Source organism: Enterococcus mundtii (assembly GCF_003957375.1).
Lineage (GTDB): Bacteria > Bacillota > Bacilli > Lactobacillales > Enterococcaceae > Enterococcus_B > Enterococcus_B spodopteracolus.
In genome coordinates this window covers 1,572,571-1,630,241 of sequence record NZ_CP025473.1, presented here as the reverse complement: position 1 = coordinate 1,630,241, position 57,671 = coordinate 1,572,571, and the positions used below count along the sequence as shown (strand labels likewise).

Genomic DNA, 57,671 nt, shown 5'->3' with positions numbered 1-57,671 from the left:
ACCGGGCGAAATTTTATGACTATATCGAAGTCATGCCTAAAGCTGTCTATGCACCACTCTTGGAGCAAGAGCTTGTCAAAAATGAACATGACTTAGAAGAAATCATTCGTAACTTAGTAGAAATCGGCAAATCATTAGATAAAATCGTTGTAGCGACAGGAAATGTCCACTACCTGAATGAAGAAGATGCAATCTATCGTAAAATCTTGGTCAATTCGATGGGGGGAGCCAATCCATTGAATCGTCACAGTCTGCCCGAAGTGCATTTCAGAACAACAGATGAGATGCTGACTGCATTCTCCTTCTTAGGTACGGATTTAGCAAAAGAAATCGTAGTTGAAAATACCAATAAGATTGCAGATATCTGTGAAGAAGTCGTGCCAGTGAAAGATGAATTATATACCCCTAAAATTCCTGGTTCGGAAGATGAAATCACGGATCTAAGTTATTCGAAGGCAAAACAAATGTATGGTGATCCATTACCGGATATCGTAGAAAAGCGTCTGAAAAAAGAGCTGGATTCGATCAATGGTAATGGCTTCTCTGTGATTTATTTGATTTCACAAAAGTTAGTGCATAAAAGTAATGAAGATGGCTATTTAGTAGGTTCTCGTGGCTCGGTTGGTTCTAGTTTCGTAGCAACCATGACAGGGATCACAGAGGTCAATCCATTGGCACCCCATTACTATTGCCCAGATTGTCAGTATTCGGAATTTTATGAAGATGGAACTTACGGTTCAGGATTTGATATGCCTGAGAAAAAATGTCCAAAATGTGGCGCTCGTTTAAATAAAGATGGGCATGATATTCCGTTTGAAACATTCTTAGGTTTCCATGGCGATAAAGTACCCGATATCGATTTGAACTTCTCAGGGGATTACCAAGCAGAAGCCCATCATTATACGAAAGTATTATTTGGCGAAGAGTATGTCTATCGTGCGGGAACGATCGGTACTGTTGCAGATAAAACGGCGTATGGATTTGTAAAAGGGTTTGAACGTGATCACAACTTGCATTACCGCAGCGCCGAAGTGGATCGCTTAGCCAAAGGTGCTACTGGGGTCAAACGAACGACCGGACAGCATCCAGGAGGGATTATTGTTATCCCCGATTATATGGATGTATATGATTTCACGCCGATCCAATATCCGGCAGACGATCAGAATTCAGAATGGAAAACGACCCACTTTGATTTCCACTCGATCCATGACAATGTCTTGAAACTTGATATCCTGGGACACGATGATCCAACGGTGATCCGGATGTTGCAAGATTTATCTGGGATTGATCCACAAACGATCCCAACCGATGATCCGGAAGTGATGCGGATCTTTTCTGGACCCGAAGTCTTGGGAGTCACACAAGAACAGATTTATTCTAAAACAGGTACACTAGGGATACCGGAATTTGGGACACGTTTCGTTCGTGGGATGTTAGAGGAAACACATCCAACGACCTTTGCGGAATTATTGCAGATCTCTGGTCTTTCTCATGGTACGGATGTTTGGTTAGGAAACGCAGAGGAATTGATCAAACGTGGGGATGCGACGCTGGCTGAAGTAATCGGCTGTCGTGACGATATCATGGTTTATTTGATCCATGCTGGCTTAGATAGTGGCATGGCGTTCAAAATCATGGAGACGGTGCGTAAAGGATTATGGAATAAGATCCCTGACGAATTACGTGAAACGTATTTGACCGCAATGAAAGAAAATAACGTACCTGACTGGTACATCGATTCTTGTTCGAAAATCAAATACATGTTCCCGAAAGCCCATGCCGCCGCCTATGTTTTGATGGCGCTACGGGTTGCTTATTTCAAAGTTTATTTTCCGATATTGTATTACTGTGCCTATTTTTCCGTTCGTGCAGATGACTTTAATCTTGTCGCTATGTGCAAAGGAAAAGAAGCAGTGAAAGAGGCGATGAAGGAAATCACGGATAAAGGGTTAGATGCTTCTGTAAAAGAAAAGAATCAGTTGACAGTTTTAGAGTTAGCCAATGAAATGCTAGAACGTGATTTGAAATTCGGAATGATCGATTTATACAAATCCGATGCAGTAAACTTTGTGATCGAAGGAGATACGCTGATTGCGCCATTCCGTGCGGTACCAAGTTTAGGGGCCAACGTAGCGAAACAAATCGTCGAAGCTAGAAAAGATGGTCCTTTCTTATCCAAAGAAGACTTGGCAACTCGTGGGAAAGTCTCGAAGACGTTGATCGAGTATATGACAGAAAATGGTGTCTTGAAAGATTTACCTGATGAAAATCAATTATCGTTATTTGATATGTTATAAAAGTCAACGTCAGAAATGAAAATGAATCAAAATGAAAGCAAAGATTAGTAAAGCTGGTTGCCAGTTGGTTCTAATGATATGGCTTGTCATTTAGAGTGGTTTATGTTATAGTTATTTAAGGTAATGATACTAACTGTGAGTGAGCGGAATTTTCGCTCACTCTTTTTAATGGAATTACGGATCTAATTTTAAGGAGGCGAAATCTTTGAGTAGCGTCGTTGAAACAGTCACAGAAATGGTGACACCGATCTTAGATGAACAAAAGTTTGAGCTAGTAGAAGTAGAATTTGTCAAAGAAGGAAAAAGCTGGTTTTTACGGGTGTTTATAGACAAAGAAGGCGGAATCGACATTGAAGAATGCGCATTTGTCAGTGAAAAATTAAGTGAGAAACTTGATACGACAGAGCCAGACCCGATACCACAAGCATATTTTCTAGAGGTATCATCTCCAGGCGCAGAACGCCCTTTGAAAAAAGAGGCAGATTATGAAAAAGCACGAGGAGAGTATATCCATGTGTCTTTATATCAACCAGTTGACGGAGAAAAACAATACGAAGGTTTTCTCCAATCATTTGATGCTGAACAGCTTACATTGAAGATACGCATAAAGACACGGGAAAAAGAAATTGTTTTTGACCGTAAGAATATTGCCAAAGCTCGCTTAGCAATCCAATTTTAATCACGGAGAGGAAACAGAAGAATGAGTAAAGAAATGTTGAACGCGTTAGATGCTTTAGAGGCTGAAAAAGGAATCTCAAAAGAAATCGTGATCGACGCTTTAGAAGCTGCGTTAGTTTCTGCATACAAACGCCATTATGGGCAAGCACAAAACGTAGAAGTAGAATTTGAACAAAAAAAAGGCAAGATCCATGTCTATGCAGTGAAAGAAGTCACCGAAGAAGTGATGGACTCACAATTAGAAGTATCTTTGAAAGACGCCTTGTTGATCAATCCTGCTTACGAGATCGGTGACAAGATCCGTTTTGAAGTCACACCAAAAGATTTCGGTCGTATCGCTGCCCAAACAGCTAAGCAAGTCATCTTGCAACGTGTACGTGAAGCAGAACGCACGATCATCTATAACGAATTCAGTGCTTATGAAAAAGACATTATGCAAGGTATCGTTGAACGTCAAGACAAACGTTATATCTATGTCAATTTAGGTAAAATCGAAGCGGTACTATCAAAACAAGACCAAATGCCAAATGAATTTTATCAACCACATGATCGTATCAAAGTATATGTATCACGTGTTGAGAATACATCAAAAGGCCCTCAAGTCTTTGTTAGCCGTAGTCATCCTGATCTTTTGCGTCGCTTATTCGAACAAGAAGTACCAGAAGTTTATGATGGACTTGTTGAAATCGTCAGCGTTGCTAGAGAAGCAGGCGATCGTTCAAAAGTGGCTGTTCGCTCAACTGATCCGAATATCGATGCTGTCGGCACTTGTGTCGGTCCTAAAGGCCAACGTGTCCAAGCAATCGTGAATGAATTGAAGGGCGAAAACATGGATATCGTTGAGTGGGATGAAGATCCTGCGGTGTTCATTGCGAACGCATTGAATCCTTCACAAGTCGTGGATGTCATTTTTGACGAACAAAATCCAAAAGCTTGTACGGTCGTTGTGCCGGATTATCAATTGTCATTGGCAATCGGTAAACGCGGACAAAATGCGCGACTAGCAGCCAAATTGACGAACCACAAAATCGACATCAAATCAGAGTCAGACATGACTGAATTCTATGAGAAAAAAGCTCAGGCAGAAGCAGCAATCTCTGAAGAATTACACGATGAAGCAATCATCCAATCAGATTTGACAGATGATGAATATCAAACAATCGCATTTGAAGACGAAACAGCTGAAGTAACTGAACAAGAAGAAATTTAACTGCTAGTGAAGGAGGCAAAGAGATGAAACAAAGGAAGATCCCTTTACGCAAATCTGTGGTTTCAGGTGAAATGAAACCAAAAAAAGAGATGATTCGTGTCACACGTTCAAAAGAAGGCGTGGTATCGATCGATCCTACTGGAAAAATGCCTGGACGAGGAGCGTATGTCTCACTTGAGCCGGAGGAAGTACAACAAGCTTGGGATAAACATCTCTTGGATCGTGTACTTGAAGCTAAGCTAACAGATGAATTTTATCAAGAACTATTAGATTACGTCACTCACCAAAAAGCCCGAAAAGAGCTATTTGGCGAATGAATGGAATGAATCGGCAAAAAGCCATGAATCTTATTGGTCTAGCGATGCGTGCCGGAAAAATGATCACAGGTGAAGAATTGACGATCGGAGACATCCGTCGCCAAAAAGCCAAGATCGTTTTCGTCGCAAGTAATGCCAGTGAGAATACCAGAAAAAAAATCAAAGATAAGAGTTCGTACTACAAAGTTCCTTGCTTTGAGCTGTTTTCTGAGGAAGAAATCACGCAGATGATCGGTAAACCTCGGAAAGTGATAGGAATCACGGACACCGGCTTTGCAAAAAAGGTCAAGGAGCTAATTGAAGGTTAGGAAGGTGATTGCATGGGCAATAAACGAATTTATGAACTAGCGAAAGAATGGAACAAGTCTAGTAAAGAGGTCGTTGATAAAGCGCAGAAACTTGGAATCGATGTGAAAAATCACATGGGTGCGGTCAGCACACAAGATGAAAAGAAACTGCAACAAGCGTTCAACCAACCACAGCAGAAAAAGCAACCAGTACAAAAAGCAAACCAAAAACCAGCCGGACAACAGCCAAGTAACCAAAAGAAAACAAACGAACTATCGAACCAACAAAAAAATAAAAGTAACCGCAACTATCAAGATCGCGGTCAAGGGAGCGGTCAAGTGAATCAAGGAAAAAACCAATCAACAAATCAGAATAAGAGTAGCCAGACAGGCGGAAACAATCAAAACCGTCAAGGAACTACTCAAAACAATAATCAAAATCGCCAAGGTAACAACCAAGGCAGTAACCAAAACCGTCAGGGAACTACTCAAGGTAGCAACCAAAATCGCCAAGCTAACAACCAAGGCAGCAACCAAAACCGTCAAGGAGCAAACCAAGGCGGCAGCCAAAATAGAAACAATAATAACAATCGCGGCAAATTCAACAATAACAACCGCAATCGTTTCAACAAAAAAGGGAAAAAAGGCAAACAACAAACTTCAAACAAGCCAGCAGTTCCACCACGTAAATTCCGTGAGTTACCTGAAGTATTAGAGTATACAGAAGGTATGAATGTTGCAGATATCGCGAAGAAAATTCACCGCGAACCAGCAGAGATCATTAAAAAATTATTTATGCTAGGCGTGATGGTCAATCAAAACCAAGCATTAGATAAAGATACGATCGAATTGTTAGCAACAGACTACGGTATGGAACCACAAGAAAAAATCCAAGTAGATATTGCGGATATTGATAAATTCTTTGAAGCGGATGAAGTGAATCCAGAAAAATTAGTCTCACGTCCACCAGTTGTTACGATCATGGGACACGTTGACCATGGTAAAACAACTTTACTCGATACTTTACGTCATTCTCGCGTAACAAGCGGAGAAGCCGGTGGTATCACACAACATATCGGTGCGTATCAAATCGATATCGATGGCAAACCAATCACATTCTTGGATACACCAGGACATGCGGCCTTTACAAGTATGCGTGCTCGTGGTGCAAGTATCACTGATATCACGATTTTAGTTGTTGCCGCTGATGATGGTGTAATGCCACAGACTGTAGAAGCGATCAACCATGCGAAAGCAGCTGGTGTTCCAATCATCGTTGCAGTCAACAAAATCGATAAACCAGGTGCAAATCCACAACATGTGATGCAAGAATTAAGTGAATATGAATTGATTCCTGAAGCATGGGGCGGCGAAACGATTTTTGTAGAAATCTCAGCGAAATTCGGCCAAAATATCGAAGAACTATTAGAAATGATTCTTTTAGTCGCAGAAGTGGAAGACTTGAAAGCTGATCCAACACAACGTGCGATCGGTACAGTGATCGAAGCACGATTAGACAAAGGAAAAGGTCCTGTGACAACATTACTTGTTCAACAAGGTTCATTGAATGTTGGAGACCCAATCGTTGTTGGAAACACATACGGTCGTGTACGTGTAATGGTCAACGACTTAGGACGCCGTGAAAAAACAGCTGGACCAGCAACACCAGTTGAAATCACAGGATTGAATGATGTACCCCAAGCAGGCGATCGTTTTGTTGTCTTTGAAGACGAGAAAACAGCTCGTGCGGCGGGTGAAGAACGTGGCAAACGTGCGATGTTAGAACAACGTGCAGCAACTAGTCGTGTGACATTAGACAACTTGTTTGAAAGCTTAAAAGAAGGCGAATTAAAAGAAGTCAATGTTATCATCAAGGCTGATGTACAAGGTTCAGCCGAAGCATTAGCTGCTTCATTGAAGAAGATCGACGTTGAAGGTGTACGTGTCAAGATCGTCCATTCAGCTGTTGGAGCAATCAATGAAAGTGATGTGACGCTTGCTGCGGCAAGTAATGCGATCATCATTGGTTTCAATGTTCGTCCGACACCACAAGCGAAAATCCAAGCAGATACAGAAGAAGTGGATATCCGTCTTCACCGTATCATCTACAAAGCCATCGAAGAAATCGAAACAGCGATGAAAGGGATGTTGGATCCTGAATTTGAAGAGAAAATCACTGGTCAAATGACTGTCCGTGAAACCTTCAAAGTATCAAAAGTCGGAACGATCGCTGGTGCCTTTGTCACTGATGGTTACATTCGTCGTGATAGCGGCGTGCGTGTCATTCGTGATGGTATCGTCATTTTCGAAGGACAATTAGCAAGCTTGAAACGCTTCAAAGACGATGTTAAAGAAGTGAAAATGGGCTTTGAATGTGGAGCAATGGTTGAGAAATTCAATGATCTAAAAGTAGACGATGTTATCGAAGGCTTTATTATGGAAGAAATCAAAGTCGACTAATTTAAAAAAAGGAGGCCGCTCATTATGGCTAACTATCGTGACCGCAGAGTCGGTCAAGAAATTTTAAAAGAAGTGAATGATATCTTACGCAAAAAAGTACGTGATCCACGTGTGGAAAACGTAACAATCACAGATGTGCATGTCACGGGTGACCTGCAACAAGCAACGATTTATTATAGCCTTTTATCTGACTTAGCTTCAGATAAGAAAAAAGCGCAAGAAGGGTTGAATAAAGCAAGTGGACTGATTCGTCGTGAATTAGGGCATAACATGAGCATTTATAAAACACCTGAATTGACGTTTGAGCTAGACGAATCAGTTGTATATGGTAATCATATCGATGAATTATTGCGTAATTTAAACAAAGACTAATGTTCTAACGGGTTGACTCGTTCGTATCAATGGTCGAACAGTGAGGATACAATAACTGTATCCTCACTGTTTTTTTGTATATTTTCATTCGACACTAGAGAGCCAAACGAAATACAACGAAAAAATCCAAAAATAGCAGGAGCCATTTTCGAATTTTTTCGTTGTATTCGTAGCAGATGATCATCGCTGAATTGTCCGCTTTTTGGGGAAAACATGTTTCATCATAAAAGCAAATTATGAGAATTGACTGATCAAAGAATCATCCGATCATCTACCAGATAACCATCCGTATAACCAATCAAAAGGTGCAAAGAAAAGATTTTCCATAGGTGCTCCCTCCTTTACAAAAAGAATACCACCTTTCTATTTACAACAGTGTGAACTTTTGTTACGTTTATGTTTCTAAAACAAAATAATCGTACATTTAAGGATCAATCCCGTCAGTTTTTGATCCGATGTGTTATAATAATTCAGTTAATACTTAAAAGAATGGAGAACAGAAAATGGAAGGCTTATTACCTTTATGGAAAGAACGCGGCATGACTAGCCACGATTGTGTATTCAAATTACGAAAAATTTTACATACAAAGAAAATCGGACATGGGGGGACATTAGATCCTGATGTAGATGGTGTTCTTCCAATTTGTATTGGTAAAGCCACTAAAGTCATTGAATATCTGGCCGATTCGGGGAAGACCTACAAAGGAGAAATCACACTTGGCTACAGTACAACGACTGAAGACAAGTCAGGAGAAATCGTTGAACAACGAGCTGTCACCGAAGTGTTGACAGAAGACCAAGTAGATGAAGCAATGGCTGCTTTGGTCGGTGAGATCACACAGATTCCTCCAATGTACTCGGCTGTGAAAATCAATGGTCGACGTTTATATGAATATGCTCGAAATAATGAAACAGTGGAACGACCTGTACGCAAGGCACAGATCTATCGTTTTGAACGAACGAGTGAAATCCTCTGGTCAAAAGAAGCAGGTACCGTTTCGTGGCGGTTTGAAGTCGAATGTGGCAAAGGTACCTATGTCCGAACATTGGCTGTAGATACGGGGAGTAAGCTGGGCTATCCTGCGCATATGTCAGATTTGACGAGAACAGTGAGTGCCGGCATGGATGAATCCCAAGCTATTACTTTAGCTGAAGTAGCATCATATATGGAGAATGGTACGATCGAAGAGTATTTATTACCCATTGAAACGGGTGTAGCAAAGTTCAAACAGGTCGATATCGACGAAACAGTGTGGCAGAAAGTCAAGAATGGTATGCGCTTAGATTACCAAGTATTCGGTCTATCAGAGATGCCCTCAGAAGAAATTGCCCTTTTTTATCAAGGAAAAGTAGTGAGTATCTACCAACCAAATCCAAAAGAAAAAAATAAGTTAAAACCAAGTAAAGTTTTAAGAAATGAGGTTTAATGTAAAAATGGAAATCATCAAAATCAGACACCCTTATCAAGTTTCACAAATTCCGAAAGAAGACGTCGTACTGATCTTAGGTTTCTTTGACGGAGTTCATTTAGGACATCAGAAAGTGATTGAAACGGGGCGAGAAATTGCTCAAAGAGAGGGTCTGAAATTGGCATTGATGACATTTAATCAACATCCGTCAATCGTCTTTAAAAAAATCAACCCAAGTAACGTCAAATACTTGACTACGTTAGAACAAAAAGAAGAAAAAATGGCAGAACTTGGTATCGATTATCTTTACGAAATTGAATTTACTTCTGCATTTGCCCACTTAGCCCCTCAAGATTTCGTTGATCAGTATATTGTAGGACTAAATGCTAAGTATGCCGTTTCTGGCTTTGACTATACGTATGGTCCAAAAGAAATTGCGGATGTCCCTCATCTCCCTGGTTATGCAAAAAGTCGTTTTGAAGTAGTCACTGTACCAAAAGAGCAACAAGAAGGGGAAAAAATCAGTTCTTCACGGATTCGTCAAGACTTGGATGCTGGGGATGTCACGAGTGTGGCCCATTTGTTAGGCTATATTTATGAAATCGACGGTGTGGTCATCCACGGGGACGCACGTGGTCGCTTATTAGGATTCCCGACAGCCAATGTCAAAGTTAAAAGCACCGTTCATTTACCAAAAGTGGGTGTCTATGTTTGTGAAATCAAAATCGGTGAGACGTGGTACCCAGCAATGGGATCAATCGGGCATAATGATACATTTGGCGATGGACGTGAATTGACAGTCGAACTATATATTCTAGATTTTGATCAAGATATCTATGGTGAACATGTCTACGTTCGTTGGCACGAGTTTATCCGAGATCAAGTGAAGTTTGATGGAGCAGAAGCTCTAATCGAGCAATTAAAAGCAGACGAACAAGTAACTGCTGATTTTTTTGAACATGTTGAGTAAGCAAATGTAGTATTCAAGAATAAGGAAGAAGCCCAATCAGGATAACTGAAGGGCTTTCTTTTTTTGGAAAGTTTTTTTTAGTGCGTATGATTTGCTTTCACCTACACTTCGTAGTGTACACTGTCTTTATAGCTAATAACGAATGTTTTAAAATATCTGTTATTAATGTGATAAAAGAAAGGGTGTCTTCTATGTATAAAGAATTAGAGCAGAAAGTAGCTGTAGTGACTGGTGGGTCCAAAGGGATCGGTACAGCCATTTCTCAGCGTTTTGGAGAAGAGAAGATGAAAGTAGTTGTAAATTACCATTCGGATGCTGATGGAGCAGAAGAAGCAGTTAAAGCGATTGAAGAAGCTGGGGGCAAGCATTAGCTGTCAAAGCGGATGTAGGAACAGAAGAAGGCGTGCAGACTTTAATTGATCAAGCGATAGAAGCCTATGGTCAGTTGGATGTTTGGGTCAACAATGCTGGCACTGAAAACCAAAAACCTACGCACGAATTAAGCTTGGAAGAATGGGAAACTGTGATGCAAGTCAACCTTACTGGCGTGTTTTTAGGAACAAAAGCCGCGATCAATTATTTCAAAAAACACCAAGTAAAAGGAAGTATTATCAATCTTTCCTCTGTCCATGAACAAATCCCATGGCCGACCTTCTCACATTATGCCGCTTCAAAAGGTGGGGTAAAACTATTCACTCAAAGTGTTGCGATGGAGTATGCGCCTGAAGGAATACGTATCAATAGTATCGGACCAGGAGCAATCAAAACACCGATTAATGCCGAAAAGTTTGATGACCCAGAGCAAAAAGCGACAACAGAAAGCATGATCCCGATGGAACGAATCGGAAAACCAAGTGAAGTTGCCGCTGCGGCTGCTTGGTTAGCTTCAGATGAATCAAGCTACGTTACAGGTATCACGTTGTTTGTAGACGGTGGTATGACGCTTTATCCTTCATTTCAAGGTGGGAAAGGGTAGGGATTGATTGATGGGAATCTTAATTGCATTAATACCAGCGATTGGCTGGGGAATCCAACCACTGGTTTTGAAAAAAATCGGTGGACGTCCCACCAATGAAATATTAGGTACAGGTATTGGGGCATTACTCGTTGGTCTAGTTGTTCAATTGTTCATGGCACCCGCTGGTATTTCGATTACTACATTTTTGATCAGTCTTTTATCAGGGGCGTTTTGGGTCATTGGCCAAATCGGACAATACACCACGTTCAATTTGATCGGCGTATCCAAAACAATGCCTATTTCCACTGCGATGCAGCTTGTTGGAACGTCACTGATTGGTGTTTTTGCTTTTGGCGAATGGGCAGGAACAACAGGGAAAGTGATTGGTGGAGTAGCGATCGTCTTGCTAGTGATTGGTTCTGCACTAACAGCAGTAACTGATGGGGGAAGTAAACAAGGTGGGATAACTAAAGGAATTTCGATTCTTGCTTCTACGAGTATTGGTTATTGGGTGTACAGTGCATTACCTAAATTAGTCAATGCAGACGGAGTAGCTATCTTCTTTCCACAAATGTTAGGTGTTTTCTTAGCAGCGGCTATTTATGTCGTCTTGAAGCAACCAAAAGCGTACGGAGATGGAAAAAGTTGGAAAGCTACGATCGTTGGTGTCATTTTTAGTTTAGCAGCATTTGCTTATATATTTTCAGCTAATGCCAATGGCGTAGCTACTGCCTATATCATCACGCAACTGAACGTAGTGATCTCAACATTAGGTGGTATGGTTATTTTGCACGAAAAGAAGAGCAAAAAAGAATTAAGCTACACTTTGATCGGGTTAGCCTTGATTGTCGGGGGTAGTATGATCACTGTGCTGATTTAAAAAAATAAAGCAATGTAAGACATCAACTAACAAAAATGTCTTATATTGCTTTATTTTGGTGCGGTCAATGAGATATCCGTTCGTTTTAAAACAGCTTCATTGAACCAAGTACCAAAACTTTGAACATAGTTAAAATTCCCGCTAATAATAAATTCCGCGTAGGTATCATCTAAGACATTATAAAAAAAGTAACGATCTTCTTTATTTGAATAAACATCTTGATGATAGCTGATCATACAATCTCTAAATTGGTGTAATGACTCCAACGTTTCGTACTGAAGGTAGAATTTTAGGACTACTGCACTATTTATTGGTTGGTCAGTTCCTACGAAACTTGGTTTATTTTTAAGGGAGAACTGAAGAAACTCTAACAGATTTTCTTCGGAGAATTTCCATTTTCCTCCAACCTTTATCCCCTGTAGTTTTCCCTCGCGTAGATAATTTCGTATAGAACGAGTGGTTACTCCTAGAATCTCTGCAAGTTCATTGACTGAATAATAATTTTTCATCAGTTCTCCTTCCTCCGTTTTCTTGAATGATAGAAACAAATAACTAGTACCATTTACGAGTTAGGTAAATGATTCTTGCTATTATGATTTGCCTATCAAGTATATAAATATAGCGTAAAATAATATATAGAGTAAAAAATAAGGATATCTTTCAAATTATTATACTCAATATAAAGCATTAAAACCATGAATTTTTGAAGATTATTGTTTTGTTTTTAAACTTTTGTAAAAATATCGATAAGGTAAATATCAAGTCTGTAAACAATCCGCCTAAACTTTTCTAAAACATTCTCTAAAATTTGTGAGTGTTTCAATAATAGCATAGTTAGTTACTTCTTAATTCAGTGTCCAAAATTCTATAATCAATGAAAATAGTATGAATCAGCTGTTTAATGAAAATAAACTTATTCCCAACTTTCCTAAATACGAGAGAGGAGGACGGTGATAGTTAGCTCAAAGGATCTGAGAAGAGTCTCTAAGCACATTAGATGACCGTATCCAAAGTGAAGTCATGTAGTTGTTCTAAATGCTTAACAAATGAACCAAAGCTTACACCGTTTTTTTTATGGTTGAAACGAAGTTCGTACACTAAAAAACTCCCCTTATTGTGAGGTAAATGATTTCGTCCATGATTTGCCTCACAATAGTCAATTGTAAGTTAACGATGACCAAGATCAGATAAGAAGGATAAATCTAATCTATATAGGGAATCTTATGTGTATACATAACATTTTGAGATGAAAACTACTACTTATTCGCATTTGATTATTTTACGATGTAAAGTAAATGCAAGAATCAATCACCCGTCAAGAATAAAGGGACTCTTATATTTGGTGTAAGAAATAAGAACAAGTAATACGGTTAATGCTTTTGAAAAAAATTCCAAGTGAAGTAATATTCAGAACACCATCAATTTCGAAGAATTACTGTGAAAAGAAGACAATCAATCGTAGAACTATTGGTTATGGAGTTATAGGAAGGGAATAAAAGAAATGAAGTGAAACAAAGCGATCGCTTATGAAAAATTAGGAAATAAAATCTACTTGTCATCAGATGTGGGAATCTTTCTATTGGAGAATGAAGGAGCGACATATATCTTCGATCTTATGACAAAGGAACAGACCCTCAAAGAAAACAAAATAAAAGTAAAAGAAAAGTTTAGTCACGCGAATGAATTGACAAAAGAAGGAACAGATTTATTTATTGAAAATTTTTTAATAGATTTGTCGAAGCGAGCAATTGTTTGTTAAACGAAAAGCAAATTATTTAGCTCTATGTTGGATCATTCAACATCAAACAGCTCTAATTGTTGCTACCAAAAAAATATAGCTGTTACAGCTGAAGGTGTGATCAGTTTAAAGCTGTTTTATTTTGAGTTATCGAACGTTACAAATAGACTGCAAGTCAAACTTACGGTTTATTTTTTTGGTTGAAGATAGATCCAAAGCCAGATTCGATGATCACCAATAGAAGAGATGTCTTTGTCTTCCTGGCTTTCTAGCTGTTGCTATGAGACAAAAATATCAGAATTTGTTCTGTCGCAATTGATACTATTTTAGTATTCCTATACTTTTTTCTACCAATAAAAAATCCTTTATGCTATATTGGAATAAATATGGTATATTTTACTTAAATAGAAAAAAGCGGAAAGATGATATGTCTGTCCAATGGAAATCGCAAAATTAAGGGACTTTTCAAAAAAATTTTACGATTAAATGATACCGATTACATCTGACTGCTATTTATTTGATCGGCATGAGAAATTACTACTGACTGAGGAAGATAGCTATTGGAACTGACTAAGTATGGAAATTCAATGAAAGAATACAGTGAGGGGAAAACGAATATGGCGAAAAAAGTTGGCATTTTATCCATAGAAGGTTATGTAAAAGGGGGAGAGCGTTTAGTGGAACAGCTTGTGCTTTCCATACCTGAACAAGAAATCGAATTATTCGCAATCAATTTTTCTGAAGAACAATATATCCAAACAAAGCTGGGTCAAAATGTAAATAATTGGCATTTATTTGATTGCTCCTATTTATGTTCAGAAACTAACCATGTTAACTATCAATTTATTCAATTGATAAAAGAGGAAAATTACGACTCCTTCGTATTGTTAGGTGGGACTTCAAGTGTTGTTTTTGCAAATGAGCTACGTAGCCATGGACTTTCAGTAATCACTGTACCAGTATCTAACTATCTTGATTACCCAAGTGGTGACTATACAGTAGGTTCAGATACATTTATCAACGGCGTAACAAAAGTGATTGATCGGATCGTCGATACTGGACATTCTCATCAAAAAGTAACGTTTATCCAAATTGACGATACCATCACAGGTAAAGTCACAAGAGAACTATCTTTGACAAATGAAATCGATGTTTGTATTGCTAATCAACTGGATTTAACGAATAATAAAAAATATCTTTTGAAACATATGAATAGCCATCCTATGCATTTTTTATTGAACCGTTCAGTTAGTTCAATCGAATCTTTTGTGGAAACGTTTTGTCCGATATTATCCGACTATAGAAGTATTGTTTTAGATAATTTAGCAATTGGACAGTCGATGATCACCGCATTTGATCGAATTGCGGTAATTAAATTAGCAAATGTCATAACTGATTTACTTAACGACAGGCAATGTTTAGACGCTGAATTGTATTTTTCACATGGGAAGGTGCTGTTTGAACAAAGTCCTTATCATCAAAATGTGAAAAAACAAGCGGTGGAGTAACTATTAGTAAGCATATTGTTACAGGATAGATTGTAACGTTCCACGAAATAATTTTCGGCAATCAGGACTTGGTAATAGGTAGCTCTTCAAATTATTTCTCGCAAGCAAATCGATAAAAAAATTCTAACTCAAAGCAACACATGAGTTAGAATTTTTTTATTGTTGTCATTTAGTAAAAAGATAAGATAAAAATTTTTTATAAATTATTTTTTATATAATGTTATTATATTTGCTATAAATTATTATTTTATTTACTTTGATATAAACTGAAATAGTTAAAGATTTCACTGTAAAATCATTTTCTCTAATAGGGCATGTGTGAATATATACTATTAAGGTAAAACTGTTACTGAACCATTTTTTTGCCAAAGCACTCAATATTTTCACCTGTGAATGAAATTATTGAGTGCTAAACTATTTATTTATCTGCTAATCTACAAATGGATATCGTTCGTTATTTTAAAGTATGTTAAAACAAGAGGCACCTAACACCAAAAATAAAAGAATACTTCCTGTTTAGAATGATAGCCAATCACAGCTAAAAAGAATGGAGAGACAAATGAACAAACGACAACTAAAAATGATGTTCTGTTTTCTGGTTCTGTTTTTAATAAGCATACCAGCAAATATAAACGCAGAAGCAATGAATGAGTTAGAGAGCCAAAAAACTTTTTCGGCTCAGCACACCGAATGGTTAGATGCAACAGATACGACGATTTTTGGGGAGCACGCGTTGCGACGTGAGGGTTTAGAAGATCAGTCAGATCAATTACAAGCGATTATTGATCACACCGATTCTTTAACAAAGCAGTTATATATTCCAGCTGGTACGTATATCATCAATAAAAATGTAGTGTTAAGAAGCGGTCTCAAGATCAAAGGAGAAGAAGAGAAACCAACGATATTGAAAAATGAAACAGGCCAAAACGTTTATTTGTCAGATGAAAATTACCAGACAAGCCATAATATTGAGATTCATTCATTGTTTTTTGATGGAGTAGGAATTTTTACGCGTTTAGCAAATAACATTACCATCAATGATAATGTGTTTTACCATCCTGTGTCTTTATATCCGATCAACCTGCAAACATCCAATGGGGCGACCATGCAAAATAATATATTTATGAGAGATCATGAACATGCCACGCCAGATACAGAAAATCGGGCAATCTATATTGGTGGTTTTTCAACGGTTGGAAGATATGAATATATGGAAAACGTACAGATTACAGATAATCTATTTGGATTACGGATCAATGAGTTAGAAGCAATTAAGAGCTTTAGCAATCCTGAGATTATCAAAACCATCAATCGTCTACAATCTGCGTTGGAGTCTAAACAAATGTCTCTTGAACATAACGAACAAAACTATCTTTCTTGTGGTGTCAATTCATATAGTAATTCGAAGAATGTTTTGATAAAAGATAATTTCTTCCAGCAGATGTACGAGAACGAGGATCGGTATGGTGTGGTAGGTGATCATGCCATTTATCTAAGAGGATCACAGAATGTACAGGTTGTAGGCAATCACGTTCGCGGATTGCACAATGGACCTTATGGTGGATTTAAATTCAAATCAGGACGTAACATCACGATCATGAATAATTATCTACGTAATACCGGTATTATTATGTATGAAACACCAGAATTTGGATTAGGAGATAGTTTTGCTCAAGGTCAAGTAGCAGAGTTATCGAATTGGCTAGTAGCAAATAACGTGTTTGATTTTAAAGAGTGGCAGGATAAATACGCGATTGGGATAGAGTATAATCGACATACAGGAAAGGACAATGTATTTAATGGAGTATTTATTGATAATAAATTTATCAATTACCACAATATTCCAGCCAATCGCCGAAGAGAGCTACTGATCATGAATCAAGCTTCTGAAGGTTTTAAAGGAGAAACGACGTATGTTTCTGGCAATACACGTGATGACACATCTGATCGTCAATTAAATGTTGAGTATTGGACCTCTGCAGAGTATGACAAAATGCCAAAGGATTGGAGAAGTTTGATCGATTCTACGTGGTATGATCAATATAAAGAAACGCATATACCAATACAAGATGCATTTCCTGTTGGCCGATCAGTTCAAATTATTTTAGGAGAACCTTATGATCCATTTGATTTTGTTGAGCAAACCCATATAGAAGAAAACGATCGTCCTGCAATCACTATTTTGAATCCTGAAGTTCTATCAAAAGTTGGTCAACATAAGCTAGAGCTAATGCTTTCATATCCAAATGGACGTATAGTTCGTGTGGTTGCAAATGTGACAGTCCTGTTTCAATAATATAAAAAGGTCAAGCGATCCAAAAACCAGTTGAAACTTCTTGGCATATCATTTTCTAGCCAAAGTTGAAAGAGTTAGAAATATTTCCGCCCGATAAAGATTTACAAGTAGTCATTTTATCAGAAACATCAAGTTTTACCGCTTAATTTTCGATTGAAAAGGCGGTGTTAATGAGCTTTTGTAAATAGGTGATTTCGAAAAAAGAACAGATGCATGAAATTATTTATATCTCTTATATTTTTTCGCACCAAAAAACAAGGTTGGTTGAACATCCCCTCTTTTTATAGACATAGTATAAAGACGGAGGATGTTCAACTGATTTTTATTTTGTCTAAGTAGTTTATCAATCAGTTAAATAAAAATACACTTATGAAGTGAAAAAGAAAAGGTAAATAAATGTAAAATAAAAGTATTGTTGATTTAGTAGAGATTGTCATAGCAAAAGAATTTTATACTGGGATGAAATATGTAGCAGATGAAGCGAATAAAAGACAGAAAGGATTAGTTGGTTAGGGTAAAATGGATTGGATACTGAAGTCATTCAAGAAATATGTGTATGGCTTTTTTTGTTTTGCTGATTTTATCATACTTGATTGAGATAAATTTAACGTTTATGCGTTCAAAATAAGTTTTTATGATTAGTTTGAATAATAACGATGTTATTAGGTTATATTAAACGTGTGGTTTAAAGGTTTATGATTTTTTGTATATTATGAAAAAAAGTTCTAAAGATTAATATTTTTTTTGTAATTAAAATTTTCTTGGTACTACTATGAACTATGGTAAAGAGAATTATTGCAGAAGGTATAGTTAGAATGGTCAGAAAAATAATAGTTATCTTTTGGAATAAGCCTTTAACAGTACATATTGAAAAGGATGTAGGTAGGTTAAATTGATATATTTCGCGATCCGATTAGGCTTATGTTTCTTAAGTCTGTTGTGTTTTAGTATAGGCATTAGCTTTTTATGGAGAATAAAAAAATTAGTACGACAAAACCTTGGGAAAAGTTTGTCAAGATCAGATTATATGAAAACACAAGATTATTTAACAAAATATAGGTTTTATGTTTATATAGTTTTTTTACATTAGCATTTATCTTAATACTAATACGTTTTAATTAGTATTTAATTGATATTATTTCTCTCTGATTACAATTTATATTCAGCATAAACGTGATTATGTAAATCGTTTAGACGAGAGCAGACTATATTGGTACGCTAAAAGAAACACAACAATTAATTCTCTAACAACACAAAAGTTGATTAGCGAAAAATTTCCGGTTCATATCTTCATTAAAGAAGATAGTCATAGTCCTAAATTTAAATATAAAGGATTAGGAGTTATGATGGATTACGAAGATAGTACACTTACTGCAAGAACATGGAAAATAATAGCATCAAGCGATTTGTCTGCTGTTGAAAATCAAACAATAGAAAAATTAAATTTTTAGAAGGCAAAAAGATTAGTAAGAAAGTCAAAGTTTATGAAAGAGATCCTAAAGCACGTAAGGCATGCTTTAATCATTGTGGTTACACTTGTGTAGTATGTACTTTTAATTTTGAGGAGAAATATGGAGAGAGAAATTGGAAAGGAATTTATTCATGTCCATCATGAAAAAGAATTAAGTAGAATTGATGATTCTTATGAAAATGATCCAATTGAAGAGATGAAGCCAGTCTGGCCTAATTTTCATGCAATGATTCATAGAAAGAGACCTGCATATACTGTAGAGGAACTAAAAAATCAATTGAATTCGAATATATATAATTCATAGTATAAAAAAGAGGTGTAATGCTTAAATATAAATTTTTCTTAGAATTCCATCTAACAAAAAAAGAATGAACTTGGAAGAATTTTCACTCTTTTGAATAACATGTAGTTTTATTTATCCAGAAATTAGTGAAGTAGTCAATTTCTTGAAAATAAAGTATTGTTAAACAAAAAAGTACTTATATGGAACTAATCATTTGTACGATAATGTTAGTATTTTTCTATTTAACCCATACCTTTCGCTACACCCATATCTCTTTACTCGCCAAAGCTGGCATGCCAATCAAGGTGATCATGGAACGTGTAGGGCATACCAACATGAAAACCACACTGGAAATATACAACTAAGTCTCCACGACAACAAAAAAAACTAATGAAAGAAACAAACAAATCCGCAGAACATAAGGTTTCTGCTTATATCCATATCCCGTTTTGTGAGAATATCTGTTATTACTGTGACTGACCCACTAATCAGTTCTATGTTTATAGATGAAGTTGATGTTCTTTTATAGATAATGATAAAAGTTACGATTATGATTCTAAAAGTACTTTTTATGATGATTCCAATGAATAACTATGTTATTAATATATAGTTTTACTGTCTTATAAGACAATAAAACTATATGGAGGATTCATAATGGAGAAGAAATGTTTAGGATTCAAAGTAAGTATTGGTGTAATAGTGGTAACTTTTGTTTTATCTATACTAGCAACATCTGGTAGCATGGTTTTTTTAGCAAATGAGATAAATTTAGAGAAAACTGAGAATATTGACACTGATTTCACTTCTGAAGAAACATCAGTTTTTTATCTGGAAGAAGCGAATAATTCTAAAGTGGCTATTGAAAAAATTAAAGAGTATTATGAAGATATTCAACCTGAATTTGATGGAAATGGTGAATTATTGTTAACAGCAGAAGATGAATTAAGAATGGAACAAGCAATCAATCAATACTTATCAATGACTGGATTTAATCCACGAATGAGAGGCGTAGGTAAAAATTGGTGGAATTCAACTGGTTTTGTAGCTGGTATCATCGATGTAGGGTTAATAGCGATTGGACTATGGACGGCATGGAGTAATTTATCGGCAGTTAGAACATTATTGAGAAATAATAGAAAAAATATCACTAGAATGGTTGAAAAGCAAATTTTAGCTAAAGCTGGATTTGGTGTAAGTGGTTTATTAAGTAGTATGATCGATATTGCACTTACAATTGCTAGTACATCAGTTGGGGGTGTTTTAGCGGAAGGTTTAGATCGAGCTGATGGAAAGAATGACAATTATATTTTAGCGTGATAGGAGCATACTTGAATGCGAAGAAAAACAAAAGAAAAAATGAATCGTTTAATTAACATAGGAATACTTTGTTGGGTAATTATGCTCATTTTTGCTGTCATTTTGATTTTTCAAAAAAGATATTGTTGGGCATTGATTAGTTTTGTAGGAATGATGGTTGGAATCGTTTCTCTTAAGAATTTAAAAAAAGAAATGAAGTCCATCAAAAATATTAATTCGCATGATAATAGTTGAATACATAATTTCTGAAGTTTTGAACTGCTAAGAGTTGTATTAAATGTATACTTAATACAAAAGCTTAGAATGATTTTATATTTGGAAATATTTGTTATGCGAAGAATTTTAAGGAAAGAATACATGACTGAGAGAGAACAGGTGCAACAAATCGAGAAAAAATATAATAAGAGTATTGCTACCTTGTCAGAAAAAGCTTCAGCTAAAGAATTTAAAAAGGTGACGAAATATGTAGCAGATGAGGCAAATCGGAAGCAGCGAAAATCAGTGGGGTTAGATAAATTATAATGGGTGACTGAAGTCATATCGGAAAGACAGATATGGCTTTTTTATTTTGTTGATTTTATTATATTTGATTAACGAACTATTCAGATTGTTTTTGTTGGTGAAAATAATCTCCAGTCACTTGTCTTTATTCATTAATTCTTTTTCATTAAGAGTAAGATTCGACGTTTCTGAATCCAAAACAACTTCGAAATATTTATGGGTCAGAGTTCTACATAAACTAGATAAAGCTATTTTAAGTAAGTGACGTATAGAAGGATACACAACGATCCGAACGATTTATGCTTCAAAAAAATTCATTGAATCAGCTACTATTTTCCAGACACAAAACGGCACACCAGTTGTCTATCACTCGTTAAATGAGTTTTTAAACGGGCAAGGCAATCCATCTATCCAAGATATCATGAAGACCAAAGATCCTTCTTTCCAAAAACATTTGAGTTCCCACACCTTTCGCTACACCCATATCTCTTTACTCGCCAAAGCTGGCATGCCGATTAAGGGGGTCATGGAACGTGTAGGACATGTCAACATGAAAACCACACTGGAAATTTACAATCAAGTCTCCAATACAACTAAAGAAAAACTGATCCAAGAAATCGATTCTTGGATTTTTTAGTGGATTTGTTTGCTAAATACGTATAGTATGCGTATATAAGAGGTCGTGAAAGTGCTGGGTAGCTCCGATGACAATAAGAAAACAATTTTCGAAACAGCTTTTCATGTTTTGAAAATTGCTAGCTTATTTCAAGGAGTTGGCACTTGAACACCGTTTAAAGAGTGGTCGAAAAGCGGTACGACTTTTTGACGTAAGGAGAAAGAAAAACTAATGAAAGAAACAAACAAATCCGCAGAACATAAGGTTTCTGCTTATATCCATATCCCGTTTTGCGAACATATCTGTTATTACTGTGACTTCAATAAAGTGTTTCTGGAAGGCCAACCAGTGGATGAGTATGTCGAAATGCTCCTAAAGGAAATGGCGATCATGATGGAGCGTCGTCCGGTGAATGAATTGGAGACACTGTATGTTGGTGGTGGAACGCCGACTTCTTTATCGGCTAAGCAGCTCGATCGACTATTGTCTGGGGCGAGAGAGATTTTACCTTTTAATGAAGGAAAAGAGTTTACGGTGGAAGCCAATCCTGGTGATTTGACCAGGGAAAAGCTACAAGTAATGAAAAATTATGGAGTTAATCGTTTATCGATGGGGGTCCAGACCTTTGATAATCGCTTATTAAAGAAAATTGGTCGAAAACATACGGCGGAAGATGTCTATGAAACGATGAGATTTTTAGAGGCGGAAAATTTTTCAAATGTCAGCATTGATTTGATCTATGCGTTACCTGGGCAGACGTTAGAAGGCTATCTTGATACTTTGGAGCGGGCATTAGTCTTAGACTTACCTCATTATTCTCTTTATTCATTGATTTTAGAGAATAAAACGATGTTCATGAATTGGGTTCGACAAGGACGGTTGCAGTTGCCAGATCAAGAGACAGAGACACGGATGTTTGAAGAAACGATTGCGGGGATGGAAAAACATCAACGTCATCAATATGAGATCAGTAACTTTGGTTTAGCTGGTCATGAATCGCAACACAATTTGATGTATTGGAATAATGATCACTATTTTGGTTTTGGCGCGGGGGCAAGTGGCTATCTGGATCATACGCGATATCGAAATAAAGGTCCAATCCAACATTATTTGCGTCCGTTACGTGAAGGTGAGCTACCGGTATTAGAACGTGAAGAGTTATCTCGTAAGAATCAAATCGAGGAAGAGATGTTTCTTGGTTTAAGAAAAAAGGTGGGCATTGAGAAGCAACACTTTTTACAGCGTTATGGTCAATCGATTGAAACGTTGTATCAATCTGTCCTTGATGAGTTGGTATCAGAAGAGTTGTTAGTGAATGAAGAAGACCGAGTATATTTGACACAAAAAGGAACTTTTTTGGGAAATAATGTCTTCGAACGTTTTTTATTAGATAAAGACTTGGTAAACGACTGAATGATTGTTTAAGTTTTTTATAACAACGGAATAAAAAACGATTTTAAACAATTTTTTTATGAGCAAATGCTTGATATGACAGTATTTTAAGCAAGTTGACAACTGATTAGCACTCTCGATGTCAGAGTGCTAAAAAATTGGGTTCTTTTCCTTGACACTTTTTAGTCTTCTTGCTATATTTATAAGTGGGTTAGCACTTAGGAGTTAAGAGTGCTAATGAGAGGTGAGAAAGATGTTAACACAGCGACAAAGTGATATTTTACGTCTGATCATCCAAAACTATACGAGTAGTGGGGTGCCCGTTGGTTCCAAAACGTTAATGGCGGAAGGAGTCGAGGCAAGTCCAGCGACGATCCGTAATGATATGAAAGCTTTAGAGGATGAAGGTCTACTTTTAAAGACACATTCTTCTTCTGGACGTATACCGTCTGCGCTAGGTTATCGTTATTATGTGGATCATCTGTTACGACCTGCTCGTGTAGCAAATGATGATTTGCACCAAATTCGACAGTCTTTAAACAAGGAATTCCATGAAATCAACGAAATCATCAAACAATCAGCTGAGATTTTATCTGAGTTGACTAGTTACACTACTTTTTCGTTAGGACCCGAGATTAAAGATCGCCGTTTGACCGGTTTTCGCATCGTGCCATTGAATAGTCGTCAGGTCATTGCGATCGTGGTGACTGATAATGGGAACGTTGAAAGTCAAGTTTTTACTCTTCCTGAAAACTTAGGTAGTCAGGACTTAGAAAAAATGGTTCGGATTGTCAATGACCGTTTGGTAGGAGATCCGTTAGTGACTGTATACAACAAATTACGCACGGAGATCCCGATGATCTTGCATAAATATTTTCAAACAACGGAAGGGATGTCAAATCTCTTTGATACGTTATTGAGTCATGCGTTTGAAGATAAAGTTTATGTGAGTGGCCAAATGAACTTATTGGATTATGAACCGTTGCAAGATGTGGATCAGTTCAAGTCAATGTTTTCATTTATGACAGATTCCTATGAACTGACACAGATGATCGTACCGATGGACAGTAAGATACATATCAAAATCGGTTCGGAAATAGGCAATGACCTATTGCAAAATATGAGTATGATCCAAGCGAGTTATGAAATCGTCGGCCATGGACGTGGAACCATCGCATTGCTAGGACCAACTAGTATGCCATATTCCAAAATGTTAGGCCTTGTCGATGTCTATCGAAAAGAATTGGCGCACAAACTCGCTGATTATTATCGCACACTTGACCGCTCGGATTTTTGAACAATCACAAAAGTGACTGATCGTTTTTTCGATTTGAGCGATCAAGCATCTGACTGAATAATGAAAGGAAGACTGCATCATGAAAGAAAACCATGAAGAATTAGATCAGGAATTGAATGATACGCAGCTAGATCCAGAAACGGAAGAAGTAGAAGTTTCAGAAGTGGAAGAAGAAGCAAATGAACTTGCAAATCTCCAAGCTGAATTTGATGAAATGGAAGACAAGTTTTTGCGTGCGAGAGCAGAAATCGCTAATATGGCAAATCGTGGTAAAAACGAAAGAGAGCAATTGCAAAAATATCGTTCACAGGATTTAGCCAAAAAATTATTACCTTCGATCGACAACTTGGAACGTGCTTTAGCAACAGAAGTATCTGATGAGCAAGGTGCAAGTTTGAAAAAAGGTGTCGAGATGGTTCTTGAAAGTTTGAAACATGCATTGAAGGAAGAGGGAATCGAAAAAATTCCTGCAAAAGGTGAACCTTTTGATCCGACATTGCATCAAGCAGTTCAGACCGTACCAGCAACAGACGAATTACCTGCTGATACGATCGTTGAAGTGTTACAAGAAGGCTATAAATTACATGACCGCGTATTGAGACCGACAATGGTTATCGTTGCGCAATAAAGTCATGATGGAATAGAAACAAACAACTTAGTAATAAGATAAGGAGACGTTGATTATGAGTAAAATTATCGGAATTGACTTAGGTACAACAAACTCAGCAGTAGCTGTATTAGAAGGAAATGAAGCAAAAATCATTGCAAATCCAGAAGGAAATCGTACAACACCTTCTGTTGTGTCATTTAAAAATGGTGAAATCCAAGTAGGGGAAGTAGCAAAACGTCAAGCAGTGACAAACCCTAATACGATTTCTTCCATCAAACGCCATATTGGTGAAGCTGGTTATAAAGTGGATGTTGAAGGTAAATCATATACACCACAAGAAATCTCTGCAATGATCTTACAATACATCAAAGGATTCGCAGAAGATTATTTAGGCGAAAAAGTAGAAAAAGCAGTTATCACTGTTCCTGCATACTTCAACGACGCACAACGTCAAGCAACTAAAGATGCTGGTAAGATTGCAGGTTTAGAAGTAGAGCGTATCGTCAATGAACCGACTGCGGCAGCGTTAGCTTATGGTTTAGACAAAACAGATCGCGATGAAAAAATCTTAGTATTTGACCTTGGTGGTGGTACATTCGACGTATCGATCCTTGAATTAGGCGATGGCGTATTCGACGTATTATCTACTGCTGGAGACAACCATTTAGGTGGAGATGACTTTGATAACAAAATCATTGATCATATGGTTGCTGAATTCAAAAAAGAAAATGGCATTGACTTAGGTCAAGATAAAATGGCTTTACAACGTTTGAAAGACGCTGCTGAAAAAGCGAAAAAAGACCTTTCAGGTGTTTCAAGCACTCAAATCAGCTTGCCATTTATCACAGCTGGCGATGCTGGTCCATTGCACTTAGAAATGACTTTGACTCGTGCAAAATTTGATGAATTGACAGCTGACTTAGTGGAACGTACGAAAGTTCCTGTACGTCAAGCATTGAAAGATGCTGGTTTGTCACAATCAGAAATCGATGAAGTGATTTTAGTCGGCGGTTCAACTCGTATTCCTGCGGTTGTTGAAGCTGTAAGAAAAGAAACAGGAAAAGAACCAAACAAATCAGTAAACCCTGATGAAGTTGTAGCGATGGGTGCAGCAATCCAAGGTGGCGTGATCACTGGTGATGTAAAAGACGTTGTTTTACTAGATGTAACTCCATTATCATTAGGTATCGAAACGATGGGCGGCGTATTTACAAAATTGATCGATCGTAATACAACAATTCCAACAAGTAAATCACAAGTATTCTCAACAGCTGCGGATAACCAACCTGCGGTAGATATCCATGTATTGCAAGGGGAACGTCCAATGGCTGCGGACAATAAAACATTAGGTCGCTTCCAATTGACAGATATTCCAGCTGCACCACGCGGTATCCCTCAAATCGAAGTAACATTTGATATTGATAAAAATGGTATCGTAAATGTATCTGCAAAAGATCTAGGTACACAAAAAGAACAAAAAATCACGATCAAATCTTCTTCAGGTCTAACAGACGAAGAAATCGAACGTATGGTGAAAGATGCTGAATCTAATGCTGAAGCAGATAAAGCACGTAAAGAAGAAGTTGATCTACGTAACGATGTCGATGCGTTGCTATTCTCTGTTGATAAAACCTTGAAAGAATTAGAAGGTAAAGTTGACGAAGAAGAAGTGAAAAAAGCTGAGGCAGCTCGTGACGAGTTGAAAGCTGCAGTAGAAGCAAACAACATCGAAGAAATGAAAACAAAACGTGATGCGTTGAACGAAATCGTGCAAAACTTGACAGTTAAATTATATGAACAAGCGGCACAACAACAAGCTCAAGAAAATCCTGAAGCTGCCCAAGGCGGAGCGGATGATGTCGTAGATGCTGATTTTGAAGAAGTCGATGACGACAAAAAATAATCAGTTCATTTAGTTTCATTTAAAGAGATCAAGTCCCGCTTAGAATAAGCCGAAGAATTCGAAAATAGCTTCTCATATTTTCGCGATTCTTCGGCTTATTTCCGAGGGAATAATTTTGTAACAGTCTATTTATGCAGTTTAGAAGCATCACTAGTGTAAAGGAACAAGTCATCAATTGTGATTTTTCTTTGGATCAAGAAGAGAAATGTTTTCTTTTCTTCGTGCCATATAAATCAATGATCGATTTTTTCTTCTTTAGTCGATACTTCGAATTTTCCGGTTTTTGTTTCGATCAAAGTGTGATATGATAACAAACGACGTGGAAATGAAGAGAACCAATAGGAGGAAAGCCTATGGCAACAAAACGTGATTATTATGAAGTCTTGGGGCTGTCAAAAGGAGCTTCAGAAGACGAAATAAAAAAAGCTTATCGAAAGTTATCAAAAAAATACCATCCAGATATCAATAAAGAGCCTGATGCTGATGAAAAATTCAAAGAAGTTTCCGAGGCTTATGAGATTTTAAGTGATCCACAAAAACGTGCGGCTTACGATCAATACGGACATGCTGGAACTGATCCTAATTATGGCGCAGGTGGCGGCGGCTTTGGTGGCTTTGGCGGCTTCTCTGGTGGTGGAGCTGGCTTTGGTGGGTTTGAAGATATTTTTGATTCGTTTTTTGGCGGTGGTGGAAGATCTGTTGATCCAAATGCCCCTCGTCAAGGATCAGATCTACAATATACGGTCAATTTATCCTTCGAAGAAGCAATCTTTGGGGTAGAAAAAGAAATCAAATACAATCGTGAAGAAATTTGTCACACGTGTAGCGGAAATGGTGCAAAACCAGGAACACAACCGACGACTTGTCATAAATGTCATGGTTCTGGAACGATCAATGTGGAACGTCAAACACCACTTGGTCGTGTGATGAGTCGCCAAACTTGTGATGTGTGTCGGGGAACTGGGAAAGAAATCAAAGAACCATGTCCAACTTGTCATGGCTCTGGTCATGAGAAGAAAGCACATACGGTCAAAGTGAATGTACCAGCCGGTGTGGAAGAAGGACAACAAATGCGATTAGCGGGACAAGGTGAAGCAGGTGAGAATGGTGGTCCTTTCGGAGATCTATATGTAGTCTTCCGAGTAGAAGAAAGTGATATCTTCGATCGTGATGGCTCAGAGATCTATTATGAGTTACCATTAAGCTTCGTGCAAGCAGCGCTAGGCGATGAAGTACAAGTGCCAACTGTTCATGGGGATGTCAAATTGAAAATCCCTGCTGGTACGCAAACGGGAACGAACTTCCGTTTACGTGGCAAAGGAGCGCCGCGTTTACGTGGTGGTTCAACAGGGGATCAACATGTACGTGTGAAATTGATTACTCCTAAAAACCTCAATGAGGAACAGCGTGAAGCTTTACGTGCGTTTGCTAAAGCAGGTGGCATGCATGTTCAAGAGCAACAAGAAGATGGTTTTTTTGATAAAGTAAAAGATGCGTTTGGCGGAAAAAAACGTAAATAAATACAAAAAAGATAGACGATCATACGTCTATCTTTTTTTTGATGAAGTTGCAGTGGAGAAGAAATTGAGATAGAAATCATCAAAATTTTCTATCACACCATCTTTTCTTAGTTCTTGATTGGAGAATAACTGGCGATTTTTTTTAAATGGATCAATGGCGATGATCGTACCGATATTTGCACGTTTGGCTGCTAAAAGTCCAGAATAAGCATCTTCAATGACCAAGCAATCTTTTGGTTTAAGTGCCAATTTTTGGGCAGCTTTGATAAAGATATCAGGTTGTGGTTTACCTGGAAAAGTATTATCATCGTAAACGACTTGATCAAATTCAAACCATCGTGCTAAATCGAAAATCTCGAAATAAAATTCAACGTTAGCTTTGACTGTCGCTGTAGCGATCGTGATCGGGATATTCTCCTCTTTCAATATATCCAAAGTACCGATCAATCCCTGCGTAAGCACTAAATCATCTGGTTTTTCTAAGCAAAGTTTGCGATAATATGCTTCTTTCTCGTTTGATAGTTTCTCGACTTCTTCCTTGGATAAAGTAGGTGAGATAAAATAATTCAATATCTCACTATTGGTACGTCCATGGATATTTTTAACAATGTCTTCATAAGAGAGCTCTTTTTTAGAATAATGATGGATCATTTGAACCCAAGCCGCTTCATGTAAATGGGAGTCTTGGAACATCGTCCCGTTAAAATCAAAAATAATTCCTTTCATACGTTCACTCCTAAAGTTCATTTTCTAGCGATTCCGCTAATTTTATTTGGACATATTGCGAATAATGATCTTTCACATGTGATTTGATGTGTGGATCAGTAATCAATAAATCAAAATCATGTAATTGATAAAAGATATAAAAGTCATCGCGATTAAATTTTTGGTGGTCCACTAATAAGTATTTATTTTTCGAATGGTTCAGTGCAATTTGTTGGGCTTCACCTTCTTCAGTACTATAGGTTGAGATTGCTTCATTATGCACACCGTTAGCGCTGATAAAAGATTTGGTGAACTTCAGTTTTCTGAGGTTATCGTTGGTGATAGGGCCGACAAATGCACCGGTGTTTTTTCGAAAATCGCCACCGATCAACAAAATTTCGGGAACTTCTGCTTGGGCTAACACTTCAAAAACCGCGTAATTATTCGTAATGATCCGCAGTTTTCTGTGGATCAAGTGAGAAGCTAATAACTCGATCGTCGTTCCTGGGCCCAAAAAGACTGTATCGCCTTCATTGATCAACTGTGCAGCAGTTGCTGCAATCTGTTGCTTTTCTTTGATTTGCATGACTGATTTTTCTGTATGTGATAATTCTTGGTCGAGGGTATAGGTGAGACTTTGGGCCCCGCCATGGATACGCAATAATTTTCCTGATTTTTCTAACTCATCCAAATCTCGACGAACGGTCATATCAGAGACATTCAATTGTTCGATGATCTCACTGACCGTTAAAATCCCTTTTTTATTGACCATCTCACTAATTGTTAGTAAGCGCTCTCTTTTTAACATCTAATCACTCCCAATTCACAAATAATCTACCATAGAATAGAATAGAGGTCAACATAAACAAACATATGCAAACAAAAATAATCAAAATAAACAAACAATTACCACTTTTATTTCAAATAAATACAATTTATTGATTGAATTTGTTTGTTTTTGTTGACAAATGTTTTGAATGCGATTACAATTCGTGTTGTTATATAAATTAGTAGACAAGAAGGTAGGGGAAGAGATGTTGAAATTACCAGAAGATTTTATTTTTGGCGGAGCAACAGCGGCATACCAAGTAGAAGGTGCAACAAAAGAAGGCGGAAAAGGTGAAGTTGCTTGGGACGAGTTTTTAGAGAAACAAGGAAGATTCAGTCCTGATCCGGCAAGTGATTTCTATCATCAATATGAAAGAGATATTGAATTATGTGAGAAGTTTGGTGTGAATGGGTTACGTTTATCCATTGCGTGGAGTCGTATTTTTCCTGATGGAACTGGAAAAGTGAATGAAGAGGGTGTGGCATTTTACCATAAAGTCTTTGCAGCTTGTGAGAAACATGGCGTACTTCCTTTTGTGACGCTCCATCATTTTGATACCCCAAAAGTTTTATTTGATCAGGGTGATTTTTTAAATAGAGACAATATAGAAGCGTTTGTTGCATATGCAAAATTTTGCTTTGATGAATTTAAAGAAGTACGTTACTGGAGTACCTTCAACGAGATTTATCCAGTGGCAACGAATCAATATTTATTAGGGATTTTCCCACCAGGAATCACCTATGATTTCACAAAAATCATTGCTTGTTTGCATAACATGATGTATGCGCACGCAAGGGTGGTGAACTTGTTCAAAGACAAGGATATGTCGGTGAAATTGGTGTGGTTCATTCTTTAGAGACGAAATATCCTGCATCGGATGCTTTGGAAGATCAACATGCAGCATTCTTAGATGATGCGTTATCGATCCGTTTTCTATTAGATGCCACTTACTTAGGATATTACTCTGATGAAACATTGTCAGCGCTTGCTGAGATTTGTGAAGCGAACGGCGCAAGTTATGAGTTTCCTGAAGAGGATCTGGTCGAAATGAAGCGTGCCTCACACCGTAATGATTACTTAGGGATCAATCATTATCAATGCCACTTTGTCAAAGCGTATCATGGAGAGAATGTGATCCATCATAATGGGACGGGGGATAAAGGAACTTCTGTTTATAAAGTAAAAGGAATTGGGGAACGGATCTATAAAGAAGGAATCCCTAGAACGGATTGGGACTGGTTGATCTATCCAGAAGGGTTATATGATCTATTGTTACGTATCAAGGAAGATTATCCCCACTACAATAAAATCTACATCACTGAAAATGGGATGGGATTCAAAGATCAGTTCGATGATGGTGTGATCATGGACCAACCACGGATCGAATATTTGAAAGTTTATTTAGAATCATTGAGCCAAGCTATATCTGCAGGAGTTACCGTGAAAGGCTATTTTCTATGGTCGTTAATGGATTTGTTCTCTTGGTCAAATGGTTACAATAAACGATACGGGCTCTTCTATGTCGATTTCGAAACACAAAAACGTTACCCTAAAGAGTCCGCCTATTGGTACAAATTCGTCAGTGAAACAAAAACAATCATTTAAGTAGGAGGAATGGAAGATGAATAAAGAAGAATTGCAAATGTTAGGTTTTGAGATTGTGGCTTATTCAGGGGATGCACGTAGTACGTTACTCACATTATTAAGAGAGGTACGTCAAGGGAAATTTGATCGTGTGGAAGAAGCTTTGAAGGATGCAGATGAGAATTTGACATTAGCCCATAATTCACAAACAAAGATCTTAGCAGAAGAAGCTTCAGGAAAAGATATGGACATGGGATTTATTTTTATCCATGGACAAGATCACTTGATGACTACTTTATTGCTAAGAGATTTGATCCAAGATTTCATTGAGTTATATAAAAACAAATAATCACTAGGAGTGAAAAGCATGAATGGGATCATCAAGCAAATTGAAAAAGGCAAACCGATCTTTGAAAAAATCTCACGTAATATATATTTAGGTGCGGTCAGAGATGGATTCTTGACGGCTATGCCTGCAATTTTATTTTCAAGTATCTTTATTTTGATTGCGGCAGTTCCTGAGATTTTTGGTTTTCAATGGGCAGAAGGAGTGTCGACCTGGTTATGGAAAATCTACAATTATTCGATGGGTGTCGTGAGCATATTAGTTTCTACAACTACTGCCCGTTGTTTAGCCGAATCGATGAATCGGAGAATGCCGAAAAATAAAATCATCAATACCACATCAGTGATGCTTGCTTCTTTAGTTAGTTTCTTATTGCTGAGTGTCTCACCGATTGAAGGTGGTTTTTCAACGGAATATATGGGGACGAAAGGATTACTTGCTTCGTTCATCGCTGCATTTATTACTGTAAACATTTATAAGTTTTGTGTACGAAAAGATATTACGATCAAGATGCCAAAAGAAGTACCAGGAACAATTTCTCAAACGTTCCGCGATATTTTTCCATTTTCATTTTCAGTCTTTGCCGCCGTCTTGGTCGACTTAGCTGCACGTAGTCTTTTTGGTATCTCTTTTGCAGAAGCCATCATCACTTTATTACAACCATTATTTACAGCAGCAGATGGCTATTTGGGGATAGCCGTGATCTGGGGTGCTATGGCATTTTTCTGGTTTGTTGGTGTGCATGGCCCATCGATTGTTGAACCAGCGATTGCAGCGATCATTTATGCGAATGTCGAAACCAATTTACAACTGTTTAATTCTGGGGAACAAGCTTCACATGTATTGACTGTTGGTTTAGGAAATTTTGTCGGAACGATGGGTGGAACAGGTGCGACTTTAGTCGTTCCGTTTATCTTTTTGCTGTTTGCAAAATCAAAACAGTTAAAAGCCGTTGGTAAAGCTTCAGTTATTCCAGTCAGTTTTGCAGTGAATGAGCCACTATTGTTTGCGGCACCGATGATTTTGAATCCGTATTTCTTTGTTCCGTTTTTATTGACGCCGATTGTAAACGTTTGCTTGTTCAAGTTTTTTGTTGATGTTTTTGGAATGAATAGTTTCATGTATGTCTTACCTTGGGCAACGCCAGCGCCGATTGGATTAGTCTTGGGAACCGGTATGGGGATTCTGGCGTTTGTCTTAGCCGCAGTCTTGATTCTCGTGGATTTTGCAATTTATTTCCCATTTTGTAAAGCGTATGATGCGACGCTAGTTGAACAAGAAGCACGACAAGCAGAACAAGTAGCAATGCAAGAAAGCGAAACAAAAGTGACTGTGACGATTCCGGGGAATGGAGTATTGGCAACAGAAGCGAGTTCTTTGGTCGATTCAGGAAAAGAAATCAATGTATTAGTTTTATGTGCGGGTGCAGGTACAAGTGCTATGCTTGCAAATGCCTTAAAAGAAGGAGCAAAAGAATTTGATGCACCAATCAGTGCTTTAGCAGGTGCTTATGGTTCTCATTACGAGATGATGGAAGACTTTGATATGATCGTCTTGGCGCCGCAAGTCCAATCTTACTATGAGGATATCAAAGAAGACACAGATCGTTTAGGGATTAAATTGGTTGCGACAAAAGGTGCAGAATACATTGGTTTGACAAGAGATCCTGAGAAAGCTGTTCGATTTGTTTTAGATCAATTTTAAATCAAAGGAGAGGTCGTTAAATGAACAAAGTAAAAGGTTGGCGAGTGTTGTTTGTCGGATTATTTGTTTCATTAGTCAGTGTAGTATTAGGCACAAAGCAAGTGGAGGCAAAGGAATTGATACGAGGAGCAGATATCTCGATATTAGCAGATATGGAAAAATCTGGTGCAGGATATTACGAAAATGGTGTGAAAAAAGATGCATTACAGATTCTAAAGAACAATGGCGTCAACTATGTTCGTTTGCGATTATGGCAAAATCCTTATGATGATCAAGGAAATTCATATGGTGCAGGCACGAATGATTTGAAAACAACGATTGCTTTGGCCAAACGTGCGAAAAACCTAGGATTGAAAGTATTACTTGATTTTCATTATAGTGATTTCTGGGTGGACCCTGGCAAACAAAACCTACCGAAAGCATGGGAAAACTATAGCTTTGAGCAACTTGTTGCAGCCTTATACGGTTATACGAAAAGTGTATTGACAGAAATGAAAAACAATGGCGTATATCCTGATATGGTCCAGATAGGCAATGAATTGAACAGTGGCATGCTTTGGCCTCATGGGAAATCATGGGGGAAGGTGGTGGCGAGTTTGATCGATTAGCCACTTTCTTGAAGTCTGGGATTCGAGGAGTAAAAGAAACGCAACCAGTCGACACACCCATCATGCTACATTTAGCTGATGGTGGAGATACAGATGTATTTACTTGGTGGTTTGATGAGATGACAAAACGTGGGGTAGATTACGATTTGATCGGCCTGTCCTATTATCCTTATTGGCATGGCTCAATGAATGCCTTGCAAACGACAATGAACACGATCAGTGCCAGATATGATAAAGAAGTCAATGTAGTAGAAACTGCGTATGGACACACAACTGCCAATGCGGATAGTATGCCCAATGCTTTTGGACCTGAACAGGAAATTGCAGGAGGATATTCGGCAACACCAGCAGGGCAAAAAGAATATTTGAATGATTTGGTGACCCGTATCCAAACCGTGCCAAATGAGAAAGGGAACGGATTTTTCTACTGGGAACCTTTATGGTATAACGGCAATGTTTCTTGGGCAACAGCTGCTGGAATGAACTATCTGGGCGTACAATCTCAAACAGGAAATGAGTGGGACAACCAAGCGATGTTTGATTTCAATGGGCAAGCACTTCCCAGCTTAAAGGCGTTTCAAGAAGCAGGTAGACAGCAAAATCTTCTGAAAAATCCTAGTTTTGAAAATGACGGTTTCACGAATGCACCGACCAATTGGTCGGTGTGGCGAGGCAATGGTGCAGCAATCGATACATTGAAAACTGAAACTGGTGGGTTTTCCGGAACGTATAAAGCAACCTTTTGGGATGATCAAGCGTATCAAATGTCGATATATCAAACGGTTAATGGGTTAAGTAAGGGAACCTACACATTAACTGCTTATACCATGGCAGGTGGCGATTTGACCACTAGCCAAATGTATGTCAAAAATCATGGTGGGAAAGAGCTGAAGGCTTCGATCACTAAAAGTGGAGAGTGGATGAAGCTAACGATCAAAGATATCCCGGTTACTTCCGGCACGAGTGAGATTGGCATTTATGTTGATGCGAAAGCGCAAGGATGGGTATCGGTGGATCATGTAACATTCGTTAAAAATCAATAATAAAAAGCCCCTAAGGACGCTTGGTTTTCCAGACGTTCTTAGGGACTTTCTTTAGTCGATCAGATATCTAATACTTTATCCAAGAAATCTTTCGTTCGCTCATTTTGCGGATTTTCAAAGATTTGTTGTGGTGTGCCATCTTCAAGGAAGTTGCCGCCATCAATAAACATGACACGGTTAGCGACTTCTTTAGCAAAGCCCATTTCATGTGTCACGATGACCATAGTCATTCCTTGTTTCGCTAATTTTTTCATGACATTTAATACATCGCCGACCATTTCTGGGTCCAAGGCTGAAGTAGGTTCATCAAAGAGCATGATATCGGGATTCATAGCTAATGCACGAGCGATAGCAACCCGTTGTTTTTGTCCACCAGATAAGTTATCTGGGTACATATCTTTTTTGTCTTCTAAGCCAACTGTTTCTAACAATTTGATTGCTTTTTTCTCTGCTTCCTCACGAGAGAGTTTCTTTAGATCCATCGGTGCTAAAACGATGTTTTCCAACACAGAAAGATGTGGGAAAAGATTGAAATGCTGGAATACCATGCCAATATGTTGTCTTACTAAGTTGATATCTGTGTTTTTATCCATCAAATGAGCACCATCAATGATGATATCACCGGATGTTGGATCTTCTAAACGGTTCAAACAACGTAAAAAAGTACTTTTACCTGAACCAGAAGGTCCGATCACACAAACAACATCGCCTTCATTGATCGACACGTTGATGTCGTTCAAGACAGTGTTATCTCCATATTTTTTTACAAGATGTTCGACTAAGATTTTTTCTGTCATCTTATTTCACCTTCTTTTCTAAAACTTTCGCAAATTTTGTCAATGCAGTGATCAAGATCAAGTACATTACTGCGATGATCAAGTAAACATACGTACTTTGAGTGGTCCGAGCAACGATGATTCGTCCTGTTTGTAGCAACTCGACCACACCAATCGCTGAAATGATCGTCGTATCTTTCAATGAAATCACGAATTGGTTGACAAACGATGGGATCATGATTTTAAATGCTTGTGGTAAAATGATTTTTTGCATCGTACGGTTATAAGACAGACCTAAACTTCGTGAAGCTTCCATTTGTCCTGTAGGAACAGCATTGATCCCGCCGCGTACGATTTCGGCAATATAGGCACTCGCGTTCAAGGTCAATGTGATGATCCCTGCAATAAAGTCAGGAATCGTAAAGCCGATGATATTTGGTAGACCGAAAAAGATGAAGAAAGCAAGTACCATCATCGGGATTCCGCGAATGATATCTACATAGATGCTTGCAATTGTTCGTAAGGCGCGGATCGGTGCAACACTGAAAAGACCGAAGATCACGCCGATAACTAAAGCTAGTGCAAATGAAATCAAGGTTAATAGGATCGTTTGCCATAAGCCTTTCAATAACGCTTTGTAATTGTTTTGGATCAAGCCGGTCAATGTCGATTCATCAACAGCTGGTGCTGCTGCACTTTCGTCTGTAGAGATGTATTGATTGATGATCTCGTCATATTGACCTGTTCGTTTTAATTCTTTTAATCCTTCGTTGAACATTTGTAATAATTCAGGATTTTCTCCTTTTTTCACTGCGAAACCATAAGAGCCGCCAGTTTCTCGTTCGATCGGCGTTTCTAATTCCTGACCATTTTTGATCGCATAACCGATTACTGGATAGTCATCCATCATTGCGTCAATTGCTCCGACTCTCAAACTATCATATAGCTGATCTGCAGCATCGAAATATTTGATTTCGTAGCCGTATTTTTCTTGGTTAGCGACCAAGAAATCTGCACTTTCGGTACCGACTTTCGCCCCGACTGTTTTTCCATCTAAGTCTTCATAAGATTTGATCGAAGTATTGCCTTTTTTGACTGCGATTTGGATACCACTTTGGAAATAAGGGTCTGAAAAATCAAACGTTTTTTTACGTTCATCTGTAATCGTCATCCCCGCGATCATTCCATCTGCTTGTCCAGATTCCAATGCTTGTAACGCAGCAGAGAAACCACGGAAGTCCATGCGGATATTGAAACCATGCATTTCTGAGATAGCTTCCATTAAGCTGACATCGATCCCCACATATTCGCCATCCGCATTTTGATACTCGAATGGAGCGAAGGCCGAATCACTTGCAATCACATAAACGTCTTTTTTAGGTTTTATTTTTTGCATCGTCTCGCTAGTTGCTGTAGTCGATTGCGTCTCATCAGCTTGCACAGGCGTGTGCAGAGCGAATGTAACAAGTCCTGTCATTATGAAAAGGAATGTCTGTAACATGTTTCTTTTTTTCATAAATAACCTCCTATATAAATTTCGATAATTTCCAATATTTAACTATTATAGGCGAAAAGATATTCCTAACACAAGATTCCAAGAAAAAATAATTTAAAAAAGTAACGGTTTATTACATGCCGTGTAATAAAATGTTACATGTGATAAAAGAAAGAGATGACCTATAAGATCTGAAACTTTCAATTGGCGAAAGTATGTTCGCCGTGATATAATAGGAGAACAAGGAATGCCTTTGCTTTCCTTTTCTTTTTTTGATGAAATGAGAGAAGGAATGAACGAAAAGGAGGACGAACAATGATTGAAAGAGATACCTCCCGTCATTTTGAGTTGGTGTCAAAATACCAACCAGCCGGCGATCAACCAGAAGCAATCAAGCAGTTGGTCGAAGGTGTAAATGAGGGTAAAAAAGCGCAGATTTTATTAGGTGCGACTGGAACAGGGAAAACCTATACGATATCTAATTTGATCGAAAAAGTAAATAAACCAACTTTGATCATTGCACATAATAAGACACTAGCTGGCCAATTATATGGGGAATTCAAAGAGTTCTTTCCGAATAATGCGGTCGAATATTTTGTTTCTTACTATGATTATTATCAACCAGAAGCCTATGTACCTTCAAGTGATACGTACATTGAAAAAGATTCAAGTGTCAACGATGAAATCGATAAATTGCGTCATTCCGCCACGAGTTCATTGTTAGAACGAAATGACGTGATTGTGATTGCTTCGGTTTCTTGTATTTTCGGATTAGGTTCACCATTCGAATATCAAAAACAAGTCGTGTCGATCAGACAAGGTGCGGAGATAGACCGTAATCAATTGATTCGAGATCTAGTCAGCATCCAATTTGAGCGAAACGATATTGATTTTCAGCGCGGTCGTTTTCGAGTGCGTGGTGATGTCGTGGAGATCTTTCCAGCTTCACGTGATGAGCGAGCATTACGCGTTGAATTTTTTGGCGATGAAGTCGAAAGAATCCGTGAAGTGAATGCGTTGACAGGTGAAGTATTAGGCGAAACAGAGCACGTCGCTATTTTCCCAGCCACTCACTTTGTGACCGATGACGATCATATGGAACATGCGGTCGCAAATATCAAAGCAGAACTGGAACAACGCTTGACTGTGTTACGTAATGAGAACAAATTACTAGAGGCGCAACGCTTAGAACAACGGACGAACTATGACATCGAGATGATGTTAGAGATGGGCTATACTTCTGGGATCGAAAACTATTCACGTCACATGGATGGTCGTAAAGAAGGCGAACCGCCGTATACGTTATTAGATTTCTTCCCTGAGGATGCGCTGATGGTCATTGATGAATCTCATGTGACGATGCCACAGATTCGTGGAATGTATAACGGAGACCGTGCGAGAAAACAAATGCTCGTCGATTATGGTTTTCGCTTGCCATCAGCACTAGATAACCGTCCCTTGCGTCTAGAAGAATTTGAGAAACATGTCAACCAGATCGTTTATGTTTCTGCAACTCCTGGACCTTATGAGTACGAACAAACAGACACAGTGGTCCAACAAATCATTCGACCTACAGGATTATTAGACCCAGTCATCGAAGTACGACCGATCATGGGTCAAATCGATGATCTAGTAGGTGAAATCAATGAACGGGTCGAAAAAGATCAACGGGTATTCGTGACCACGTTGACGAAAAAGATGTCAGAAGACTTGACCGATTACTTCAAAGAGTTAGGGATCAAAGTGAAATACTTGCATAGTGATATCAAAACATTAGAACGAACAGAGATCATTCGTGACCTTCGTTTAGGTGAGTTCGATGTATTAGTTGGTATCAACTTACTACGTGAAGGATTAGATGTCCCTGAAGTATCGTTAGTTGCTATTTTAGATGCCGATAAAGAAGGGTTCTTACGAAGTGAACGTTCATTAGTCCAAACCATCGGACGTGCGGCACGTAACTCAGAAGGTAAAGTGATCATGTATGCGGACAGAGTCACTGATTCTATGCGTTTGGCCATGGACGAAACGTCAAGACGTCGTAGTATCCAGCAACAATACAATGAGGAACATGGCATCGTTCCGAAAACGATCATCAAAGAAATCCGAGACTTGATCTCGATTACGAAAGAATCAGAAGATGATGCAAAAGAAACGGTACAAGTTTCTTATGAAGAGATGACAAGAGAAGAGAAAGCAACACTATTGATGAAACTAGAAAAAGAAATGAAAGATGCAGCGAAAGCATTGGATTTCGAGACCGCAGCTAATGTGCGTGATATGATTCTTGAATTAAAAGCATCTGAGTAGGGGGTAAACATGGCTAACGATAAAATTATTATTCATGGCGCAAGAGCACACAATTTGAAGAATATTGATGTGACGATCCCACGTGATAAATTCGTGGTCGTCACCGGATTATCCGGTTCAGGGAAAAGTTCACTTGCTTTTGACACATTATACGCAGAGGGACAACGCCGATATGTCGAAAGTTTATCTGCGTATGCCCGTCAATTTTTGGGACAAATGGATAAACCGGATGTTGATAGTATTGATGGACTTAGCCCAGCAATCTCGATCGATCAAAAAACAACCAGTAAAAACCCTCGTTCTACCGTAGGAACAGTGACAGAGATCAACGATTATTTACGTCTATTATTTGCTCGGGTCGGTCATCCAATCTGTCCAAATGACCATATTGAGATCACCAGTCAATCCGTCGAACAAATGGTGGACAAAGTATTAGAACTTCCTGATCGGACGAAGATCCAAATTTTAGCACCAATCATTGTAAAGAAAAAAGGACAACACAAAAAAATATTTGAACGTGTCCAAAAAGAAGGGTATGTTCGTGTTCGTGTAGACGGAGAAACCTATGACGTTAGTGAAGTACCTGAATTAGAGAAAAATAAAAAACACGATATCGCGATCGTGATTGACCGAATCGTGGTCAAAGAAGGCGTCCGCTCTCGTTTATTCGATTCTATCGAAGCAGCTCTTCGTTTAGCGGATGGCTATGTACTGATCGATGTGATCGGAGAAGAAGAAATGCTCTTTAGCGAACATTATGCGTGTCCTTACTGTGGGTTTACAGTGGGAGAATTAGAACCGCGCTTATTTTCTTTCAATGCACCATTTGGAGCATGTCCGGATTGTGATGGTTTGGGTGTCAAATTAGAAGTCGATATCGATCTAGTGATCCCAGATAAAACAAAAACATTGAACGAAGGAGCAATCATCCCTTGGAATCCCATCAGTTCGCAATATTATCCACAAATGTTGGCTCAAGCTTGCGAAAGTTATGGGATCGATATGGATACACCATTCGAAGACTTACCTATTGAACATCAAGAAATCGTGTTGAATGGTACCTCAGAGCCCTTCCATTTCCACTACGAAAATGATTTTGGCGGAGTGAGAGATGTTGAAACGTCATTTGAAGGGGTGATGACCAATATCAAACGTCGCTACCATGATACGAACAGCGATTTTACGAGAGAACAAATGCGTCTTTACATGACAGAATTGACATGTAAGACTTGTGACGGTTATCGATTGAATCCACAAGCTTTATCCGTACAGATCAATGGTACGAATATTGGTCAAACGAATGAGTTGTCGATCCAACATGCCGTTGAATTTTTTAAACATCTAACTTTATCAGAGCAAGAAAAAGTCATCGCTCGTCCGATTCTAAAAGAAGTCAATGACCGTTTGTCATTCTTAGAAAATGTAGGTCTTGATTATTTGACACTTAGTCGTGCTTCGGGCACTTTATCAGGTGGAGAAGCGCAACGGATTCGTTTAGCCACACAAATTGGTTCAAATCTATCGGGAGTTCTTTATATCTTAGATGAACCTTCCATTGGCTTGCATCAACGGGACAACGATCGCTTGATCGGTTCATTGAAGAAAATGCGTGATCTTGGCAATACCTTAGTGGTTGTGGAACATGATGAAGATACAATGCGTGCAGCTGATTATTTGATCGATGTTGGGCCTGGTGCGGGACATCAAGGTGGCGAGATCGTTTCTGCCGGAACGCCAGATCAAGTTGCTAAGGATAAACATTCATTGACTGGACAATATCTGTCTGGTAAAAAATCGATCCCTGTTCCTGAAACAAGACGAAAAGGTACCGGTAAAGTGATCAAGATCACGGGTGCGACAGAAAACAACTTGAAAAACGTGTCCGTCGAGTTTCCTTTGGGTGAGTTCGTGGCAGTCACTGGAGTCTCTGGTTCAGGGAAAAGTACGCTTGTGAACAGTATCTTGAAGAAGGCATTAGCACAAAAAATCAATCGTAATTCAGCCAAACCAGGAAAGTTCAAAACGATAACTGGTTATGAAGGAATCGAAAAAATCATTGATATCGATCAAAGTCCGATCGGTCGGACACCAAGAAGTAATCCGGCGACTTATACGAGTGTCTTTGATGATATCCGTGATCTGTTTGCTCAAACTAATGAAGCGAAGATGCGTGGCTACAAAAAAGGTCGTTTTAGTTTCAACGTGAAAGGTGGACGCTGTGAAGCTTGCCGCGGGGATGGGATCATCAAGATCGAAATGCATTTCTTACCAGATGTGTATGTCCCATGCGAAGTCTGTCATGGGAAACGTTATAACTCAGAGACACTAGAAGTTCATTATAAAGGAAAAAGTATTGCGGATATCTTAGAGATGACGGTTGAAGATGCGGTTGAGTTTTTCCAACCGATCCCTAAGATCCATCGCAAACTACAAACGATCGTTGATGTTGGTTTAGGGTATGTCACGATGGGACAACCAGCAACGACATTGTCCGGCGGAGAGGCACAACGAATGAAACTTGCGAGTGAACTGCACAAAATTTCTAATGGGAAGAATTTCTATATTTTAGATGAGCCGACTACAGGGCTTCACACTGATGACATTGCTCGATTATTGCATGTTTTGCAACGATTGGTTGATGCAGGGAATACTGTGTTAGTCATTGAACACAATTTAGACGTCATCAAAACGGCGGATCATTTGATCGATCTAGGACCTGAAGGTGGCGAAGGTGGCGGTACGATCCTAGCGACTGGTACACCAGAGGAATTAGTGAAAGTCAAAGAAAGCTATACAGGACATTATTTGAAAAAAATCATGGAAAAATAATAAAAGTGATGATGATAGTTAAAAAAATATTAAAAGAATACAATATGTATTGTTTTCTTTTAATGAGTAATCTAGAATATTTTATATGGTAGTTCTTTCTACACTTATTGGTATAGATAAAAACTTCCTATAAGTTCAATCCGTTCAAAAAAGAATTGAGCAATCGGAGGAGATTCCTTTGATTGCTTTTTTCTTTATGGTATGATATTCCTTGTGTAATTGTAATATAAAAAACAAGAGATTATTAAGTTAGTGAGAGATAATGATGAACAGTAATGAAAAAAATGAATTTATCCCTATTTTATTAGGTAGCGATATGAACGTTTATGGTATGGCCCGTTCATTTCACGAGGCATATGGCACAGTTTGTCAATCCTATGCGTCGAATCAATTAGCGCCTACCCGCTATAGCAAAATCGTAAACGTTGAAGTGATTCCAGGATTTGATCAAGATCCGGTTTTTATAGAGACGATGAGACGTTTAGCAAAAGAAAAATATACGGATAAAAATAAAAAATATTTACTGATAGCTTGTGGCGATGGATATGCCGAGTTGATTTCTCAGCATAAAGAGGAGCTGTCTGAAACTTTTATATGTCCTTATATCGATTATTCACTTTTCGAACGATTAGTGAATAAAGTGAGTTTTTATGAGATATGTGAAGAATATCAGCTACCTTATCCCAAAACATTGATCATTCGAAAAGAAATGTTGAACAATGGCCGCTTAGAACAAGAATTACCTTTCAATTTTCCTGTAGCATTAAAACCGGCAAATAGTGTGGAATATTTATCTGTCCAATTTGAGGGACGAAAAAAAGCGTTCATTATTGATAATCGTGAGGAATTTGATTTGATGTTAGGTCGGATCTATGAAGCGGGTTATACGAGCGAAATGATCGCACAAGATTTTATTCCTGGGGATGACAGCAATATGCGTGTCTTGAATGCCTACGTTGATGACCAGCATCAAGTAAGAATGATGTGTTTAGGACATCCATTACTTGAAGACCCGACACCGGCGTCTATCGGAAACTATGTGGTGATCATGCCTGACTATAATGAGAAGATCTACCAAACGATCAAAGCATTCCTAGAAAAAATCGAGTACACTGGTTTTGCCAACTTCGACATGAAATATGACCCACGAGATGGGGAATATAAATTATTTGAGATTAATCTTCGTCAAGGAAGAAGTAGTTTCTTTGTTACGCTTAATGGCCTAAATTTAGCACGTTTTCTAACAGAAGACCGTGTCTTTGGTGTGCCATTCGTGGAAACGACCTATGGAACGAACCAATCAGATCAAGCGAAGTTATGGCTTGGCGTGCCTAAAAAAGTCTTTTTGACTTATGCCAAAGAGAACGAACAAAAACAACGTGCCTTGAAGTTGATCAAAGAAAAACGCTATGGAACGACTGTGTTTTATGAGAAAGATCATTCACTTAAACGCTGGGTATTGATGACTTATATGTTCCGAAACTATATTCCAAGATTTAAAAAATACTTTCATTCGAAAGAAGGCTAGTTCATGGAGAATTTTTTCAGCATCTTAGGTGGGATGGGAACGATGGCAACGGAAAGCTTTGTCCGTTTGATCAATCATCGTGTCAAAGCCGCCAAAGATCAGGATTATTTGAACTATGTATTGTTCAATCATGCGACAGTTCCTGATCGAACGGCCTACATTTTGGATCAAACAAAAGAAAATCCTGTCCCTTATTTAGTAGAGGATGTCAAAAAGCAAAATTTACTACAACCGAATTTCATTGTTTTGACTTGTAATACAGCTCATTACTTTTTTGATGATTTACAAGCAGAGACAACGATTCCGATTTTGCATATGCCACGAGAAGCGGCAAAAGAGCTTGTCCGTCAAAAAACAACGGGTAAAGTAGCTGTTTTAGCAACTCAAGGAAGTATTCTTGCCGGTGTTTACGAAAAAGAGATCAAAGCATTAGGTTTTGACGTGGTGATTCCTGATCAAGGACTACAAGAAAAAGTGAACTACTTGATTTATCATGAAATCAAAGAAGCGGATCGATTGAACAAAGAACTTTATTTTGAGATTCTAGAAGAAGTCGTTCAACGCTTGTCGTGTGAAAAGATCATCTTAGGCTGTACAGAATTGTCTTTGATGCAAGAAGTTGCCTCCGATAATCCTTATCCTGTGATCGATGCGCAGTCGATATTAGCTGATCGAACAATCGAGATGGCACTATCTGCTCGAAAGTAAGATACGTTTTGAGTGTCATAATAGTTGTGGGCTGAGTTTGATCCGCAGGGGTTCAGCTCCTATAAATTAGTGCAAAAAGAGTTGGAAACAGAAGTGTTTCCCCTCGAGAACTAAGACGCCATCCACGAAAATTGTTCTTCAAATTTTTGTGGATGGCGTCTTAGTTCCGAAGAAGATACTTTTGTTCCCGCTGTTTATTCGGTTTTAGAATGTGTAAGAGGACTACTGTCCCCCTCACTTTCCGTGCTTATTTTTAAGTCATTTGTTTTTGCTTCACTGTCTTTGAATAAAATCAAAAGAAATCGAATTCAAACTAGTAATGATACGCCCGGAATGATATAATTTTATAGGAGAACGAGAGAGGAGGCCATACGGATGGCTGATAATTTAGAACTAGTAATCATTACAGGAATGAGCGGTGCAGGTAAAACTGTGGCGATTCAAAGTTTTGAAGATATGGGGTACTTTTGTATCGATAATATGCCCCAACACTGATCCCGAAATTCTGGGAACTGATCAAGGAATCGGGGAAAGTCACAAAAATGGCACTTGGTGTGGATCTACGTTCACGCTCTTTCTTTGAAGAGATCCAAAGTATGTTGATCGAGATCGAAAATACAAATTTCATCGATACCTCTGTCTTATTTTTAGATGCTTCTGATGAAGAGTTGGTTGCTCGTTATAAAGAAACCAGAAGAACACATCCGATGGCGATGGATGGTCTAGTTACGGAAGGTATTCGTAAGGAACGGGCGATTTTAAATGACATCAAAGCACAAGCTTCGGTCATTATTGATACAACGACTTTAACTCCACGACAACTACGTGAAAAAATCAATCAAACATTTAAAACAAAAGATGATCAAGGATTTCGCATCGAGTTTGTTTCGTTTGGTTTCAAATATGGATTACCAATTGATTCAGATATTGTGATGGATGTTCGCTTTTTACCGAACCCTCATTATATCGCTGATTTAAGGCCATTGACTGGAAAAGATAAACCAGTATATGATTACGTCATGTCCTTTGACGAAACAGAATTATTTTATTTGAAATTCCTGGATTTATTAAAGACAGTCATGCCAGGATATATCAAAGAAGGAAAAAGCAGTTTGACTGTAGCAATTGGCTGTACGGGTGGACAACACCGTTCAGTTGCTTTAACAGAGAGGTTATCTCAAGCGCTTAGTGAAACATATAAAGTCAATGTAACTCATCGTGACAAAGATAAGCGCAAAGAGACGGTGAACCGCTCATGAAAATGAAAACTTACCGAATTCGAAAACCCAAAATCGTTGTAGTCGGAGGCGGTACAGGCTTACCTGTTATTTTGAAAAGTCTGCGTAATCAAGGAGCCGATATCACGGCAATCGTGACCGTCGCTGATGATGGCGGTAGTAGTGGTGAGATTCGCCAGTCGATTGCGATGGCTCCTCCAGGTGATTTAAGAAATGTGTTAGTCTCGCTATCTGATATGCCTCAATTTTACGAAGATATCTTTCAGTACCGTTTCAAAAAAGAAGACCAATTTTTAGCCAATCATACCATAGGTAACTTGATCATTGCGGCAGTTGCTGAAATGAGAGGGAGTACTTATGAAGCAGTGCAACTATTGTCTCGAATGATGCACGTGGATGGACACATTTATCCTTCTTCTGAAACGCCGTTGACCTTACATGCGGTGTTTAAAGATGGAACGACAGCGATCGGAGAATCTAAAATCGCTCTTGACCGCAAAACGATCGATCGGGTATTCGTGCGTAATACAGAAGACGACAGTGAAGCCAAAGCAGGCCGCAAAGTTGTTTCTGCGATCATGGAAGCAGATATGGTCGTCTTAGGGCCGGGAAGCTTGTTCACGAGTATTCTTCCTAACTTAGTCATACCAGAAGTTGGTGAAGCCATGCTTCAAACGAAAGCAGAGGTCGTGTACATTTGTAATATCATGACACAAAAAGGGGAAACAGAACATTTTTCAGATGCAGACCATATTCGTGTGCTGCATCAACATTTAGACCAACCCTTTATCGATACTGTTTTAGTCAATACAGAAAAAGTACCAAAAGATTACATGGACCCGGAGATCTACGATGAATACCTTGTCCAAGTAGCACATGATTTTAATGGCTTAAGAGAAGAAAATTGTCGGGTCATCTCGACTGATTTTTTAGAGTTGAAAAATGGCGGGGTCTTCCATGATGGTGAAAAGGTGGTCGAAGAACTATTTCGCATCGTCTTTGGCTCAAAGTAATTAAAGGAAAAATTTTGTGAAAAGGAGGTGGATAACGTGTCATTTGCAGCTGAAGTCAAGAAGGAATTGACTGGTTTGGAAGTCCATCGAGAACATGCAAAAGCGGAATTAGCCGCGTTATTACGAATGAATGGCTCACTTGGAATCGTCAACCAGCAATTCATCTTGAATGTACAGACAGAAAACGCCGCAATTGCTCGACGGATCTACTCACTTTTAAAAGATCATTACCAAGTACGAAGCGAACTGCTCGTACGCAAGAAAATGAAATTAAAGAAGAATAATGTCTACATCGTTCGCTTGAAACAAGGAACAAAAAATGTATTGATGGATCTGGATATCATGGATGGTATGATGTTCAATGGGCATGTTTCCGATGAGATCATGGGAAATGCACAAAAGATGCGTTCATATTTACGTGGCGCATTTATGGCGTCGGGTTCCGTCAATAACCCGGAAACAAGTCGTTATCACTTAGAGATTTATTCGATCTATGAACAACATAACCAAGATATTTGTAATATGTTGAATTATTATGGTTTACACGCGCGTACACTAGAAAGACGTAATGGCTTTATCTCTTATTTAAAAGGGGCCGAAAAAATTGCAGATTTCTTGACTCTGATTGGGGCAACAAATTCGATGTTGCGATTTGAAGATGTGCGGATCGTGCGTGATATGAGAAATTCAGTGAACCGGTTAGTCAATTGTGAGACGGCTAACCTGAACAAAACTATTGATGCAGCATCAAAGCAGATCGAGAATATTGAATTGATCGAAGCACGAGTGGGGTTACAAGCACTTCCGGAAAAGTTACAAGAAATTGCTGAATTACGTTTGCAACATCCTGAAGTCAGTTTAAAAGAACTAGGAGAAATGATCCCATCCGGGGCGATCTCGAAATCAGGGATCAATCATCGGATTCGAAAAATCAACGAATTTGCTGAAAAATTAAAGGAACAAGCATCCTAACGAACAATGAATGTATTGTTCATTCAATCGAAATATAAACATATTGTGGTTTGACTAATTTGTCTTTTGCTTTTAGGGTTCATCGAAGCAAGTGGATAGATGTCAGACCACTTTTTTCCTTTTCTTAAAAATGAGCATGAATCTAAAGTTTAGGTATTTATAACGAATGTAAATTAGTGATAGTGAGGAGGAGAGTGCATTACGGAAGAACCACATAAAAGTAATAGATCTAAAATAGATGAACTATATCCTACAAGAGACCTAAAAGAAAAGCGTGATCAAGCCATTTATCGTGAATTAATATCAGGTCAGTTAGAGAAAGACATCATGAACAAGTATCAAATCAGCAGAGAGCGCCTCTATATAACCAAGAAAAAGCTGGCAGTTCAAGAGATAATCGGGCAAAAAAATTGCCTACCGGTTGAAATTGACAGGCTCACAAGGTCGTAAGTAACGAAATGACTATATTTATACCGTATTATCAAAAAATGGAGAGATAGCAGCATTAGCTACCGAATTTCAGATGAGTGAAAAGCAAATCTTGCAAATTCGCAATAAAAGGATCGAGTTTAAAAGAAGTAGCAAAAGATTCACAGTTATCAGTCAATAAAGTCCATTCAATCAGAAATGAACCGATTGTCGAACGATTGAAAGAACAACATCCTGTAGAAATTTCCAGAGATTTCAATTTATCAATGGAACAAGTATTTTTTGATCAAGCAATGTTCGCTAGAATCAAATAGTAAGACAAAAGAGTTGTCTCCCGCGAACAAAAATCTCTTGGATCAACTAGAAGAATGCAAAGCGAAGGTGCTAAGTTTACTTGAAGAAAGAAAAACAACAAAAGCTGTAGTACAAGAATTAATGATCAGTCATCGATATCCGTAATCGTGAAATCGAAAAACCATTCGAAGCTGGACAGACTGGCCAAGAAGAATATCAAGCGAGTCCTGCAAGAAAAACCGCAACAGTTTCGTTGAAGTAAAAATACTTTCTTACTCCAACGATCAAAAATAGACCGAAAAAGACAATCTTTTTTCGGTCTATTTTTGATCTTGAACATCGGGAATGAACAAATGATGATTTATTTAACCAATTCACTCAATTCTTCTGGTGTGATCGATTCATCAAAGATATGTTCATCGATGATTACAGTAGGGACGAATTGGATGTGAGCAGCATTTGCTTCATCGATGATTGCTTGAGTAGTTGCTTGGTCTTCTTGTTCAGTTAAACCAAGTGTTTCTCTTGCATATTCGGCGATGCCGTCTAAATCAAGTTGTTTCCATTCATCTTGCGCATCGAAAATCGCTTTGATTTGTTTTAATGCGACTTTTCCATCCGTCGTAGTGATATGATGATGCATTACATTTCCTTTTTGTAAACTAGGTTTTTCTTTGTCGAACAATTTGATGATTCGTAAGAGTCTTCCCGAGTGAACCGCCTCTTCTAAAATATCATAAGATTCGATAAACCATTGTCGACAATAAGGACAAGCAAGATTGACAAATTCGATCATTTGTTTTGGTGCATCTTCGTTTCCGTACATAATTCCAGTAGTTTTGTTTGTTTTTGTTGCATCAATAATTGAAATATCCATTTTTTAACACCTCTTTATTCTATTGTAATAACTTTGCCCTAAAAAAGACAATGATTTGTTCAAAGAAATAAGTGTATGTGAATAGTCAATCTCTCCTAGATTATAAAGTTAAAAGTTGTGAGAAAGAAAAAGCTATTTTTTATTTTCTACCTGTCGATTCTAGTCGAAGCATTTCTGTCATATCTATAGCATGTGATTTTTCTTTCAAAATTAGGAGGTTTTCTTTGTACGTTTACGGTATAATAATAAAAGTTATTTAGATAAATTGAGCAAAGGTGATGAAACATGCGAAAAATGAAGACAATGGATGGGAATACTGCTGCTGCATATATTTCATATGCCTTTACAGAATTAGCGGCGATCTATCCAATTACGCCTAGTTCAACAATGGCTGAATTGGTTGATCAATGGGCAGCTTCAGGTAAAAAAAATATTTTCGGACAACCAGTTAAAGTCGTAGAGATGCAATCAGAAGCTGGTGCTGCTGGTGTCGTACATGGTTCACTAAAAACCGGAGCATTGACAACAACGTACACTGCTTCACAAGGATTATTATTGATGATCCCAAATATGTATAAGATAGCCGGTGAACTTTTACCTAGTGTTTTTCACGTAGCTAGTCGAGCGGTGACGACGAATGCGTTGAATATTTTTGGTGATCATGGCGATGTGATGGCCGCTCGTCAAACAGGATTTGCGATGCTTGCGGAAAGCAGCGTCCAAGAAGTGATGGATTTAGCGCCAGTTGCGCATCTAGCTTCCTTAGAAGGAGAAATCCCTTTCGTCAACTTTTTTGATGGTTTTCGAACGAGTCATGAAATCCAAAAAATTGAAGTGTTGGAATATGATGAATTAGCTCCTTTGATTCCTCAAGAAAAATTGGAGGCCTTCCGTGAACGTAGAATGAATCCTAATCGGCCGACGACCAGTGGTATGAATCAAAACCCTGATATCCACTTTCAACAACGAGAAACGATCAACCGATACTATAATCGTTTGCCTCAAATCGTGAAAAAGTATATGGATAAAATCAATGAACTCCGAGGAACTTCTTATGATCTGGTCACTTATTATGGCGCGGCTGACGCAGAAGAAGTCATTATTTCAATGGGATCAGTTGCGCAAACGATCCAACAAACAGTTGATTACATGAACCAAAACGGTCGTAAAGTCGGCTTCTTGAATATCCACTTATATCGTCCGTTCCCAATTGAAACATTGATCGAAAAACTACCGAATTCCGTAAAGGCAATTGCTGTTCTAGATCGCAGTAAAGAGCCGGGAGCAGGTGGAGAACCTTTATTATTAGACGTTCAAAGTGCGTTATATGATGCAGAACGTCATCTGAAAGTGATCGGCGGACGTTATGGCATTGGTTCAAAAGATGTCACCCCTGATCAGATTGTAGCAGTATATGATGAATTGAAAAAAGAAAAAACGGATATGAAGAAACGCTTCACGATCGGTATCATTGATGATTTAACATACTGTTCTTTGGAAGTTGGCCCATCGCTTGATTTGACCGAAGCGAATACTTACCAAGCGAAATTCTGGGGATTTGGATCCGATGGAACTGTTGGAGCAAATAAATCAGCGATCAAAATCATTGGTGACCATACAAACAAATACGCACAAGGCTATTTTTACTATGATTCAAAAAAATCAGGTGGACTGACTGTTTCTCATTTGCGTTTTGGGGATACACCGATCCGTTCGACTTATTTAGTCGAACATGCCGATTTTGTAGCTTGTCATACTCCTGCTTATCTTCACAGCTATGATTTAGTCAAAGGATTGAAATCTAAAGGGACTTTCTTATTGAATACACTTTGGTCAGACGAACAACTAGCTACGCATCTACCGACCCATTTAAAACGGTATTTAGCTGAAAATGAGATCCAATTTTATACGATCAATGCGATGCGCTTGGCGCAAGAAGTAGGTCTAGGTCGGCGGATCAATACGGCGATGGAAACAGCATTTTTCAAGTTGGCGAATATCATACCATTTGAAGAAGTCCTGCCGATTTTGAAAGAGGAAGCATTGAAGAGTTATGGTCATAAATCAATGGCGATCGTTGAAAAAAACATCAAGGCGATCGATCGTACAGTGGAATTGTTGCATAAAGTCGAAGTGCCGACTGAATGGGCAACATTGGTGCTTCCTGATAAGGAGAAAAATACTCAAAATCGCTATATTAGAGACATCCTTGAACCAATCAATGCTCAAGAAGGAAATCAGCTCTCAGTGAGGACTTTAGCAGAAAACGGAATGATACGAGGCGATATGCCTTTAGGAACCGCTGCTTACGAAAAACGCGGGGTGGCACTTGAAGTACCTGAATGGATCAGTGAGCGTTGTACGATGTGTAATGAATGTTCTTTCGTTTGTCCTCATGCAGCGATTCGTCCATTCTTAGCCGATGAGGAAGAACTGGAAGAAGCACCAGAAGGGTTTATTGTTCGAGAAATGCGTGGACCAGATGGTTTGAAGTATCGTATCCAAGTATCTGTCGAAGACTGTACCGGTTGTGGCCTATGTGTTGAAGCTTGTCCAGCAAAAGGTAAAGCACTCGTGATGAAGCCTTATGAAGAACAGAAGAAACAAGCAATCAACTGGGCATTTGCGATGACCTTGCGACAAAAAGAAAATCCGATCAAAGGCAAAAATACAGTGCTATCAACACAGTTCAATCAACCTTTATTAGAATTTTCTGGGGCATGTTCCGGTTGTGGGGAAACGCCTTACGTGAAGCTATTGACACAGATGTTCGGTGACCGTATGATGATCGCCAACGCGACAGGCTGTTCATCTATTTGGGGCGGAGCAGCGCCGGCTTCACCATTTACCACAAATGATTGTGGGCAAGGACCTGCATGGTCAAATTCATTATTAGAAGACAATGCTGAATTTGGTTATGGGATGCTTTTAGCCGCACAAACAAGAAGAGAAGCTTTAGCAGAAACGTTGAAAAAAGTGATGCCTAAAGTCTCTTTAGAACTACGTGAATTGATGGAAGATTGGTTGGCGCATATGTTTGAAAGTGAAGGAACCCAACAGCGGGCAGCTAAATTACTTGCGGCAATCGAAAATGAGCTTGAAGTTGTTCCTGAATTACAAGCGATCTACCAGGAAAAAGATCTATTTGTCAAAAATAGTCAATGGATGATCGGTGGCGATGGCTGGGCGTATGATATCGGTTTTGGCGGAATCGATCACGTCTTGGCAAGTGGCGCAGATGTAAACATTTTAGTCATGGATAACGAAGTCTATTCCAATACAGGTGGACAAGTCTCGAAAGCTACACCTGCTTCAGCAATCGCTAAATTCTCAGCAAATGGGAAATATGCATCGAAGAAAGATCTAGGCATGATGGCGATGACGTATGGGAATGTGTATGTAGCACAGATCGCTTCAGGCGCAAATCAAATGCAAACGATCAAAGCATTTGAAGAAGCAGAAAAATTCCCTGGACCATCGTTGATCATTGCGTATACGCCATGTATTGCTCATGGGTTACTAGGTGGAATGAAAGAATCGATCAAAGAAGCAAAAGAAGCAGTGGCTTCAGGCTATTGGTCGTTGTATCGCTATAATCCTGAATTGATCGAAAAGAATAAAACGCCGATGACACTAGACTATAAAAAGCCTGATTTTACAATGATGGCTGACTTCATGCGCAAGCAAGTCCGTTTTTCATCGCTTGAAACGATCCACCCGCAGGCAGCGGAGCAGTTATTCAATAAAACGATCCAAGATGCAAAAAAACGGTTTTACAACTATGCGGCGATGACTGGTCAATTAGAAAAAATCAAAGCAAAGATCGAACCGACAGAAGGTACTGACAGTCCAGAGATCGAAAAAACGAGAGTCAAAAAAGACCGAACGGTTGATCCGGAAGCAGAAGCTAGACGTGCTGCCAGACGTGCCGCTAGAGCGGAACGAAGAAAAACCAAAGAATGATAAAACGAAACGATCCAAGGAAATAGAATAACTTATTGGTGAATAAATTGAAAATGTAAATTTCTTGAAAAAAATTGGTTTTTGTTAGGAAATTCCAAGCAGATAAGTCTCTTCTGGTGAAACATATGATATACTAAAGAGGAAATCTCAAAAGAGAAGAGAGGCTGTCTATGTCATTTCAAATCGGAGAACTTTTTAATTTAGACTATTGGCGACAAATGTTTTCCGGTGACTTGTTTTCTCAGAATTTTTTGGTGAACATACTCGATGTATTGGTTGTTTGGTATTTAGTTTATAAACTCATTCAACTATTGCGAGGAACAAAAGCAATCCAATTGCTAAAAGGGGTAGGGATTTTTGTTGTTATTCGGATCTTAGCCGAGATTATTGGTCTACATACCTTATCTTGGTTGATGAATCAAGTGATCACGTATGGTGTGATTGCGGCTATCGTCATTTTTCAACCAGAGATACGGCGTGGATTAGAACACCTCGGTCGTAGCTCACTTTTCAAACAATCGAAGAGTGAGAAACAAGAAGATGAACAGATGATCCTTTCTTTCGACAAAGCGATCCAATATATGTCCAAACGTAAAATCGGTGCCTTGATCACGATCGAACGCCACACCGGTTTGGATGAATATATCGAAACAGGGATTGCTTTAGATGCCGATATCACTGGCGAATTACTGATCAATATTTTTATTCCGAATACACCGCTGCATGATGGTGCAGTGATCGTAAAAGATGGAAAAATTGCCGTAGCCAGTGCCTACTTGCCTTTATCTGAAAGTATGTTGATTCCGAAAGAATTCGGAACTCGTCACCGAGCGGCTGTCGGAGTCAGTGAGGCGAGCGATGCGATTACGATCGTTGTCTCAGAAGAAACAGGAGATGTCAGCATTACGTTGGATAACCAATTGATGCCTGGCTTATCTCAAGAAGAATATTTGACGATCTTGCGTAAAAATTTGATCGTCGAAGAAAAAAACAAAAATAAAAATACGCTCCAAACCTTCTTAGACGTGATGACTAAAGGAGGGGATCACAAATGATCTCAAAAGAGAGGCGTAAAAGTATCTTATATGCGTTTGTTGCGTTATTATTCAGTATTGTGCTGTATTTTAATGCGAATGGACAATCTGTCCAAGACACGCTGTCAGGAAATGAAGCCTATACGCAAAACGTTTCTGATGTGTCAGTACAACTTTTATACGACACGGATCAATATTATATCCATGGATATGAGAGTACGGTCACAGCGAAGTTGTCCAGTGCCAATCGTGTTCAGTTGAATGCCGAAGCAATTGAAGATACAAGAATGTTTCGGGTGACAGCAGATCTCACTGGTTTAGGTGAAGGAACACATGAAGTACCATTGAAAATCAGAAATCTGAGCAGTGCAGTCAAAGCAAAACTAGAGCCGGATACGATCACAGTGACTATCGAGAAAAAAGTGACAAAAGAATTTGAGGTCACGCCTTTACTCACAACAGAATCAACTCCAGCTGGATTTGAATTGAATGACCTTGAATTATCACCAAAAAAAGTGACGGTCACGACTGGCGATCAGACACTGGAAGAGATCCAACAGGTCGTAGCGAGGATCGAACCTGCGATGATCACAGACGATGGGGTCGACACGAGAGTCACTGTACAAGCATTGAATAGTGCAGGAGAACCTTTAAGTATTGTTTCAGATCCAGTACAAGTCACTGCAAAAGCAACGGTAACAAAGCCTACGAAAACGATCCGACTTTATGGAACAGCACAAGGGACTCCCGCAGATAACGTGGAGAGTTACGATTTCAGTTTCTCTGAAATTGAAGCAGAAGTCACTGGTTCAGAGAGTCAACTGGCTCAACTAGGAAATAGCATCACGATACCAATCGATATTTCTGGGATCGTCCATCGGACGACAAGAAATATTGATATTCCGGTAGAGAGTGGACTTAGTATCACACCAACTTCAATCGATGTTGAGATCACACCGATCCTGAAAACAAGCACGGAAAACACTAGCCGTTCTAATTCGGGAAATTCCGGAAATTCTGGAAATTCTGGAGGAAGTACAACTTCTGGTGCAGGGTCGACACCTGCCAACTCTTCGTCATCGACGACACGTCAGTCCGAAGAGATGCAGTCAACATCGAGTGCAGGGTCGAATGAATCATCAAGTGAGACAACACAATCAAGTAGTCAACCGAATAGTCAAGAGGATTCATCGGAAAATTAAGTTAAAGGAGCAAATTTACAGCTATGGGTAAATATTTTGGAACGGACGGTGTCCGTGGAGAAGCGAATAAAGAACTAACACCGGAATTGGCCTTCAAATTAGGACGTTGCGGCGGTTATGTACTGAGCCAACATGAGAAAGATGGAAAACGTCCACGTGTATTGGTTGGACGTGACACAAGAATTTCAGGTCAAATGCTCGAAGAAGCGTTAGTTTCTGGTCTGTTATCTGTCGGGATCGAAGTTTTTCAATTAGGTGTGATCTCTACGCCAGGAGTGGCTTACTTGACACGTTTGCAAAAAGCAAGCGCAGGTGTCATGATTTCTGCTTCACACAATCCAGCTCAAGATAACGGCATCAAGTTTTTCGGTGCAGATGGATTTAAATTAGATGATGACCAAGAATTAGAAATCGAAGCATTGTTAGATGCGGAAGTCGATGAATTACCACGACCTTCTGCTGAGGGATTAGGTACAGTCGAAGAGTTCCCAGAAGGGTTGCTGAAATATTCACAATTCTTAGTACAGACGATCAACGGCGATCTTTCAGGCTTAACGGTCTGTGTAGATGCGGCAAATGGTGCAACAGCAACATCTGTCAATCGCTTGTTTGCTGATTTGGAAACTGATTTCTACACGATGGGAACAAATCCGAATGGCTTGAACATCAATGACGGTGTCGGATCAACGCATCCTGAGCGTCTAGCAGAAATGGTAGTAGAAAAAGGAGCAGACGTCGGTCTTGCCTTTGACGGCGACGGCGATCGGATCATTGCGGTGGATGAATTAGGAAATATCGTAGATGGCGATAAGATCATGTTTATCTGTGCGAAATATTTGTCAGCTAAAAATCGTCTGAAAAAAGATACAATCGTTACAACGGTCATGAGTAACCTCGGTTTCCATAAAGCAGTCGAAGAAATCGGTTTGAAAGATGTTGTGACACAAGTGGGCGACCGCTATGTGGTGGAAGAAATGCGTAAAAATGACTACAACTTCGGTGGCGAACAGTCTGGTCATATGATCTTCTTAGATTTCAATACAACAGGAGATGGTATGCTTTCTGGTATCCAATTGTTGAATATCATGAAACAAACTGATAAAAAATTATCAGAATTAGCGGCAGAAGTAACGATCTATCCGCAAAAATTAGTCAATATCCGCGTAAGCAATAAAAATGGTGCAATGGAAGTTCCTGCAATCAAACAAGTTATTGAAGAAGCAGAAGCTGAAATGGCTGGTGAAGGACGTATCTTAGTTCGCCCTTCCGGGACAGAACCATTACTGCGCGTGATGGCAGAAGCACCATCTGATGAAAAAGTAAACTATTATGTTGACAAAATCGCAGCGGTTGTCAAAGCTGAAATTGGAATCGATTGATAGAATGACATAAAAAAGAGAGTCAATCTTTGGATCATGGAGATTGACTCTCTTTTTGTGCTCGTTTCTGAAATAATGGGTCATTACACATAAGGTCATTTAAAAGACGATGGCTGTCACATGATACAAAACGAGCGAGCAACTCTTAACTAGATCAAATAAAAGATGTGTCTGGGACATTAGACCTCTTGTACCACCTAAAACCGAATAAAGGGCGGTAACAGAAGTAACCTCTTAGGAAATAAGGCACCATCCACAAAAAATGAAGAACAATTTTCGTGGATGGCGCCTTATTTCTCGTGGCTGAATACTTCTATCCCGCCCTCGATTGCAAAGAGCATTTATTATATAAAGGTTCACTTGATTGATTATTCAACCGTGACTGATTTAGCTAAGTTTCTTGGTTTGTCTACATCGAATCCACGCAATAGGGTAGCATAATAAGCAAGCAATTGCGTCGGGATGACCATGGCAAGAGGAGAAAGGTATGGATGGACAGCAGGAATCACTAATTG

At 38.7% G+C, this 57,671-nt stretch carries 42 protein-coding genes and 5 pseudogenes (2 of these 47 only partly in view); 40 read left to right on the top strand and 7 right to left on the bottom strand.

The features are described 5' to 3' along the window. From CYK55_RS07980 to CYK55_RS07930, 11 genes and pseudogenes are all read left to right on the top strand, one after another. A protein-coding gene (locus tag CYK55_RS07980; RefSeq protein WP_126134155.1) for a PolC-type DNA polymerase III crosses the window boundary here: on the top strand, positions 1-2,297 show its 3' portion. It extends 2,056 nt beyond the left edge of the window; only the last 2,297 of its 4,353 coding nucleotides appear in the window; its start codon lies off the left edge, out of view; the stop codon is at positions 2,295-2,297. Between the two features lie 205 nt (positions 2,298-2,502). After that, on the top strand, positions 2,503-2,976 hold the full coding sequence (gene rimP / locus CYK55_RS07975) for a ribosome maturation factor RimP (protein ID WP_010735193.1): 474 nt from the start codon (positions 2,503-2,505) through the stop codon (positions 2,974-2,976). 21 nt (positions 2,977-2,997) lie between these two features. Continuing rightward, positions 2,998-4,185, top strand: a complete 1,188-nt coding sequence (gene nusA, locus CYK55_RS07970) for a transcription termination factor NusA (protein WP_010735194.1) — start codon at positions 2,998-3,000, stop codon at positions 4,183-4,185. A 23-nt stretch (positions 4,186-4,208) separates the two neighbouring features. Further along, positions 4,209-4,502, top strand: coding sequence for an RNase P modulator RnpM (gene rnpM / locus CYK55_RS07965; protein WP_010735195.1), 294 nt, complete (start codon positions 4,209-4,211; stop codon positions 4,500-4,502). Further along, positions 4,499-4,810 (top strand): YlxQ-related RNA-binding protein, encoded by a 312-nt coding sequence (locus CYK55_RS07960; RefSeq protein ID WP_034687600.1) that lies wholly within the window; start codon positions 4,499-4,501, stop codon positions 4,808-4,810. Before rnpM ends, CYK55_RS07960 begins: the two co-directional genes overlap by 4 nt. A gap of 12 nt (positions 4,811-4,822) precedes the next feature. Further along, positions 4,823-7,249, top strand: a complete 2,427-nt coding sequence (gene infB, locus CYK55_RS07955) for a translation initiation factor IF-2 (RefSeq protein ID WP_034687599.1) — start codon at positions 4,823-4,825, stop codon at positions 7,247-7,249. Positions 7,250-7,273: 24 nt separating this feature from the next. After that, on the top strand, positions 7,274-7,621 hold the full coding sequence (gene rbfA, locus CYK55_RS07950) for a 30S ribosome-binding factor RbfA (protein ID WP_010735198.1): 348 nt from the start codon (positions 7,274-7,276) through the stop codon (positions 7,619-7,621). A 503-nt stretch (positions 7,622-8,124) separates the two neighbouring features. Next, positions 8,125-9,048 (top strand): tRNA pseudouridine(55) synthase TruB, encoded by a 924-nt coding sequence (truB, locus tag CYK55_RS07945; protein ID WP_034687597.1) that lies wholly within the window; start codon positions 8,125-8,127, stop codon positions 9,046-9,048. Positions 9,049-9,055: 7 nt separating this feature from the next. Further along, positions 9,056-10,000 carry a riboflavin biosynthesis protein RibF gene (gene ribF / locus CYK55_RS07940; RefSeq protein ID WP_034687595.1) on the top strand — a complete coding sequence of 315 codons (945 nt, stop codon included), beginning with the start codon at positions 9,056-9,058 and terminating at the stop codon, positions 9,998-10,000. Positions 10,001-10,191: 191 nt separating this feature from the next. Beyond that, positions 10,192-10,976, top strand: a pseudogene (locus CYK55_RS07935) (glucose-1-dehydrogenase). A gap of 10 nt (positions 10,977-10,986) precedes the next feature. After that, positions 10,987-11,838 carry a GRP family sugar transporter gene (locus tag CYK55_RS07930; RefSeq protein ID WP_034687590.1) on the top strand — a complete coding sequence of 284 codons (852 nt, stop codon included), beginning with the start codon at positions 10,987-10,989 and terminating at the stop codon, positions 11,836-11,838. Between the two features lie 50 nt (positions 11,839-11,888). Here CYK55_RS07930 and CYK55_RS07925 read toward each other — a convergent pair whose 3' ends face one another. Then, a complete protein-coding gene (locus CYK55_RS07925; RefSeq protein WP_034687588.1) occupies positions 11,889-12,347 on the bottom strand; it encodes a helix-turn-helix domain-containing protein in 459 nt (152 codons plus the stop codon). A 1,789-nt stretch (positions 12,348-14,136) separates the two neighbouring features. Between CYK55_RS07925 and CYK55_RS07915 the strand changes: the two genes are divergently transcribed. From CYK55_RS07915 to dnaJ, 13 genes and pseudogenes are all read left to right on the top strand, one after another. Next, complete coding sequence (locus CYK55_RS07915) at positions 14,137-15,084, top strand: 6-phosphofructokinase (RefSeq protein WP_241234760.1); 948 nt, start codon at positions 14,137-14,139, stop codon at positions 15,082-15,084. A gap of 559 nt (positions 15,085-15,643) precedes the next feature. Next, positions 15,644-17,380: a glycosyl hydrolase family 28-related protein gene (locus tag CYK55_RS07910; protein ID WP_164546243.1), complete on the top strand. Its 1,737-nt coding sequence runs from the start codon at positions 15,644-15,646 to the stop codon at positions 17,378-17,380. 1,571 nt (positions 17,381-18,951) lie between these two features. Next, on the top strand, positions 18,952-19,155 hold the full coding sequence (locus tag CYK55_RS13570; protein ID WP_206437463.1) for a hypothetical protein: 204 nt from the start codon (positions 18,952-18,954) through the stop codon (positions 19,153-19,155). A gap of 224 nt (positions 19,156-19,379) precedes the next feature. Then, positions 19,380-19,499 (top strand): annotated as a pseudogene (locus CYK55_RS07900) (tyrosine-type recombinase/integrase); the annotation flags it as partial. A 289-nt stretch (positions 19,500-19,788) separates the two neighbouring features. Next, on the top strand, positions 19,789-20,451 hold the full coding sequence (locus tag CYK55_RS07895) for a hypothetical protein (RefSeq protein WP_034689621.1): 663 nt from the start codon (positions 19,789-19,791) through the stop codon (positions 20,449-20,451). Between the two features lie 15 nt (positions 20,452-20,466). After that, positions 20,467-20,685, top strand: coding sequence for a hypothetical protein (locus tag CYK55_RS07890; RefSeq protein WP_126134153.1), 219 nt, complete (start codon positions 20,467-20,469; stop codon positions 20,683-20,685). A 123-nt stretch (positions 20,686-20,808) separates the two neighbouring features. Further along, entirely contained in the window at positions 20,809-20,973 is a 165-nt protein-coding gene (locus CYK55_RS13485) for a hypothetical protein (RefSeq protein ID WP_164546242.1), read from the top strand. Positions 20,974-21,220: 247 nt separating this feature from the next. Continuing rightward, a complete protein-coding gene (locus CYK55_RS07885; protein ID WP_080693176.1) occupies positions 21,221-21,589 on the top strand; it encodes a tyrosine-type recombinase/integrase in 369 nt (122 codons plus the stop codon). Between the two features lie 210 nt (positions 21,590-21,799). Further along, the gene (hemW, locus tag CYK55_RS07880; RefSeq protein ID WP_126134152.1) at positions 21,800-22,981 is read left to right on the top strand and encodes a radical SAM family heme chaperone HemW; all 1,182 of its coding nucleotides are present in this window, start codon (positions 21,800-21,802) and stop codon (positions 22,979-22,981) included. A 232-nt stretch (positions 22,982-23,213) separates the two neighbouring features. Then, positions 23,214-24,257, top strand: coding sequence for a heat-inducible transcriptional repressor HrcA (gene hrcA / locus CYK55_RS07875; RefSeq protein WP_034689614.1), 1,044 nt, complete (start codon positions 23,214-23,216; stop codon positions 24,255-24,257). A gap of 79 nt (positions 24,258-24,336) precedes the next feature. Further along, positions 24,337-24,885, top strand: a complete 549-nt coding sequence (grpE, locus tag CYK55_RS07870) for a nucleotide exchange factor GrpE (protein WP_010735217.1) — start codon at positions 24,337-24,339, stop codon at positions 24,883-24,885. 55 nt (positions 24,886-24,940) lie between these two features. Next, entirely contained in the window at positions 24,941-26,770 is a 1,830-nt protein-coding gene (gene dnaK / locus CYK55_RS07865; protein ID WP_010735218.1) for a molecular chaperone DnaK, read from the top strand. Positions 26,771-27,123: 353 nt separating this feature from the next. Then, a complete protein-coding gene (gene dnaJ, locus CYK55_RS07860; RefSeq protein ID WP_010735219.1) occupies positions 27,124-28,290 on the top strand; it encodes a molecular chaperone DnaJ in 1,167 nt (388 codons plus the stop codon). 27 nt (positions 28,291-28,317) lie between these two features. Here dnaJ and CYK55_RS07855 read toward each other — a convergent pair whose 3' ends face one another. Both CYK55_RS07855 and CYK55_RS07850 read right to left on the bottom strand, forming a co-directional pair. Further along, on the bottom strand, positions 28,318-29,016 hold the full coding sequence (locus CYK55_RS07855) for an HAD family hydrolase (RefSeq protein WP_034689612.1): 699 nt from the start codon (positions 29,014-29,016) through the stop codon (positions 28,318-28,320). Between the two features lie 10 nt (positions 29,017-29,026). After that, positions 29,027-29,803 carry a DeoR/GlpR family DNA-binding transcription regulator gene (locus tag CYK55_RS07850; protein WP_023519826.1) on the bottom strand — a complete coding sequence of 259 codons (777 nt, stop codon included), beginning with the start codon at positions 29,801-29,803 and terminating at the stop codon, positions 29,027-29,029. A 226-nt stretch (positions 29,804-30,029) separates the two neighbouring features. On the opposite strand from CYK55_RS07850, the pseudogene lacG reads away from it, so the two are divergent. From lacG to CYK55_RS07830, 4 genes and pseudogenes are all read left to right on the top strand, one after another. Next, a pseudogene (gene lacG / locus CYK55_RS07845) lies at positions 30,030-31,429 on the top strand (6-phospho-beta-galactosidase). Between the two features lie 16 nt (positions 31,430-31,445). Further along, entirely contained in the window at positions 31,446-31,757 is a 312-nt protein-coding gene (locus CYK55_RS07840; protein ID WP_010735223.1) for a PTS lactose/cellobiose transporter subunit IIA, read from the top strand. A gap of 18 nt (positions 31,758-31,775) precedes the next feature. Beyond that, positions 31,776-33,458 (top strand): PTS lactose transporter subunit IIBC, encoded by a 1,683-nt coding sequence (locus CYK55_RS07835; RefSeq protein WP_126134151.1) that lies wholly within the window; start codon positions 31,776-31,778, stop codon positions 33,456-33,458. Positions 33,459-33,478: 20 nt separating this feature from the next. Continuing rightward, positions 33,479-35,109 (top strand): annotated as a pseudogene (locus tag CYK55_RS07830) (glycosyl hydrolase 53 family protein). 59 nt (positions 35,110-35,168) lie between these two features. Here the strand turns inward: CYK55_RS07830 and CYK55_RS07825 are convergent. Together CYK55_RS07825 and CYK55_RS07820 are read right to left on the bottom strand one after the other, a co-directional pair. After that, on the bottom strand, positions 35,169-35,906 hold the full coding sequence (locus CYK55_RS07825) for an amino acid ABC transporter ATP-binding protein (protein ID WP_019723724.1): 738 nt from the start codon (positions 35,904-35,906) through the stop codon (positions 35,169-35,171). A gap of 1 nt (position 35,907) precedes the next feature. Then, positions 35,908-37,401, bottom strand: coding sequence for an amino acid ABC transporter substrate-binding protein/permease (locus CYK55_RS07820; RefSeq protein WP_080693175.1), 1,494 nt, complete (start codon positions 37,399-37,401; stop codon positions 35,908-35,910). 294 nt (positions 37,402-37,695) lie between these two features. Here CYK55_RS07820 and uvrB point away from each other — a divergent pair, with 294 nt between their 5' ends. The 8 genes and pseudogenes from uvrB (at position 37,696) to CYK55_RS07780 (ending at position 48,721) form a co-directional block, all read left to right on the top strand. Further along, positions 37,696-39,690, top strand: a complete 1,995-nt coding sequence (gene uvrB, locus CYK55_RS07815; RefSeq protein WP_126134150.1) for an excinuclease ABC subunit UvrB — start codon at positions 37,696-37,698, stop codon at positions 39,688-39,690. A gap of 9 nt (positions 39,691-39,699) precedes the next feature. Then, positions 39,700-42,519, top strand: coding sequence for an excinuclease ABC subunit UvrA (gene uvrA / locus CYK55_RS07810; protein ID WP_126134149.1), 2,820 nt, complete (start codon positions 39,700-39,702; stop codon positions 42,517-42,519). A gap of 262 nt (positions 42,520-42,781) precedes the next feature. Next, entirely contained in the window at positions 42,782-44,047 is a 1,266-nt protein-coding gene (locus tag CYK55_RS07805) for a D-aspartate ligase (RefSeq protein WP_126134148.1), read from the top strand. Between the two features lie 3 nt (positions 44,048-44,050). Beyond that, complete coding sequence (locus CYK55_RS07800; RefSeq protein ID WP_034689602.1) at positions 44,051-44,755, top strand: amino acid racemase; 705 nt, start codon at positions 44,051-44,053, stop codon at positions 44,753-44,755. 375 nt (positions 44,756-45,130) lie between these two features. Continuing rightward, positions 45,131-46,014 (top strand): annotated as a pseudogene (rapZ, locus tag CYK55_RS07795) (RNase adapter RapZ). Further along, complete coding sequence (locus tag CYK55_RS07790; protein WP_034689601.1) at positions 46,011-47,006, top strand: gluconeogenesis factor YvcK family protein; 996 nt, start codon at positions 46,011-46,013, stop codon at positions 47,004-47,006. Before rapZ ends, CYK55_RS07790 begins: the two are co-directional and overlap by 4 nt. 36 nt (positions 47,007-47,042) lie before the next feature. Then, entirely contained in the window at positions 47,043-47,978 is a 936-nt protein-coding gene (gene whiA / locus CYK55_RS07785; RefSeq protein ID WP_034689600.1) for a DNA-binding protein WhiA, read from the top strand. Positions 47,979-48,505: 527 nt separating this feature from the next. Further along, positions 48,506-48,721 (top strand): hypothetical protein, encoded by a 216-nt coding sequence (locus tag CYK55_RS07780; RefSeq protein WP_126134147.1) that lies wholly within the window; start codon positions 48,506-48,508, stop codon positions 48,719-48,721. A gap of 341 nt (positions 48,722-49,062) precedes the next feature. On the opposite strand, the gene CYK55_RS07775 is transcribed toward CYK55_RS07780, so the two are convergent. Next, on the bottom strand, positions 49,063-49,578 hold the full coding sequence (locus CYK55_RS07775; protein WP_034689597.1) for a DsbA family protein: 516 nt from the start codon (positions 49,576-49,578) through the stop codon (positions 49,063-49,065). Between the two features lie 285 nt (positions 49,579-49,863). Between CYK55_RS07775 and nifJ the strand changes: the two genes are divergently transcribed. The 4 genes from nifJ (at position 49,864) to glmM (ending at position 57,156) form a co-directional block, all read left to right on the top strand. After that, positions 49,864-53,541 carry a pyruvate:ferredoxin (flavodoxin) oxidoreductase gene (gene nifJ / locus CYK55_RS07770; RefSeq protein ID WP_126134146.1) on the top strand — a complete coding sequence of 1,226 codons (3,678 nt, stop codon included), beginning with the start codon at positions 49,864-49,866 and terminating at the stop codon, positions 53,539-53,541. Positions 53,542-53,711: 170 nt separating this feature from the next. After that, entirely contained in the window at positions 53,712-54,596 is an 885-nt protein-coding gene (gene cdaA / locus CYK55_RS07765) for a diadenylate cyclase CdaA (RefSeq protein WP_010735241.1), read from the top strand. Continuing rightward, entirely contained in the window at positions 54,593-55,777 is a 1,185-nt protein-coding gene (locus tag CYK55_RS07760; protein ID WP_126134145.1) for a CdaR family protein, read from the top strand. Before cdaA ends, CYK55_RS07760 begins: the two co-directional genes overlap by 4 nt. A 23-nt stretch (positions 55,778-55,800) precedes the next feature. Continuing rightward, on the top strand, positions 55,801-57,156 hold the full coding sequence (gene glmM, locus CYK55_RS07755) for a phosphoglucosamine mutase (protein WP_126134144.1): 1,356 nt from the start codon (positions 55,801-55,803) through the stop codon (positions 57,154-57,156). A 368-nt stretch (positions 57,157-57,524) separates the two neighbouring features. Here the strand turns inward: glmM and glmS are convergent, their stop codons facing one another. Beyond that, positions 57,525-57,671 carry the final stretch of a glutamine--fructose-6-phosphate transaminase (isomerizing) gene (gene glmS, locus CYK55_RS07750; RefSeq protein WP_034689592.1) on the bottom strand. The gene runs 1,662 nt beyond the window's last position, so only the last 147 of its 1,809 coding nucleotides appear in the window; its start codon lies off the right edge, out of view; it ends in the stop codon at positions 57,525-57,527.

What these genes read in the sequence shown, in the direction of transcription:
- hemW (WP_126134152.1), top strand. Translation starts at nt 21,800, where the DNA reads ATGAAAGAAACAAACAAATCCGCAGAACATAAGGTTTCTGCTTATATC.
- CYK55_RS13485 (WP_164546242.1), top strand. Translation starts at nt 20,809, where the DNA reads ATGACTGAGAGAGAACAGGTGCAACAAATCGAGAAAAAATATAATAAG.
- CYK55_RS07840 (WP_010735223.1), top strand. Translation starts at nt 31,446, where the DNA reads ATGAATAAAGAAGAATTGCAAATGTTAGGTTTTGAGATTGTGGCTTAT.
- infB (WP_034687599.1), top strand. Translation starts at nt 4,823, where the DNA reads ATGGGCAATAAACGAATTTATGAACTAGCGAAAGAATGGAACAAGTCT.
- cdaA (WP_010735241.1), top strand. Translation starts at nt 53,712, where the DNA reads ATGTCATTTCAAATCGGAGAACTTTTTAATTTAGACTATTGGCGACAA.
- ribF (WP_034687595.1), top strand. Translation starts at nt 9,056, where the DNA reads ATGGAAATCATCAAAATCAGACACCCTTATCAAGTTTCACAAATTCCG.
- truB (WP_034687597.1), top strand. Translation starts at nt 8,125, where the DNA reads ATGGAAGGCTTATTACCTTTATGGAAAGAACGCGGCATGACTAGCCAC.
- nusA (WP_010735194.1), top strand. Translation starts at nt 2,998, where the DNA reads ATGAGTAAAGAAATGTTGAACGCGTTAGATGCTTTAGAGGCTGAAAAA.
- grpE (WP_010735217.1), top strand. Translation starts at nt 24,337, where the DNA reads ATGAAAGAAAACCATGAAGAATTAGATCAGGAATTGAATGATACGCAG.
- CYK55_RS07890 (WP_126134153.1), top strand. Translation starts at nt 20,467, where the DNA reads ATGCGAAGAAAAACAAAAGAAAAAATGAATCGTTTAATTAACATAGGA.
- CYK55_RS07825 (WP_019723724.1), bottom strand. Translation starts at nt 35,906, where the DNA reads ATGACAGAAAAAATCTTAGTCGAACATCTTGTAAAAAAATATGGAGAT.
- CYK55_RS07760 (WP_126134145.1), top strand. Translation starts at nt 54,593, where the DNA reads ATGATCTCAAAAGAGAGGCGTAAAAGTATCTTATATGCGTTTGTTGCG.
- CYK55_RS07855 (WP_034689612.1), bottom strand. Translation starts at nt 29,016, where the DNA reads ATGAAAGGAATTATTTTTGATTTTAACGGGACGATGTTCCAAGACTCC.
- uvrB (WP_126134150.1), top strand. Translation starts at nt 37,696, where the DNA reads ATGATTGAAAGAGATACCTCCCGTCATTTTGAGTTGGTGTCAAAATAC.
- CYK55_RS07895 (WP_034689621.1), top strand. Translation starts at nt 19,789, where the DNA reads ATGGAGAAGAAATGTTTAGGATTCAAAGTAAGTATTGGTGTAATAGTG.
- rbfA (WP_010735198.1), top strand. Translation starts at nt 7,274, where the DNA reads ATGGCTAACTATCGTGACCGCAGAGTCGGTCAAGAAATTTTAAAAGAA.
- CYK55_RS07925 (WP_034687588.1), bottom strand. Translation starts at nt 12,347, where the DNA reads ATGAAAAATTATTATTCAGTCAATGAACTTGCAGAGATTCTAGGAGTA.
- dnaJ (WP_010735219.1), top strand. Translation starts at nt 27,124, where the DNA reads ATGGCAACAAAACGTGATTATTATGAAGTCTTGGGGCTGTCAAAAGGA.
- dnaK (WP_010735218.1), top strand. Translation starts at nt 24,941, where the DNA reads ATGAGTAAAATTATCGGAATTGACTTAGGTACAACAAACTCAGCAGTA.
- CYK55_RS13570 (WP_206437463.1), top strand. Translation starts at nt 18,952, where the DNA reads ATGGAGAGAGAAATTGGAAAGGAATTTATTCATGTCCATCATGAAAAA.
- CYK55_RS07775 (WP_034689597.1), bottom strand. Translation starts at nt 49,578, where the DNA reads ATGGATATTTCAATTATTGATGCAACAAAAACAAACAAAACTACTGGA.
- CYK55_RS07800 (WP_034689602.1), top strand. Translation starts at nt 44,051, where the DNA reads ATGGAGAATTTTTTCAGCATCTTAGGTGGGATGGGAACGATGGCAACG.
- CYK55_RS07790 (WP_034689601.1), top strand. Translation starts at nt 46,011, where the DNA reads ATGAAAATGAAAACTTACCGAATTCGAAAACCCAAAATCGTTGTAGTC.
- CYK55_RS07835 (WP_126134151.1), top strand. Translation starts at nt 31,776, where the DNA reads ATGAATGGGATCATCAAGCAAATTGAAAAAGGCAAACCGATCTTTGAA.
- glmM (WP_126134144.1), top strand. Translation starts at nt 55,801, where the DNA reads ATGGGTAAATATTTTGGAACGGACGGTGTCCGTGGAGAAGCGAATAAA.
- nifJ (WP_126134146.1), top strand. Translation starts at nt 49,864, where the DNA reads ATGCGAAAAATGAAGACAATGGATGGGAATACTGCTGCTGCATATATT.
- hrcA (WP_034689614.1), top strand. Translation starts at nt 23,214, where the DNA reads ATGTTAACACAGCGACAAAGTGATATTTTACGTCTGATCATCCAAAAC.
- CYK55_RS07850 (WP_023519826.1), bottom strand. Translation starts at nt 29,803, where the DNA reads ATGTTAAAAAGAGAGCGCTTACTAACAATTAGTGAGATGGTCAATAAA.
- CYK55_RS07910 (WP_164546243.1), top strand. Translation starts at nt 15,644, where the DNA reads ATGAACAAACGACAACTAAAAATGATGTTCTGTTTTCTGGTTCTGTTT.
- CYK55_RS07930 (WP_034687590.1), top strand. Translation starts at nt 10,987, where the DNA reads ATGGGAATCTTAATTGCATTAATACCAGCGATTGGCTGGGGAATCCAA.
- CYK55_RS07805 (WP_126134148.1), top strand. Translation starts at nt 42,782, where the DNA reads ATGATGAACAGTAATGAAAAAAATGAATTTATCCCTATTTTATTAGGT.
- CYK55_RS07820 (WP_080693175.1), bottom strand. Translation starts at nt 37,401, where the DNA reads ATGAAAAAAAGAAACATGTTACAGACATTCCTTTTCATAATGACAGGA.
- uvrA (WP_126134149.1), top strand. Translation starts at nt 39,700, where the DNA reads ATGGCTAACGATAAAATTATTATTCATGGCGCAAGAGCACACAATTTG.
- rnpM (WP_010735195.1), top strand. Translation starts at nt 4,209, where the DNA reads ATGAAACAAAGGAAGATCCCTTTACGCAAATCTGTGGTTTCAGGTGAA.
- CYK55_RS07960 (WP_034687600.1), top strand. Translation starts at nt 4,499, where the DNA reads ATGAATGGAATGAATCGGCAAAAAGCCATGAATCTTATTGGTCTAGCG.